Source organism: Rhizobium sp. FKL33 (assembly GCF_005222915.1).
GTDB lineage: Bacteria > Pseudomonadota > Alphaproteobacteria > Rhizobiales > Rhizobiaceae > Rhizobium_E.
Map to the genome: position 1 here is coordinate 221708 of NZ_STFX01000024.1, position 43069 is coordinate 264776.

The 43069-nt window shown below is 61.8% G+C and carries 41 protein-coding genes, 1 pseudogene and 1 riboswitch (1 of these 43 only partly in view); of the genes and pseudogenes, 17 read left to right on the forward strand and 25 right to left on the reverse strand.

The genetic code is table 11. From position 1 onward, the window contains the following. Together glyS and E8Q41_RS16295 are read left to right on the forward strand one after the other, a co-directional pair. A protein-coding gene (gene glyS / locus E8Q41_RS16290; protein ID WP_137156605.1) for a glycine--tRNA ligase subunit beta crosses the window boundary here: on the forward strand, positions 1 to 1209 show its 3' portion. 1023 nt of this gene lie to the left of the window's left edge; the window shows 1209 of its 2232 coding nt (coding positions 1024-2232); its start codon lies beyond the left edge, outside the window; the stop codon is at positions 1207 to 1209. Between the two features lie 112 nt (positions 1210 to 1321). Beyond that, positions 1322 to 1639, forward strand: a complete 318-nt coding sequence (locus E8Q41_RS16295) for a hypothetical protein (protein WP_137156606.1) — start codon at positions 1322 to 1324, stop codon at positions 1637 to 1639. 66 nt (positions 1640 to 1705) lie between these two features. On the opposite strand, the gene E8Q41_RS16300 is transcribed toward E8Q41_RS16295, so the two are convergent. Together E8Q41_RS16300 and E8Q41_RS16305 are read right to left on the reverse strand one after the other, a co-directional pair. Further along, on the reverse strand, positions 1706 to 3517 hold the full coding sequence (locus E8Q41_RS16300; protein WP_137156607.1) for a methyl-accepting chemotaxis protein: 1812 nt from the start codon (positions 3515 to 3517) through the stop codon (positions 1706 to 1708). A gap of 269 nt (positions 3518 to 3786) precedes the next feature. Next, complete coding sequence (locus tag E8Q41_RS16305; protein ID WP_137156608.1) at positions 3787 to 4320, reverse strand: glycosyl transferase; 534 nt, start codon at positions 4318 to 4320, stop codon at positions 3787 to 3789. Between the two features lie 121 nt (positions 4321 to 4441). Between E8Q41_RS16305 and E8Q41_RS16310 the strand changes: the two genes are divergently transcribed. From E8Q41_RS16310 to bluB, 3 genes are all read left to right on the forward strand, one after another. Beyond that, on the forward strand, positions 4442 to 5599 hold the full coding sequence (locus E8Q41_RS16310; RefSeq protein WP_137156609.1) for a PA0069 family radical SAM protein: 1158 nt from the start codon (positions 4442 to 4444) through the stop codon (positions 5597 to 5599). A gap of 164 nt (positions 5600 to 5763) precedes the next feature. Continuing rightward, on the forward strand, positions 5764 to 6408 hold the full coding sequence (locus tag E8Q41_RS16315; RefSeq protein ID WP_348640024.1) for a ribonuclease HII: 645 nt from the start codon (positions 5764 to 5766) through the stop codon (positions 6406 to 6408). A gap of 40 nt (positions 6409 to 6448) precedes the next feature. Then, positions 6449 to 6625, forward strand: a riboswitch (cobalamin riboswitch). A gap of 42 nt (positions 6626 to 6667) precedes the next feature. Continuing rightward, on the forward strand, positions 6668 to 7393 hold the full coding sequence (gene bluB / locus E8Q41_RS16320) for a 5,6-dimethylbenzimidazole synthase (protein WP_137156611.1): 726 nt from the start codon (positions 6668 to 6670) through the stop codon (positions 7391 to 7393). Between the two features lie 78 nt (positions 7394 to 7471). On the opposite strand, the gene E8Q41_RS16325 is transcribed toward bluB, so the two are convergent. From E8Q41_RS16325 to E8Q41_RS25955, 11 genes are all read right to left on the reverse strand, one after another. Beyond that, complete coding sequence (locus E8Q41_RS16325; RefSeq protein ID WP_246660214.1) at positions 7472 to 7963, reverse strand: F0F1 ATP synthase subunit B; 492 nt, start codon at positions 7961 to 7963, stop codon at positions 7472 to 7474. 11 nt (positions 7964 to 7974) lie between these two features. After that, a complete protein-coding gene (locus E8Q41_RS16330) occupies positions 7975 to 8577 on the reverse strand; it encodes a F0F1 ATP synthase subunit B (RefSeq protein WP_137156612.1) in 603 nt (200 codons plus the stop codon). 80 nt (positions 8578 to 8657) lie between these two features. After that, positions 8658 to 8882, reverse strand: a complete 225-nt coding sequence (locus E8Q41_RS16335; protein WP_137156613.1) for a F0F1 ATP synthase subunit C — start codon at positions 8880 to 8882, stop codon at positions 8658 to 8660. A gap of 87 nt (positions 8883 to 8969) precedes the next feature. Continuing rightward, complete coding sequence (locus E8Q41_RS16340) at positions 8970 to 9728, reverse strand: F0F1 ATP synthase subunit A (RefSeq protein WP_137156614.1); 759 nt, start codon at positions 9726 to 9728, stop codon at positions 8970 to 8972. Between the two features lie 34 nt (positions 9729 to 9762). Beyond that, positions 9763 to 10125 carry an AtpZ/AtpI family protein gene (locus E8Q41_RS16345; protein WP_137156615.1) on the reverse strand — a complete coding sequence of 121 codons (363 nt, stop codon included), beginning with the start codon at positions 10123 to 10125 and terminating at the stop codon, positions 9763 to 9765. Positions 10126 to 10370: 245 nt separating this feature from the next. Continuing rightward, a complete protein-coding gene (locus tag E8Q41_RS16350) occupies positions 10371 to 11540 on the reverse strand; it encodes a cell wall hydrolase (protein ID WP_246660215.1) in 1170 nt (389 codons plus the stop codon). A gap of 175 nt (positions 11541 to 11715) precedes the next feature. Next, positions 11716 to 13584 carry a potassium transporter Kup gene (locus E8Q41_RS16355; RefSeq protein ID WP_137156653.1) on the reverse strand — a complete coding sequence of 623 codons (1869 nt, stop codon included), beginning with the start codon at positions 13582 to 13584 and terminating at the stop codon, positions 11716 to 11718. Positions 13585 to 13640: 56 nt separating this feature from the next. Beyond that, entirely contained in the window at positions 13641 to 14621 is a 981-nt protein-coding gene (locus E8Q41_RS16360) for a magnesium transporter CorA family protein (RefSeq protein ID WP_137156616.1), read from the reverse strand. 214 nt (positions 14622 to 14835) lie between these two features. Next, the gene (gene apbC, locus E8Q41_RS16365) at positions 14836 to 15978 is read right to left on the reverse strand and encodes an iron-sulfur cluster carrier protein ApbC (RefSeq protein ID WP_137156617.1); all 1143 of its coding nucleotides are present in this window, start codon (positions 15976 to 15978) and stop codon (positions 14836 to 14838) included. A gap of 586 nt (positions 15979 to 16564) precedes the next feature. Then, complete coding sequence (locus E8Q41_RS16370) at positions 16565 to 17302, reverse strand: LuxR family transcriptional regulator (RefSeq protein ID WP_137156618.1); 738 nt, start codon at positions 17300 to 17302, stop codon at positions 16565 to 16567. A 161-nt stretch (positions 17303 to 17463) separates the two neighbouring features. Continuing rightward, on the reverse strand, positions 17464 to 17892 hold the full coding sequence (locus E8Q41_RS25955) for a hypothetical protein (protein WP_246660222.1): 429 nt from the start codon (positions 17890 to 17892) through the stop codon (positions 17464 to 17466). On the opposite strand from E8Q41_RS25955, the gene E8Q41_RS16375 reads away from it, so the two are divergent. From E8Q41_RS16375 to E8Q41_RS16400, 6 genes are all read left to right on the forward strand, one after another. Then, positions 17774 to 18487 (forward strand): SDR family oxidoreductase, encoded by a 714-nt coding sequence (locus E8Q41_RS16375; RefSeq protein WP_246660220.1) that lies wholly within the window; start codon positions 17774 to 17776, stop codon positions 18485 to 18487. The genes E8Q41_RS25955 and E8Q41_RS16375 overlap by 119 nt on opposite strands. Beyond that, positions 18487 to 19404, forward strand: a complete 918-nt coding sequence (locus E8Q41_RS16380; RefSeq protein ID WP_137156620.1) for a 2-dehydro-3-deoxygalactonokinase — start codon at positions 18487 to 18489, stop codon at positions 19402 to 19404. The genes E8Q41_RS16375 and E8Q41_RS16380 overlap by 1 nt, the downstream gene beginning before the upstream one ends. A 12-nt stretch (positions 19405 to 19416) precedes the next feature. Next, the gene (locus tag E8Q41_RS16385; protein ID WP_137156621.1) at positions 19417 to 20049 is read left to right on the forward strand and encodes a 2-dehydro-3-deoxy-6-phosphogalactonate aldolase; all 633 of its coding nucleotides are present in this window, start codon (positions 19417 to 19419) and stop codon (positions 20047 to 20049) included. Between the two features lie 2 nt (positions 20050 to 20051). Beyond that, entirely contained in the window at positions 20052 to 20945 is an 894-nt protein-coding gene (locus E8Q41_RS16390; RefSeq protein WP_137156622.1) for an SMP-30/gluconolactonase/LRE family protein, read from the forward strand. Between the two features lie 162 nt (positions 20946 to 21107). Further along, complete coding sequence (locus E8Q41_RS16395; RefSeq protein WP_246660216.1) at positions 21108 to 22439, forward strand: vanadium-dependent haloperoxidase; 1332 nt, start codon at positions 21108 to 21110, stop codon at positions 22437 to 22439. Further along, positions 22436 to 24034 (forward strand): CRTAC1 family protein, encoded by a 1599-nt coding sequence (locus E8Q41_RS16400; protein ID WP_137156623.1) that lies wholly within the window; start codon positions 22436 to 22438, stop codon positions 24032 to 24034. Before E8Q41_RS16395 ends, E8Q41_RS16400 begins: the two co-directional genes overlap by 4 nt. Before the next feature lie 33 nt (positions 24035 to 24067). On the opposite strand, the gene E8Q41_RS16405 is transcribed toward E8Q41_RS16400, so the two are convergent. From E8Q41_RS16405 to E8Q41_RS16415, 4 genes are all read right to left on the reverse strand, one after another. Next, a complete protein-coding gene (locus E8Q41_RS16405; RefSeq protein ID WP_137156624.1) occupies positions 24068 to 24889 on the reverse strand; it encodes a transglutaminase family protein in 822 nt (273 codons plus the stop codon). Between the two features lie 131 nt (positions 24890 to 25020). Continuing rightward, positions 25021 to 25161: a hypothetical protein gene (locus E8Q41_RS25615; RefSeq protein WP_170976517.1), complete on the reverse strand. Its 141-nt coding sequence runs from the start codon at positions 25159 to 25161 to the stop codon at positions 25021 to 25023. Between the two features lie 30 nt (positions 25162 to 25191). After that, positions 25192 to 25449 carry a hypothetical protein gene (locus tag E8Q41_RS16410; protein ID WP_137156625.1) on the reverse strand — a complete coding sequence of 86 codons (258 nt, stop codon included), beginning with the start codon at positions 25447 to 25449 and terminating at the stop codon, positions 25192 to 25194. Between the two features lie 306 nt (positions 25450 to 25755). Then, entirely contained in the window at positions 25756 to 27708 is a 1953-nt protein-coding gene (locus E8Q41_RS16415) for an acetoacetate--CoA ligase (RefSeq protein ID WP_137156626.1), read from the reverse strand. A gap of 177 nt (positions 27709 to 27885) precedes the next feature. On the opposite strand from E8Q41_RS16415, the gene E8Q41_RS16420 reads away from it, so the two are divergent. Beyond that, positions 27886 to 28140: a hypothetical protein gene (locus E8Q41_RS16420; RefSeq protein WP_137156627.1), complete on the forward strand. Its 255-nt coding sequence runs from the start codon at positions 27886 to 27888 to the stop codon at positions 28138 to 28140. A 15-nt stretch (positions 28141 to 28155) separates the two neighbouring features. Here the strand turns inward: E8Q41_RS16420 and E8Q41_RS16425 are convergent, their stop codons facing one another. The 5 genes from E8Q41_RS16425 to E8Q41_RS16445 form a co-directional block, all read right to left on the reverse strand. After that, the gene (locus E8Q41_RS16425; RefSeq protein ID WP_137156628.1) at positions 28156 to 28971 is read right to left on the reverse strand and encodes an ABC transporter permease; all 816 of its coding nucleotides are present in this window, start codon (positions 28969 to 28971) and stop codon (positions 28156 to 28158) included. Between the two features lie 10 nt (positions 28972 to 28981). Continuing rightward, positions 28982 to 29887 (reverse strand): ABC transporter permease subunit, encoded by a 906-nt coding sequence (locus tag E8Q41_RS16430; RefSeq protein WP_137156629.1) that lies wholly within the window; start codon positions 29885 to 29887, stop codon positions 28982 to 28984. 11 nt (positions 29888 to 29898) lie between these two features. Beyond that, the gene (locus E8Q41_RS16435) at positions 29899 to 31059 is read right to left on the reverse strand and encodes an ABC transporter ATP-binding protein (protein WP_137156630.1); all 1161 of its coding nucleotides are present in this window, start codon (positions 31057 to 31059) and stop codon (positions 29899 to 29901) included. Positions 31060 to 31176: 117 nt separating this feature from the next. Beyond that, the gene (locus tag E8Q41_RS16440; RefSeq protein WP_246660221.1) at positions 31177 to 32229 is read right to left on the reverse strand and encodes a polyamine ABC transporter substrate-binding protein; all 1053 of its coding nucleotides are present in this window, start codon (positions 32227 to 32229) and stop codon (positions 31177 to 31179) included. Positions 32230 to 32429: 200 nt separating this feature from the next. Then, positions 32430 to 33839, reverse strand: a complete 1410-nt coding sequence (locus E8Q41_RS16445; RefSeq protein WP_137156632.1) for a helix-turn-helix transcriptional regulator — start codon at positions 33837 to 33839, stop codon at positions 32430 to 32432. Between the two features lie 218 nt (positions 33840 to 34057). Here E8Q41_RS16445 and aceA point away from each other — a divergent pair, with 218 nt between their 5' ends. Together aceA and E8Q41_RS16455 are read left to right on the forward strand one after the other, a co-directional pair. Further along, the gene (aceA, locus tag E8Q41_RS16450; RefSeq protein WP_137156633.1) at positions 34058 to 35347 is read left to right on the forward strand and encodes an isocitrate lyase; all 1290 of its coding nucleotides are present in this window, start codon (positions 34058 to 34060) and stop codon (positions 35345 to 35347) included. Positions 35348 to 35432: 85 nt separating this feature from the next. Next, positions 35433 to 35666: a hypothetical protein gene (locus tag E8Q41_RS16455; RefSeq protein ID WP_137156634.1), complete on the forward strand. Its 234-nt coding sequence runs from the start codon at positions 35433 to 35435 to the stop codon at positions 35664 to 35666. A gap of 78 nt (positions 35667 to 35744) precedes the next feature. On the opposite strand, the gene E8Q41_RS16460 is transcribed toward E8Q41_RS16455, so the two are convergent. Together E8Q41_RS16460 and E8Q41_RS16465 are read right to left on the reverse strand one after the other, a co-directional pair. Further along, on the reverse strand, positions 35745 to 38273 hold the full coding sequence (locus E8Q41_RS16460) for a methyl-accepting chemotaxis protein (RefSeq protein WP_137156635.1): 2529 nt from the start codon (positions 38271 to 38273) through the stop codon (positions 35745 to 35747). Between the two features lie 250 nt (positions 38274 to 38523). Then, entirely contained in the window at positions 38524 to 39396 is an 873-nt protein-coding gene (locus tag E8Q41_RS16465) for a LysR family transcriptional regulator (RefSeq protein WP_137156636.1), read from the reverse strand. Positions 39397 to 39503: 107 nt separating this feature from the next. Between E8Q41_RS16465 and E8Q41_RS26160 the strand changes: the two genes are divergently transcribed. Further along, on the forward strand, positions 39504 to 39638 hold the full coding sequence (locus E8Q41_RS26160; RefSeq protein ID WP_281405310.1) for a hypothetical protein: 135 nt from the start codon (positions 39504 to 39506) through the stop codon (positions 39636 to 39638). Positions 39639 to 39698: 60 nt separating this feature from the next. Here E8Q41_RS26160 and E8Q41_RS16470 read toward each other — a convergent pair whose 3' ends face one another. Continuing rightward, positions 39699 to 41138: a glutamine synthetase family protein gene (locus tag E8Q41_RS16470; protein ID WP_137156637.1), complete on the reverse strand. Its 1440-nt coding sequence runs from the start codon at positions 41136 to 41138 to the stop codon at positions 39699 to 39701. A gap of 183 nt (positions 41139 to 41321) precedes the next feature. On the opposite strand from E8Q41_RS16470, the gene E8Q41_RS25620 reads away from it, so the two are divergent. Both E8Q41_RS25620 and E8Q41_RS16475 read left to right on the forward strand, forming a co-directional pair. Beyond that, the gene (locus tag E8Q41_RS25620) at positions 41322 to 41462 is read left to right on the forward strand and encodes a hypothetical protein (RefSeq protein ID WP_170976518.1); all 141 of its coding nucleotides are present in this window, start codon (positions 41322 to 41324) and stop codon (positions 41460 to 41462) included. A gap of 289 nt (positions 41463 to 41751) precedes the next feature. Further along, positions 41752 to 43069, forward strand: a pseudogene (locus E8Q41_RS16475) (methyl-accepting chemotaxis protein); the annotation flags it as partial.

Genomic DNA, 43069 nt, shown 5'->3' on the forward strand with positions numbered 1-43069 from the left:
CAGGGCGACCTGCCCGATCTCGACACGCTGAAGGCGTCGGCAGTGAAATTCGGCCTCGATCTTTCCAAGCCGCTCGACCAGCGCATGGCCAAGCTCGACCATCTCAATGTGACCTTCCACGCCAAATTGGGCAGCCAGGGCGAGCGCGTGAGCCGCATCCGCGCGCTGGCGGCCAAGCTCGCTCACGTCACCGGCGCCGAAGCCGCGCTTGCCGACCGCGCCGCAGTGCTCGCGAAAGCCGATCTCCGCACCGAAGCGGTGGGCGAATTCCCGGAACTGCAGGGCATCATGGGCCGCAAATATGCGGCGCTGCAGGGTGAAGACGCAGCGGTCGCGGTAGCAATTGAGGAACACTACAAACCGCAAGGTCCTTCCGACCGAGTCCCCACTGATCCTGTAGCGATAACCGTAGCGCTAGCCGATAAGCTCGACACTCTTGTTGGTTTCTGGGCAATCGACGAGAAGCCGACGGGTTCGAAGGATCCCTATGCGCTGCGCCGCGCCGCACTCGGTATAATTAGAATTATCACACAGAGCCGGATTAGCACCCGGTTGCGGTTTATGATTGAGGACGCTCGTAAGTGTTTGAATGATCAACGATCTGAAAAGGGCGTTGAATACATTGACAATCACTTGGATGAAGATCTTGTTGGATTTCTAGCTGATCGGTTTATTGCTCAGATGAAATCTGATGGTAAGCGCTATGACCTAGTTGATGCAGTATTTGGCTCTTCAAACTACGGCGCTTCATGGATGGCGACGCCTGGTGTCGCAGGTAGCTTCATCCTAGACGATTTTGTTTCTGTGAGTGACCGAGTGGAAGCCCTGTCGGCCTTCATCGGCACCGAGGACGGCAAGAACCTGCTGGCGGGAACCAAGCGCGCCACGCAATTGCTCGCCGCCGAGGAGAAGAAGGGAACGAAGGCCGCCGAACGGATCGATCTGTCGCTGCTGGCACTGCCGGCAGAGACCGCGCTGCATCAGGCGATCGTCAACGCCAGCCAGAGCGCGGCTCAGGCCGTGGCGCGCGAGGATTTCGCCGCCGCCATGGAAGCGCTCTCCAAGCTGCGCGGCCCCGTGGACGCCTTCTTCACCGACGTGCTGGTGAACGACGAAAACCCGGAGATCCGCGCCAATCGCCTTGCGCTTCTCGCCGCCATCCGCAGCGCGACCAGCACGGTGGCGGATTTCAGCAAGATTGCGGGATGATCCCCGGCAGAAGATCGCCGCCAATGATCGCGGCGGTCTTCACGCATCTTGCGCAATGCTCTAATATAAAAGGGTTCCTTGCGCTGCTCAGCGCCGAGCGGAGATCGGGATCATGAGCCTGCCACAGGAATTTATGGACACGGTGCGCTCCCGTCTCAAACATGACGGAGCCCTTCGCGCCGCCATGCTGGCCGAAGCCGCGAGCGCGTTTCTCTCGGGCGATCTCGGCATCGGGCTCCAGCTCATCGCCGATATCGTGCAGGCGACCACGGAGGTGACGCGTCTGGCTGCGGGAACCGGCATCGAGCCCGATCGGATCAACGAGATTCTCGGCCTGAAGGGTCGGCCGCATGCGGACGAGATCGTCAAGATCTTCGTTTACCTGCAGGACGATTTCGGCGTCCGGCTCACGGTGCAGCCAGCCGCATAACTCTCAATCCAACAAAAAGCCCGGCGACCGCGAGGCGCCGGGCTTTTTTCACGAGAGACCGTATGGTCACGCCGCCTCGGCGTGATGCGCGCCTGCATTGGGGTGAACGCGGAAGGCGCTGATCAGCTTGACCAGTTCCTCGGTGTCGTCGGCCAGAACCTGGGCGGAGGCGGTGGTTTCCTCGGCCATGGCTGCGTTCTGCTGGGTGGCGAGATCGAGCTGGTTGACCGAGCTCGCGATGCTCTTCAGCGTCGCGTCCTGTTCCTGGGCGCTGTGGGCGATCTTTTCGACGATCGAGTTGGCGGCGGCGATCTGACCGGAAATGCGCTTGAGCGCCTCCCCTGCCTGGCCCACGAGTTCTACGCCTTCGGCGACCTGGGTGGAGGAGCGGGAAATCTGCTCCTTGATCTCCTTGGCGGCGGCGGCGGAGCGCTGGGCGAGTTCACGCACTTCCTGCGCCACGACGGCGAAGCCCTTGCCGCTTTCGCCGGCGCGGGCCGCCTCGACGCCGGCATTCAGCGCCAGCAGGTTGGTCTGGAAGGCGATTTCGTCGATGACGCCGATGATCTTGGTGATCTCGCTCGAAGATCTCTCGATGCCGCTCATAGCGTCGATGGCGCGGGCGACGATCCTGTCGGAGCTGTTGGCGTCGGAGCTGACGGTCGAGACCCGGTTGGCGGCTTCGCGCGCGCCCTCGGCCGTCTGGCGGACGGTGACCGACAATTCGTCGATCGCCGCGGATGTCTCCTCGAGATTGGCGGCCTGACGCTCGGTCCGAAGCGCAAGCTCGCCGGAGGCGCGGCGGATCTCATCCTTGGAGGCGCCGATGTCGGAGCCCTTGCGGTTGACCTTCGACATCGCCCCTTCGAGCTTGGACAGCGACTTGTTGAGATTGAGGCGAAGCGTCTCATATTTTGCGCCGAGATCGCTGCAGCGAACCGTGAGATTGCCGGTGGCGAGCTGCTCCATGGTGGCGCCAATCTCTTGCACGACGCGCTGGAGCGCTTCGGCGTCCTGCGTCTCGCGGCGGGCGTTCGATTCGCGTTCGGCGGCGAGTTCGCGCTGTTGACGCGCTTCACGCTCGGCCAGTTCGTGCCGCTCGCGGATCTTGGACTGCAGCGAGGCCGTGGCCTGAGCCATCATGCCGATTTCGTTGCGAAGCCCGGCATGGGGCACGGTGATCGCCGTATCTTCATCGGCCACAGCGCCGAGCGCCTGCCGGACATCTTCGAGCGGCTTCGTGATCGAGCGCATGATGAAATAGGCAAGCGCCGAACCCAGTGCGAAAATGGCGAGGATGATGGCGACGGCCTGCGCGATCATCCCGTTCACCTGGGCGTCGAGATCATCGATATAAAGGCCGGTGACGACAACGAGCTTCCAGGGCTCGAAGGACAGCGCATAGGCGCTCTTGCGGAAAAAGGCGTCCTTCGGCTCGCCGGGCTTCGACGCATAGAAATCGGTGCGTCCGCCGCCGCTCTGGCCGAGCTTCAGCAGTTCTTCACGATAGAGCTTGCCTTTGGGATCAGGCTTGCCGCGCAGATTCTTGCCGACCTTGTCCTTGTCGTAATGGAAAGCCATGTTGAGATCGTAGTCATAGGCGAAGAAGTATCCGTCGGGCGAATATTTCATGCCGTTGACGACCTGATAGGCCTGGGCCCGCGCCTGTTCCTCGGTCAATTCGCCCGCGAGTTGACGCTCATGGAACTGCTTGAGGATAGAAACCGCCGTTTCCGTTTCCGTGCGCAACATCTCATAGCGCTCGTTGTAAACCGCGTCGGTGGACGCGCGGATTTCGAATGTCACAGCGACGGCGAAGGCCGCCATCAACGCGAAAACCAGCAGGTAAAGCTTGTGCGCAATCTTCAGATTGGTCATCAGGTCCTCTCGGCGTCCCATAGGCGCAGCGAGGCAGCACTGCCTCCCGCGTAGAACCGTAAATTTACGGCGCTGGACTTAAGGTTCCACTAATTCTAGTCCGAACTTGCGGTGAATCATCGCATGAAACGACTGATTTCAGCGATCACCCATGAAAACCGCAGCGATGATCGATCTCGCTGACCCATCGTGAGGTGGCCAGCCTGCACCGATCGAGATCATCAGTGGTTGCGACGATGATTGGATTGCGCCAGTGCGATAACCCGGCTTTACGCGGAGGCTTCCCGGGTCCTACCGCGCAAGACCCATGCCGGTATAAGTTCCGACCGCAGTCGCCGGGCAGCAGCCCCGCGCGCGAACCCCGCCATATCGGCGCCAGACTTAAGCGCCGCGAGCAGATCGCGCTTGCGGACGAGCAAGCCGTCTTCGAGAGGCTGGTTCCGTCGCATCAGGCGCTGGAACCACGGCCTGCGAAACCGCCGCGATTGTGAAAACCGCGCCGGCTTGCCGTCGATCGAGGCATATTCGAGAACTTCTTCCACCCAACCGCTCTGCGGCCGGGCGCCTGGCTCAAGAAACAGCAGCCATTCGCCCCGCGCGCCATGCACCGTATCGCTCAGCGTCCAGTTCTGCAGATACTTGCAGCCTGCGGCGTCCGCGAGCCGGGCGGTGCCATCCTGGGAGCCGCGGTCGAGGACGATCACTTCGCTGACGACGCCGTCCACCGCGCCCGAAACGAGCACGGAGAGGGTGTAGGCGAGCTCGGGCTCGCTGTTTTCGCATTCCAACATCACCGTCAGCATCACTTACCTTTACCCAAAGCCGCCCCCGATTGCCAGCCGCATTTTGTTCTTGCATTGTTCTCTTTTCCGCGTTAGGAATATTGTCATCAGGCGGTGAGACGAGCCGCGCCGGAGAAGCCCAATGATCAATCTGTCCCTTTCGCGGCAGGCTGCATTCCAGCCTGCCAACACGGCGGAACTTGCCGATGGACTGCTCAAGGAAAGCGGCCTGAGGATCGACGTGGACCGGCGTCGCGGACGCGGCGCGGGTCTCAATCCCGCCGGCCGCTTCGAAGCGCAGGAACGGGAAACGCTCGACGACGGCTGGCAGACGCTCGAAAGCCTTGAGCCCTTTCGCACGGAAGTGCAGGTCGAGAAGCCGCGTAGCATCATCACCCGCAACGACAGTCCCGACGTGCCTTTCGACCGGTCGATCAATCCCTATCGGGGTTGCGAGCATGGCTGCGTCTATTGCTTCGCCCGGCCGAGCCACGATTATATGGGCCTGTCCGCCGGTCTGGATTTCGAGGCCAAGCTCTTCGCCAAGCCGGACGCCGCCCGTCTGCTCGAACGCGAGTTGTCGAAGCCCGGCTATAAACCCAAGACCATCGCCATCGGCACCAATACCGACCCCTATCAGCCGATCGAAAAGGAATGGCGCATCATGCGGCAGATCCTGGAGGTGCTGGCCGCCGCCAACCACCCTGTGTCGATCGTGACGAAATCGGCGTTGGTGATCCGCGACGTCGACATCCTCGGCAAGATGGCCGAGAACGGGCTCGCCAAAGTGGCGCTGTCGGTGACGACGCTCGACCGAAAGCTGGCGCGGCTGATGGAACCGCGCGCCTCGACGCCGTCGCGACGGCTGGAGGCGATCCGGGCGCTGACCGAGGCCGGCGTGCCCACGGCCGTGATGGCTGCGCCGATGATCCCGGCGCTCAACGATCACGAACTCGAACGCATTCTCGACGCCGCCGCCGCTGCGGGCGCGAAGGAAGCCAATTATATCCTTCTTCGTCTGCCTTTCGAGGTGAGCCCGCTGTTTCGCGACTGGCTGCTGCGGAATTACCCCGACCGCTACCGCCATGTGATGAACCTGGTGCGCTCGATGCGCGGCGGCAAGGATTATGACGCCGAGTTCGGCAAACGCATGAAGGGCGCCGGTCCCTATGCCTGGCAGCTGCATCGGAGATTCGAGCTCGCCGCCAAGAAGCTCAATCTCAAACGCCGCGGCATGCAGCTGAACACCGACCTCTTCGTGCCGCCCTCGGGGCATGGCGTGCAGCTGAGCCTGCTCTAGTTTTCCCGATCGGACGCTGGGCGCGGCATGTCCCTGAAGCCGCGGCCAACGTCGAATAGCGCCTGCCGTCGGACCGCAACGACGGACGGCGTCCGCGAGTGACCCGGACCGCCGCCCTCGATCCGGGACTTGCGGGGAATCGGCGGGATATGTCAGATACCCGCATGACGCGTCCCGCCGATTCCCTACCTTTTCTGTTCGAAGACGCCGCCCCGTCCTTCGCGATCGAGGACGCCTTGATGCGGGAAGGTTATGCCCGCATCGTCGGCCTCGACGAAGTCGGGCGCGGCCCGCTGGCGGGCCCCGTCGTCGCCTGCGCGGTGGTCCTCGATCCCGCCAACATCCCCAATGGCCTCAACGATTCCAAGCAGCTCTCGCTCGCCGAGCGCGAGAGGCTCTATGTCGAGATCCTCGCGAGCGCCGATGTCGCCATCGCCTCGGTCAGCGCGCGTGAGATCGATCGGACCGATATCCGGAAAGCGAGCCTCGAGGCGATGCGGCGGGCGGCCTTGTCACTGAGCCGAAGTCCCGACTTCGCCGTCATCGATGGACGGGATGTGCCTCCCGGGCTGCCCTGCCCCGGCAAGGCCTATGTCAAAGGAGACTCCCGTTCTGTGTCCATCGCCGCCGCTTCAATCGTCGCCAAGGTCACCCGCGACAGGATGATGGAGGCTGCGGCCCTGGCGCATCCGGACTACGGCTTCGAAAAACATGCGGGTTATGCAACGGTCGTGCACAGGCGCGCCATCGCCGAGCTCGGCCCCTGCCCGCTGCATCGCATGAGCTTTCGTCCGTTGCGCAAAGACTGATCCATGTCGCAAGCCGGGTTGCCCTGATGGCGAGGGATCAGCTACAGCATCCTCGTTCGGTGCCCGCGTGCGCGGGAGAATCGGGAAGCCGGTGCAAAACCGGCGCGCGCCCAGCGCTGTAAGGGGGATGTCGTTTCACGACGCCACTGGGAAACCGGGAAGGCGAAACGGCAGATGAAACCGAGCCAGAAGACCGACCGGACGAGATAGCCTGACGCGCGAGGACGGCGCTTCGGGAACGCCAGAGGCAGGGGGTAACATGCTCGGCGCAGCTCATCGCGATCTCACGGTCGCGGGTCCATTTTCCGATTCCGAACGCGACGCAGTCTATCGCGCCATATTCACCCGGCGCGATGTCCGCAACGAGTTCCTTCCCGACCCGATCGACCCCGCCTTGCTCGATCGCCTGCTCACTGCGGCCCATGCCGCGCCCTCCGTGGGTCTGACGCAGCCCTGGAATTTCATCCTGATCCGGGATGAAGCCAATCGCCGCGCGGTCCATCGGCTGTTCGAAGACGCCAACGCCGAGGCCGCCGACCGTCTCGAGGGAGAGGTCAAGAAGAAGTACCGCGCCCTCAAGCTCGAAGGCATCCTGAAGGCGCCGCTCAATATCTGCATCACCTGCGACCGCAAGCGCGGCGGGGAATTCGTGCTCGGACGCACCCATCATCCCGACATGGACATTTATTCCACCGTCTGCGCGGTGCAGAATTTCTGGCTGGCGGCGCGGGCGGAGGGCGTCGGCGTCGGCTGGGTCAGCATCTTCGATCACCGCCGCCTTGCGGACCTCCTGGGCGTCCCCGACAGCGTCGAGATCGTCGCCTATCTCTGCGTCGGGCATGTGTCGGAACTCTACCGCAGGCCCGAGCTGGAATCGAAAGGGTGGCGCGACCGCATGCCGCTGGACAGACTGATCTTTTCGGAACGATGGCCGGAGGAGTCGCATGTGCTGAGGCTCTATCGCGAGATTTCGGTCAAGCCGTAACCGAATCCCATGTCCAGACAGCGGCCATGAAAAAACCCGCCTCGCGGCGGGTTCTTCAATCCGGATCATGAAGAGGGCTCAGTTGAGCCGCGTCTTCACTTCGCCCAGCGCGTCGTTGAACAGCGCGTTGGAAATCGAAGCATCCGCTTTGCCGGCAATCAGCTTTTCCGCAGCGGCGACGGCGAGGTCGACGGCGGCGGAACGAACAGCGGCCACAGCTTCGGCTTCCGCCTGCTTGATCTTCTGTTCGGAGAGCTGGGTGCGGCGGGCCACATATTCGGCGGTCTTCTGCTTGGCTTCTTCGGCCAGAGCGTCGGCTTCCCGCTTGGCGGCGGCGACGATTTCGGCAGCTTCCGCTTCTGCGGCGGCGCGCTTCTTCTGATATTCGGTCAGCAGAGCCTGCGCTTCGTCACGCAGCTTCTTGGCCGAGTTCAGTTCAGAGGCGATTTTCTCCGCGCGCGCGTCGAGCGCGCGGGTGATCATGCCGGGAACCTTGAGGTAGACGATAACCCCGAGGAAGATCAGAAGCGCGACCTGCGCCCAGATCTGCGCCCACATAGTTGCATCCATCACGAGCCTCCTCAGCCTTTCACGGCGTTGACCGCGTCAGCGGCTTCGCCAGGGTTGACAGACACGCCGGTGAGCCGGGTCACGATCTCGGACGCGGCGTCCTGCGCCACGGTGGACACTTCGCCCAGAGCCGCTGCCTTGATGGCGGCGATGCTGGCCTCGGCTTCCGAGATCTTCTTGGCGAGATCGGCTTCGAGCTGATGGCGCTCGGCGTCCGACTTCACTTTCGCGGCGTCGCGGGCCTCGGCTGCGATGCCCTGCGCCTTGGCGCGGGCTGCAGCAAGTTCCTGCTCGTACTTGGCTACGGCGGCGTCGGCTTCGTCCTTCATCCGCTGCGCTTCGGCGAGGTCGCCGGCGATACGGGCTTCACGGGTCTCGATGATCGAGCCGATACGGGGAGTAATCAGCTTCGACACCAGGAAGTAAAAGGCGCCGAAAGTGACCGCCAGCCACAAAAGCTGCGATGGGAAATGGGTCGCGTCGAAGGGAGGGAACACATCGGCGTGGCCGGCGTCGTGCGGAACACCGGTTTCGGTGTGCACTTCGGCTTCCGTCGACTGCACTGCCCCTTCCACCGCCGTGGCGGACAGAACATAGGCTGTCGTCACAAACATTCCTTCCTCCAGGGCAAGGATACGGTATCAAAAAACGGGCCACGGCCGAACGCCATGGCCCGATGGTTTTGAGACGCCGATCAGCCGAAGAGAGCGAGAAGGGCGACGAGCAGCGAGAAGATGCCCAGAGCTTCCGTAACGGCGAAGCCGAAAATCAGGCGGCCGAACTGGCCGTCGGCAGCCGACGGGTTGCGCAGAGCGCCAGCGAGGTAGTTGCCGAAGATGTTGCCGAGGCCGAGGGCTGCGCCGCCCATGCCCAGGCAAGCGATACCGGCGCCGATGTACTTTGCTGCTTCAGCTTCCATTGTAGAACTCCTTCAGTGTTTTCGTTTGGTGGCTGTTAATCAGGAGCGCCGGTCCGAGTCAACCGACGCCGAACTCTACTCACGACCTTAATGGCCCGGGTGAACCGCGTCGTTGAGATACATGCAGGTCAGAACCGCAAACACATAGGCCTGCAGGAAGGCGACCAGGAATTCGAGGCCCGTCAGACCGATGGTCATCAGGAGCGGAAGGATGGCGCCAACGACGCCGATCGGGCCGAGCACGCCGAGCGAGAACACGAAGCCCGCGAAGACCTTCAGCGTGATGTGGCCCGCGAGAAGGTTGGCGAAAAGACGAACCGAAAGGCTGACCGGACGCGACAGGAACGAGACGATTTCGATCGTCGTCACCAGCGGCACAACGAGCGCAGGAACGCCCGACGGCACGAAGAGGCCAAAGAAGTGCAGACCATGCTTGTACAGACCGTAGAGCACGACGACCAGGATCACGAGCAGCGCAAGCGCAAAGGTGACGATGATCTGGCTGCCGACGGTGAAGAAGCCGGGCACCATGCCGAACAGGTTCGAGACGAGCACGAACAGAAAGAGCGAGAAGACGAAGGGGAAGAACTTCATGCCTTCCTTGCCGGTCGAGTCCTTCAGCATCTTCGCCACAAACTCGTAGGCGAGTTCGGCGACCGACTGCAGGCGGCCCGGGACAATGGCGCGCGGGGCTGACGCCCAGACGAAGAACAGCGTCGCAACGACGACCGTCAGCACCATGAAGAGGGCGGAGTTGGTAAAGTGAAAGCCGGTGCCGCCCACATTTTCCCAGAGCGGGACAATATGGAACTGATGGATCGGATCTACCTTATCGCTGGTCGCCACGTTTGTTCTCTCTCGTTTTCACCGCGGCCGCGCCTTATGGCTTCGGCCCTTTGTTCTTGTTGCGGGTTTCCCCGATCCTGTCCACCGGGTGCGGCGATGTCACCACGCCCACCACTCTGAGGACATTGAGGATGCCCGCGCAAAATCCCAGGAGAAGAAAAATGATCAACCCCCACGGCTTGGTGGGCAGGGCCATATCCAAAAGATAGCCGAGCATCGCGCCGACGATCACGGCCGCAATGAACTCCGAGGATATTTTCAGCGCCTGCGAATAACCTTTCCGGTCATTTTCGCTGGCGGCTCTCGCGACCTCCTCGGCCTCGCCTTTCGCCTGTCCCAACTCCTTGCGGAGCTTGTTCATGCGCTCTTCCAGACTGTCCTGGCGATCGGTTTCCATTCTCGCCTCCTCACGGACACGGGCCTTAACCCAGCATATCCGCTCGCGCAAGGCTGAAATTTGGCAATTTCCTACCCGGAGACCCCCGCCCTCAAGCCGCGTGCACCATAGTTTCGACCTTTTTGGGAGTCAAGGCGAGCGCCAGCTTCGCCTTCATCTATTTTTAACCGGTAATATCAAGGGCTTATATAGGCCTTAAAGGGTATTGGAAACTTTGCGCGCAATTGCCGCGCCCTCAAGCCCGCTCAGACCCAGCCGCCGCGATAGGTGCGGTAGAAAATGTGGAGACCGATGCGGTCGACCCGCTTCATGGTGCGGGCCCAGTTCGGGCGCACATAGACGGCGTGATAATGCGTCGAATCGCCGACTTCCTTCAAATAGATCTTTCCGGCGGTCACGGCGAGCGCCACTTCCTTGGCGGCGGCGAAACGGGATCGCGACCAGATGATGTCGGGGATGCGGTCGCAGGCGAAGGAAAACTGGCATCGATTGCGCCAATCCTCATTCTGATAGACAACGCCGCAGATCGTGTTCGGGAAAGCCGGGTTGCGCACGCGGTTGAGCACCACCTGCGCCACGGCGGCCTGGCCTTTGAGCGGTTCGGTGATGGCTTCGAAATAGATGGCCTCGGCCAGGCACTTCTGTTCCTTTTCGCTGAACACGGATGCGGGCAGCACATTGCTCGCCCAGTCATGCGCCTGCTTGCCGGCATCCGGCACGAAACGGTCGCCCTGGGGTTTTGCGAGAATGGAATCGAAGGGCGACTGTTCGGCGTAATCGGGTTCCGGGTTGGCGTAAGCGGTGGCGAGGCTGTCGCCCTTTTCGTTGGTGATCAGGCTGGCCAGCATCGCGGGCACGCCGTAGTCCTGCGTCCGTGGCTTGATCTCATGGAAAGCCTGGGCGATCTGAATTTCCTTGCCCTTGATCGCAGGCTTCTGGAACATCGTCACGCGCTCTTCGGTGAGTTCGGGAGCGAGAAGATGGGCCTGGCGATCGAGAATGCTGCCGGCGGTGAAACCCTGCGGGGGTCTGACGCGTTCCGACGCAAGCACCCTGCCCTTCTTCAGGCTGCGGGTCACACGGTCCTCGTCCGGCGTCTCAGGCTCCTCGCGCTTGTCCGAGGACAAGGCGATCTTCTCTCCGCCGGGAAGAACCAGCCCGCGATTGGCGGGGTCGTAGCCGCTGCGGCCCGTGTCTTTGAAGACGATCTCGGCGCTCTGGATGGAGCCGGCGCCGATGGGGGCCATATAGCTGCGCCAGGCTGCTGCGCCTGCGGGCGCCGAGACGAGGCCCGTGACATCCGCTTCGGCGGCGATGGTGGGGAAGAAGAGCAGGCCGGCAAGCGCGAAGGCGCTGGGAGCCGCCCAATCGGACGAGATGCGCGGCCGGCGCGCGGCCAAGGAACGCTTCAACACGTGAACGCTACTCCACAGGAACTGGAAATCATTGGCCAGACAATGCGCTATTAACCTTGATGTTTGGTTAATCCCGGGATTTGTGGCCTTTGCGAGGCGTTAGAAAACGCTAAAACGTAAACGGGCGGCCCATGGCCGCCCGTTCCGAAGTTTGCGCTGAAAGCCGCCCGTTCGGCTAGACGGTCACATGCGCGCCCAGTTCCACGACGCGATTGGCCGGCAGCCGGAAATAATCCGAAGGATCGGTCGCAGCGCTGGCAAGGGCGATGAACAGCCGATCCTGCCAGGACGGCATGCCGGAATTGGCGTCGGGGATCAGTTTTCGGCGGCCGAGATAGAAGGAGGTCGACATGATGTCGAACTTCAAGCCGGTTTTCCTGAGATGAGCGAGCGCCTGAGAGACGTTCTGCGTCTCCTGGAAGCCGAAACTCAGTTCCAGAAGCTGAAAATGTTCGGAGATCCGCTCGATTCGCCCACGCTCCTCGATCGGCACGCGGGGACGGTTCTGCGTCTTGATCGTCAGAATGATGTTCTGGCTGTGCAGCACGTGATTGTGCTTGAGATTGTGCAACAGCGCCGCCGGCGTCGAGGTCGGGTCCGAGGTCAGGAAGATCGCGGTGCCCGGCACCTCGATCGGCCCGTGCTCGCTTTTCTTCTCGAGCGACTTCACGAAGGTGCCGAGCGGGATATGCGTTCGCCGTGTCTTCTCGAACAGGATCTTGGTGCCGCGTCGCCAGGTCCACATGATCACCACGAAGCAGGCCGCAATCAGCACCGGCACATAGCCGCCGTGGTGAAGCTTGGTGAGGTTCGAGCCGAGGAAGATCGATTCGATGAACAGCAACGGCGCAATGACGACGATCGCCTGCAAGCGCGACCATTTCCAGAAGCTGCGCACGAAATTGTAGAGCAGGATGGTGGACACCACCATGTCGCCGGTGACAGCGATGCCATAGGCGACCGCGAGCGATTCCGACGATTTGAACATCAACACCAGCGCCATGACGCCGAACATCAGGATGGTGTTGACCGCCGGCAGGTAGATCTGCCCCGTATTGGTGTCGGAGGTGTGATAGATCTCCATGCGCGGCAGGAAGCCGAGATGGATCGCCTGGCGTGACAGCGAAAAGGCGCCGGTGATCACGGCCTGGCTGGCGATGATCGTGGCGACCGTGGCGAGAATGACGGCCGGCAGACGCAGGAATTCCGGGAACATCAGGAAGAACGGATCGGACAGCCCTTCCGGATGCTGCAGAACATAAGCCCCCTGGCCGAGATAATTGAGCGTGAGCGCCGGAAAGATCAGGCCGAACCAGGCGAGACGGATCGGCGCGCGCCCGAAATGGCCGAGGTCGGCATAGAGCGCCTCCGCGCCGGTGACGGCGAGAAACACCGAGCCGAGCACGATGAAGCCCACCATGCCGCTATTGGTGAGAAACCAGACGCCGTAATAGGGGTTGAAAGCGGCGAAAATGCTGAGGTCGTCGAAAATGTGGTAGACGCCGATGCCGCCGAGGGTGAGGAACCAGAAGGCGGTGATCGGCCCGAAAAAGGCCGAGACGGCGCCGGTGCCGCGCGACTGAACCGCAAACAGCAGGATCAGGATCACCACCGAAATCGGCACGACATAGGGGTTCAGCGCCGGCGTGACGAACTTCAGACCTTCGACGGCCGACAGAACCGATAGCGCCGGCGTGATCATCGCGTCGCCGAGAAACAGGGCGGCGCCGACGATGCCGATCAGGAACAGGATTCCGGCGCGACGCTCCGACACCGCCTTGGTGACGAGCGACAGCAGCGACAGGGTTCCGCCTTCGCCGTCATTGTCCGCCTTCAACAGAAAAACGACATATTTCAACGTGACGATGATCGTCAGCGCCCAGATGAACAGCGAGATCAGGCCGATGATTTCGATACGGTCGACGCCGTCATGGGAAACGGGGCGCAGCGATTCGCGGAAAGCGTAGAGCGGCGAGGTGCCGATATCGCCATAGACGACGCCGACGGAACCGAGAGCCAACGTGAGAAGCTTCTTGCGGGACATAGGGCCGGAATGGCCGCCCGAATGCAGTTGTGTGTCCGACATTGTCAGTTACAGGCTCAGAGCCAGCCTTTCCAACGAAAGAAGAAGAACGGGATGACGGCCGAGACGATCATCATGATGATCGCGGCGGGATATCCCCATGTCCATTCGAGTTCGGGCATGAAACGAAAATTCATGCCATAGATGGAGGCGACCAGCGTCGGCGGCAGCAGCACCACCGAGGCGATCGAGAATATCTTGATGATGGCGTTCTGCTCGACATTGATGAGCCCCAACGAGGCGTCGAGCAGAAAGGTGATGTTCGACGAAATAAACGCAGCGTGTTCCGACAGCGTCTGCAGGTCATGCGTGACGGTCAGGCAGATCGCCTTGGCTTCCGCATCCGATTGAACGACCGGCGAACTCGTCAGAAACGTCATGAGCCGCGACAGAGAGGCCATGCTGTCGCGCGCTTTCGAGATCAGTCGGTGGTGATGGCCGATCGACGACAGAAGATTTTCCAGAAACCGCGGCGGGCGCCGCTTCACCGGCTCGTTTCCGTCGCCGAAGATGGCGAGCAACAGCGCCTCGCCCTTCATCTCGGCCTTTTCGAGGATCTCCGCGGTCCGATCGGAGATCGTCTCCATCAACTTGACCAGCATGACATGCGGCGCGCAAGGACCATTGGACTGCCGGCCCAAGGCCGCCGCATAGAGCTTGAAGGATTTCGGCTCGTCGTAACGCACGGTCACCAGATGCCGGTCGGTCAGCACGAAGGCGATGTCCGCCAGTTTCGGCGTCGCCGTCTCCGCATGACAGAGCAGCGAAGCCGTCATGTAGTGGGCCCTGCCCTCGGTGTAGAGACGGCTCGACGGCTCGATGTCGCGCAGGTCTTCGCGGGTCGGCACTTCGATGCCGGTCAAAGACTGGGCGTAGTGATCCTCTTCGCGCGTCGGATGGGCGAGATCGAGCCACACGACATCGTCTGGAAGAGTCTGCAATTGCTGATCCACCGGCAGCATCATCGACTCACCGTTTGAACGGTAAGCAATGATCATGAGCAAAAAGCTCCGGACATGGTCATTCCGCGCCCCGATGGCATTGGTCGCATTCGCCCCGCGCGCCTGCGAAATGGTCAAATCTCGTCACGCGGATAGACCCCGCCGACGTCAGCGAGGTTGGTATCGCGCAAATCGCGCCCGTAATCAAGACATAACGGACGCATGCCTCCGCGCGGGAGCGCAGGCGTCCAGTTTCAGGTCAGCCGGGGCCTCACTCGAACACGATGGCCGGCGCTGCGCGGGCAAGCGGTTCATTACTGAACAGCTTTTCGGCGAGACGCGCCGCGATCTCGCGATAGACCCGGGCATGCGGTCCATCGGGCGCGGAGACGACGACGGGCGCGCCGGCGTCGGACTGTTCGCGGATCGTGAGAGCGAGGGGCACTTCGCCCAGGAAAGGCGCGCCGATTTTCTCCGCCTCCGCGCGGGCGCCGCCATGACCGAAGATGTCATGCGAGGTTCCGCAATTGGGGCAGATGAAATGGCTCATGTTTTCCACGAGGCCGAGCAAGGGCACTTCGACCTTCTTGAACATATTGATCGCCTTGCGGGCGTCGAGAAGCGCGAGATCCTGGGGCGTGGAAACGATCACCGCACCTGAAAGAGGCGCTTGTTGGGCGAGCGTGAGCTGGACATCGCCGGTGCCGGGCGGCATGTCGATGACCAGCACGTCGAGATCGCCCCATGCGACTTCCCGCAGCATCTGGAGGAGCGCCGACTGGATCATCGGCCCGCGCCAGATCATCGCCACCTCTTCATCGACGAGGAACCCCATGGACATGGACTTGAGTCCATAATTCTCCATGGGCTTGATCAGCCGACCATCGATCTGCTGCGGACGGCCCGAAATGCCGAGCAGCCGCGGCACCGAGGGACCGTAGATGTCGGCGTCGAGAATGCCGACTTTATATCCCAGCGCCTGAAGGCCGAGCGCGATGTTGACCGAGGTCGTGGATTTGCCGACGCCGCCCTTGCCCGAGGCCACGGCGATCATGGTCTTGACGCCGGGGATCGTCTGCTTGGGCGCTGCGCCGCGCGGCGGATGGGGATGGGCATGTCCCTGCGCCGGAGCAGCCTGAGGGCGGGGCGGCGGAGATCCCGCCTTCTTGTCGGCGGTCAGCGCAGCGAAAGCGCCCTTCATGCCGGGCATCTCCTTGACGACGCGCTCGGCGGCGAGACGCAGGGGTTCGAGATCCTTGGCCTTGTCGGACGGCACCGTGATCGAGAAATAGGCCTTGCCATCCGAGATGAACACTTCCGACACCATGCCGAGATCGACGATGTTGCCGGTCATATCTGGCCCGCGCACGGTCTTCAGTCGTTCCAGGACATCTTTGCTCGTCACATCGCTCATCACAGGCCCTCTCTCGGTATGGCCTGTAGATAGTGGAAGGCGCCGGGCGCGCCAACCCGGCGGCCAAGACAAATTTCGCGTTCGTGACTGGACCTCAAACAAGTTCCGCCTTCCATGCCGGCGTCGCAGATTGCGGCGGCATGGAAGGCGGCTTGCCTTCGTGCATCCTGTTTTCGGATGCTTTTTTGAGTCCCCTCCGGACCTGCCAGTGAGGATGCACGAAGCATGCCAGACAAAAATCAGGCCGGGACCGCGCAGATCCACCGCAAGCAAGTCCACGAGGGCGGCGCCAGCGCCTCTGAAAGAGCAAATCTGCATCAGTTGAGAGGAAAAAATAGGCGCCGGAAAAAGAACCCGCCCGGCAGGGCTCTGGCGGGTTACTCCACATGGCGTCCCAGGAAGGGCCTGGGAGGGGTATCGCCATGAAACCGTGCTCATGCGTCGCATCACCCTTCAATGCGACGCGACGATCCACCGCGCATATTCTCATTGTGAAATTAAACTGCAGCTTGCGCGGCGTCATCACCCAAATGGGGTATAAAATCACGCTTCGCGAATAGGATCAGGTCAAACCGGGAAAGAAGCGTCAGGAAATGATGCCCATTCGGAGCGCCTTGGCGACGGCCTGGGTCCGGTTGACGGTGTCAAGCTTCTTGGTCGCACGGTTCAGATAGTGATTGACCGTATGTTCCGACAGGTTGAGGATGTTGGAGATTTCAAGGCTCGTCTTGCCGGCGGCCGTCCAGGTAAGACAATCGATCTCGCGCTGGGTCAGATCCTCACCACCCTTGCGATCCTTGCGCGCCAATTGATAGAGGCGATCAAACACGCAGGTGGAAATCATATGGAGCTGCAGCATTTCCTGATTCGTAAAGGCTTCGCGCTCGCCGGAATAGCCGATTGCACCGCGGTCGCCGCCAGCGTCGCAGACCGGGAAATAAGCGCCGCGGATCAATCCATACTCTTCGAACAGCTTTATGGCGCGCTCGGACTTGCCATCGCGCCGCTGATGATTGATGGCGTGAACGTCGTAGGAGAACGGCACCGTCGAAGTCTTGATGTGATTGAGCGCAGGGCTATCCGCCAGAAGGCCTTCGGCGTCGTATTTTGCGATCAGTTCGGATGGCCAGCTGGTGATCACCGAAGCTGACTGCAAAGCGACGGCTGTCGAGGACGGCACCCGCAGCACCATAAAGGCGCGCGCGCCGAACATCTCAGTTGTCTTCTTTAGAAATCGAAGAATATCGAACTGCGTGGACAGTCCAGCCAACTCCAGAATCAGAGCTTCGTGGTTCACCGGCTTTGCTGTCTGTCGATCAAGCATGTTTCAGTCTGTCACATCGTTCTCAGGCAAGGGCGTCATATGCCCTATGCTCAGCCGGATATGTTTCGATTAGCTGTTCCGTCGCGGCAAAACTGCTCTTTCGTCCACGGCAAGATCATAACATGGCCTGTCAGACCTTCCATGATTCGCTGCGCAATCGTTTACATAACAGATAATAACTTCGACCAACCAAAAAAAGAACAGTCGTCGGCTTTTTGCCATGGTTGGAAAATTGGCGAGGAATAGGAAAGTCGCTTCTCTAGTTCAGAAACCCAATGTCCATCCTTGCGACTCTCCTTAAGTATGATTTTTACAGGAAGGGGTTTTCCCTTGGTCACATAGGGAATATACCACAGCGCAAAAGCCCAAGCCCCCCCGAGTGAATGGTGCTCGAAGCTGAGAATGAGGAGAGGTAGAACCGTGGTCTCGCCATCCGCGCAGTTCGAAGATTTGCGCTCAGCCCGCGTGCTGATCACTGGAGGCGCATCTGGAATCGGCGCCGCGTTGGTCGCCGGTTTTGCACGCCAGGGCGCCCGGATAGCGTTTATCGATATCGACGACGCAGCAGCCCAAAAGGCGATCGCATCCACCAAAGCTCCGATCCAACCCCTGTATAGACATGCGGATGTATCTGAGATTGAACCGACGCGCGCTGCTGTGACGGAGTTGATTGCGGAACTCGGCGGCCTCGACGTGCTGGTCAACAATGTCGGCTGGGACGATCGCCATGACGCCGAGACGGTGACCGAGGCCTATTGGGACCGCAACATTTCGGTCAATCTGCGCGCCGCCTTCTTCGTCTCGCAAACCTGCCTGCCTGCCTTGAAAGCCTCCGGTCGCGGCGCGATCGTCAATTTCTCGTCCATCGCCTTCCTGATGAACCTGCCCGATCTTCCCGTCTATCTCACGGCGAAATCCGGCATGATCGGCATGACCAAGGCTTTGGCCGGGCAGTTCGGCAAGGACAATGTCCGAGTCAATTGCATCCTGCCCGGTATGGTGCTGACCGAACGGCAAAAGGAACTCTGGATTTCCGACGAGGCCGCCAACGCCCATCGCGAGCGCCAATGTCTCAAATTTTCCCTGACTGCCGACGACATGGTGGGACCATGTCTGTTTCTGGCGTCTGACAGCGCGCGGGCGATCACCGCGCAATCCCTGATCGTCGATGGAGGCTATTTCTGATGGTGAAACCGCAATTCGCAGCGGTCGACTGGGGCACGTCGAGTTTCCGCCTTTGGCTGATCGGCGAAAACGACGCCGTGATCGGCGAAAGCCGCTCCGGCGAAGGCATGACGACGGCGCGCGAGACCGGCTTCGCCGAGATCCTCGCCAAGCATCTCGACCATGTGCAGGCGCCGGCGGATATTCCTGTCATCGTCTGCGGCATGGCTGGCGCCAAGCAGGGTTGGGTCGAGGCAGGCTATCTCGATGCGCCGGCAAAACTGGCCGATATCCCGGAGGGCGCGATCCGCGTCGAAGGACAGAGCCGCGACATCCGCATCCTGCCGGGCCTCGCCCAGCGCGATCCGAACGCCGCCGACGTGATGCGCGGCGAGGAGACGCAGCTTCTGGGCTGCGCGCAGAAGATCAAGAACAGCGATTGCCTCGTGGCCATGCCGGGCACCCATTCCAAATGGGTTCGCGTGGTCAAGGGCGAGGTGCTGGGTTTCGCCACGTTCATGACGGGCGAATTGTTCCAGGCGATTTCGCAGCACACGATCCTGCAGCACGCCATCAAGGATTCGCCCGGTTTCGACGGCGCCAATCCGGCCTTCGTCAACGCCGTGCACGCCGCATTCAAGGAGCCGGAACTGACGGCCAATCGGCTGTTCTCGGTCCGGGCGCGCGGATTGCTGTTTTCGCTGACCAATTTCGAGGCGGAAGCGACGCTTTCGGGCACGATGCTCGGCCTCGAACTCGCCGGCGCGCTCAAATCCGCGCCGAAGGACACGCCTGTGGTGCTGGTCGTTTCCGGCAAGCTCAAGGGCCTCTATGAAGCAGCCTTCCACCGCGTGGGCCTGCAGTTTTCGACCGTGGACGCCGACGAAGCGGTGCGGGCCGGCCTTTCCCAGGCGGCGCGCAGCCTATGGTCTTTTTAAGAAAGAAGTGAGATGAGCCGTATTCCCTTTCCGGACATGAAATATCCGCTGGTCGCCATCCTGCGCGGCCTGACGCCGGCCGAGACGCCCGCAGCGATCGAGGCGCTCCTGAACGCCGGTTTCCGCGCCATCGAGATCCCGTTGAACTCGCCCGAGCCGTTCCGTTCGATCGAGATCGCGGCGAAGATGGCCCCTGCGGATGCGCTGATCGGCGCCGGAACGGTGCTGACCGAAGAGGATGTCGACCGCGTCGTGGACGCCGGCGGCCGCCTGTTCGTGAGCCCGAATGTCGACGTGCCGGTGCTGAGCCGCGCCGTGTCCAAGGGCATGGTGACGCTTCCCGGCGTCTTTACCCCCACCGAAGCGCTGGCGGCGGCCAAGGTCGGCGCCACGGGTCTCAAATTCTTCCCGGCCGGCGTGCTCGGCGCGACCGGCATCAACGCCATCAAGGCGGTGCTGCCCAAGGATCTGCTGCTGGCGGCCGTCGGAGGCGTCTCCGACGAGAATTTCGGCGAATACGCCAAGATCGGCATCAAGGCCTTCGGCCTGGGTTCCAGCATCTACAAGGAAGGCATGGACGCCGCCGACATCGCCCGCCGCGCCAACACCACCATCGACGCCTATCGCCGCGTCTTCGGAGCCTGATCATGACCGACGTTCAAGAGTTTGCCGGCAGCGTCCTGTCGGACACCTCCGCCCATCTCGGCGAAGGCCCGACCTTCGATCCGACCACCAACACCGCCTATTGGTTCTCGATCCTCGATTGCGAACTGCATGAACTGGCGCTCGACACAAACACACTGGCGATCCACAAACTGCCGTTCATGGCGAGCGTGCTGGCCCGCATCGACGACGAGCGGCAGTTGATCGTGTCGGAAAACGGTCTCTATATCCGCGAAAAGCAGACGGGCGCGCTGTCGCTGGTCACCCCGATCGAGAACGATCTGCCGCATATGCGCTCGAATGACGGCCGCACCCATCCGTCGGGCGCGCTGTGGTTCGGCACGATGACCAAGACCGGCGAAGGCCGCAAGGGCGCGGGCAAGATCTATCACGTCGCCGGCAGCACGGTGACGACGCTGTTCGAAGGCGTGTCGATCCCGAACGGCATCTGCTTCGCGCCTGATGGCACGGTCGGCTACTGGGTCGACACGATGGAGAACCGCTATATGCGCGTGACGCTCGATCCGCTGACAGGTCTGCCGCTCGGCGAAGCCGGAGTCTTCTCCGACGAAGCGGGCGTGGATGGCGGCATCGACGGTTCGGTCTGCGACGCCGAAGGCTATGTCTGGAACGCGCGCTGGGGCGTGGGCGAAGTGCGCCGCTACAACCCTGCAGGCGAGGTCGTGGCGATCTATAAGGTCCCGGCCACCCAGACCACCTGCCCCGCCTTCATCGGCGCGGATGCGGATCGTTTGCTGGTGACGTCCGCGCGCGAAGGCATGTCGGCGGAGGAAAAGGCCGCCGATCCCAAGGCCGGATTCACCTTCGAACTCGGCGTGAAGGTCAAGGGCGTGTTCGACGCTCCCTTCAAACTCTGATCACGACATCGGCGGGGCGCGGCAAGCATCGCGCTCCCCTGCTCTTTCGGCGGAATTGTACAATTTACTCTTCCGCCACACGCCTCTTGCGGATTACCTCCCCTCTGTGCTTAATCGTTTGAAACCGTCTTGGGAGAGGCGGAGTTAAGCTTGGGGGAATTCATGAAAGAGATATTGCGCGCGGCCCGTCTCTGGGTGGCGATATTTGCAGCAGGCATGTTCATTGCGGCGCAAAGCCCCGCCTATTCCGCCGTCAAGGCGCCGGAGGATGTCGTTCAGGACTGGTACAAGCTGATCCTCGAACTGGTGCGCCATACGCCCAATTATTCTCCGCCGGTCGCCAGCCGTTCCTTCGCCTATATCGGCGTGACGATCTATGAGGTGACGGCGAGCGGCAAGAGCGACATGGTTTCGCTCGCCGGTCAGTTGAACGGACTGACCGAGACGCCGAAGCGCGAAAAAGGCGCTGTTTACGACGAGTCGATCACGCTGAACGCTGCGATGAATTTCGCCGCGCAGAACTTCTTCGACCGGACCGGACCGACCGGTCAGCGTGCGCTCGCCAATCTCGGCAAGAAAATGCACGCCAAAGTGTCGACGGGCGTGCCGGACGATGTGTCCAAGCGCAGCGAGGCCTATGGTCTCGCAATCGCCCGACACATTTTCGACTGGTCGAAGAGCGATGGCGGCGCGGTGGTGGAGAATATGGGCTTCCCGCGCGAATTCAAGCTGACCGCAGGGCCTGCTCATTGGGTTCCGACCAGCAAGATCGCCCAGCAGCAATTGCCGCTCTTGCCGGACTGGGGCAAGAACCGTCCCTTCGCCATGCCTTCGGGTTCGACCTGCCCCCTGCCGCCGCCGCTCGCCTATGGGGAGACGCCCGACACAGAATTCTACAAGGAAGCCAAGGAAGTCTACGACACGGTCAACACTCTGACGAAGGAACAGCGGATCATCGCCCGTTTCTGGTCGGATGACCCGATGCTGTCGCCGACGCCTCCTGGACACTGGATCTTCATCACGCTGAGCATCCTGAAGAAAGAGGATGCGGGCATCGAAAAGACGGCGGATGCGCTGGTGCGTTTGGGCGTTGCGGTTGCCGACGGCTTCATCGGCTGCTGGGACGCCAAATTCAAGCACGATCTCGTGCGCCCGGTCACCTATATCAAGCGCGTCATCGATCCCAAATGGGAGCCGATCCTGATCACCCCGCCCTTCCCGGAATATCCAAGCGGCCACAGCACGCAATCGGGGGCGGCGGCGGTGGCGCTCACGGCGGTGTTCGGCGACAACTACGCCTTCGACGACCATACGCATGAGGCGGATAACTTGCCGGTGCGTCACTTCACGAGCTTCAAGGCGGCGGCCGAAGAAGCGGCGATTTCCCGGCTCTATGGCGGCATCCATTTCCGCGCCGCCATCGACCTCGGGCTTCAACAGGGCGAGTGCATCGGCGCCTATGCGGTGAAGCTCAAAACGCGAGTGGGCGCATGAGAAGGATCGCACTTGCGATTGCGCTGCTGGGTGGGGTTGCGCCGCTTTCGGCGCGTGCCGGCGCGGACGTCGTTACGCCGCATTTCGAAGACCAGACGGCCAGTTCCGGCATCTCCAGCGTCTATGCCGGCGACTGGCAGTATATGGTCGGCGGCGGCGCGGCGAGCTTCGACTGCAATGGCGACGGCTTCGAGGATCTCTGGCTCGCCGGCGGCGAAGGCGCTTCCAAGCTCTTCGTCAACAGATCGACGCGCGGCGGCGACCTTAAATTCGAGGAGGCCAAAAGCGGGGCGGAATTAGCCGCGACGACCGGCGCCTATCCGATCGACATCGATGGCGACGGGATCAAGGATCTCGTCGTGCTTCGGGTCGGGGAAAGCGTAGCGCTCAAGGGCCTCGGCGGCTGCAAGTTCGAACGCGCCAACGAGGCCTGGGGCTTCACCGGCGGCGACGCCTGGTGGACGTCCTTCTCCGCCACCTGGGAACGAGGCCTGCAATGGCCGACGCTGGCGCTCGGCGCCTATGTCGACCGCAATGAAGACACTTACCCTTGGGGCACCTGCACCGACAACTGGCTGATCCGGCCGGATGGCGACGGCAAGCGCTTCGCCAAGCCCTTGTCCCTCAAGCCGAGTTTCTGCCCGCTCTCCATCCTGTTCACCGACTGGAACCGTTCGGGAACGCCTTCGCTGCGCGTCTCCAACGACCGCGAATATTACAAAGGCGGCCAGGAGCAGATGTGGAAGATCCCGCCGGGACAGCCACCCAAGCTCTACACCCAGGACGAAGGTTGGAAATATCTGCGCATCTGGGGCATGGGCATCGCCGGCTACGATCTCGATTCCGACGGCTATCCGGAATATTTCCTGACCAGCATGGCCGACAACAAACTGCAGGCGCTGGCGGCGATCCCCGAGGACGGCAAGCCGAAGCCCGGTTATACGGACATCGCCTTCGCCAAAGGCGCGACCGCGCATCGCCCCTATACCGGAGGCGAATGGAAGCCATCGACCGCCTGGCACACCGATTTCCAGGACGTCAACAATGACGGACGGGTCGATCTGTTCATCGCCAAGGGCAATGTCTCGACCATGCCGGACTTCGCCATCAAGGATCCCAACAATCTTCTCGTCCAGCAGCCGGACGGTAAATTCGCCGAGATGGGCGACAAGGCCGGCGTCGACAGCATGAAGACGTCGCGCGGGGCCGCGCTGGCGGACTTCAACCTTGACGGCCTCGTCGATCTTGTCGTCGTCAATCGCTGGGAGAATTCCGAGATCTGGCGCAATGTCACCAAGGACGCAGGGCGTTTCATCGAATTGCAGCTGCGGCAGGACGGGCCAAACCGCGACGGAATCGGCTCCTGGGTGGAGGTGAAACTCGGCGATCGGATTATTCGCCGCGAGATCACCATCGGCGGCGGCCATGCCGGCGGCACATTGGGCTGGATCCATTTCGGCGTGGGTGATCTGAAAGACGTCGAGCTTCGCGTGATCTGGCCCGACGGACAACCAGATGCGTGGCGCAAAGTGGCGACCAACGCTCTCTATATCGTCGAACGGAATAAATCCGTGAGCCCCTGGACCGGGCAGTAAATGCGATGCGGATAGCTTGCGCAGCTCTCCGCCTCAACCCTGCGGCGGCGCGCCATCCACCTCATAGGTCCAGACCCGGAAGCCTTTGAGCACATGCGGGCCGAACGAGTTGACGAGCGGAATATCCGCGGCGTCGCGCCCGCGGGCCACGACGATCCGACCGATGCGCGGAATATTGTTGCGGGGATCGAAGGTCACCCAGCCGCAATCGAGATAGACTTCGATCCAGGCGCTGAAATCCATCGGATCGACCACCGGCACGCCGATATCTCCGAGATGGCCGTTGACATAGCGGGCCGGAATATTGAGGCAACGGCAGAGCGCAAGAGCGAGATGGGCGTAGTCGCGACACACGCCGACCTTCTCGCCGAATGCTTCGTAAGCGGTGCGCGTGGACCGCGCCTGCATATAGTCGAAGGCAATATGGGCATGCACGAAATCGCAGACAGCCTGGACGCGCGTCCATCCGGGCGCGACTTCGCCGAACAGATCCCACGCCGCCTGGCTGAGCCGGTCGGTCTCGCAATAACGGCTGCCCATCAGATAGACCAGGCAATCATCCGGCAATTCAGAGACCGGCACTTCCCTCGCGTTCGGCCAGGCCAGTTCCGGAAGGCCGCTGTCGCGGATGGTCGCATCGCCCCAGATCGTCAGATCGCCTGCAGGGGCGAGCAACCGCCTGCATTTGTTTCCGAACATGTCGAAATAGGTGGAAATCGGCAGGATCGGCTGGGTGAACGTAGCCTCCGGCGCGAGAAGATCGCCGGCACGGTCTTCGTGGACTGAAAGAAGGCAGACAAGAGCGGTCGGATTATCGCAGTGAATAGTAATTTCGTAACCGTAGCGAATGAACATGCGCTCTCTTTCATGAATTCGAAAAGCGGAGAGACGCAAGACGCATCCCGGTTCGCCCGAGAGGCTGGACGTTGATGACGGTCCGCGCTCAGGCGATTGCAGAGGCGGCCTCAGGCCGCCCCTATGTTGGATCAGCGCTTGCCCGGCGGCTGTTTCGCCGGGGCGCCGGCGAGCTTTACCTGGTTGCCGAAAGGACTTTCCTGCTTGGGCGCCGGCTTGTCCTGCTTGGGTTTTCTGGCTTCTTTAGAGCTGTGTTTCTGGCCCTTGGCCATAAGCGTAGTCCTTCCCTAGTTGAGCCACACTCAGTGGCGATCCTGGTCCAACGCCGCATCGAGATCACTGGCGCTGATGTCAGCCGTCCGGCTTGAAGGACCGCGCATGCCGATAGCCGGCAAATACACGGTCGACGCAATCCGGCGCCATTCCGCGCCGGCATCGCTCACGCATCGCACTTCATTATGCACGACATGATACTCGCCTTCCGGCAACGGGCGCTCTGCGCCGGGAAGGTGAAATGAGGCGTGGACTCGTATGGTCGCCTGCCTGCGCCGTACGTTCATATTATGTTCTCCGGAGCGCTCAGCACGGCAATCTCCAGGCGACGCAAAGCTTGGCGTCCACCGGCGATACAACGTCACATGCAGCGTCTTGTTTCGAAATACGTAAAGTAGCGCCAACGCGGCGCAGTCTGTCGACATTCACGGATCAGGCGCAATGCGAAGAGCCGCCTTCCAATGAATATCCAAATGCCGGCTTGAATAAAAATCCGGCTCCGAGATCGACGTGCCGACTGTACATGGCGCACAGCCGGCAAGCAAGGCGCGAAGCGCCAAACAACGGTCCGGCGTCGCCGCCGGAGCCCTTTGTCAGTTTTTCAACTGTTCGAGACCTGCGTAGAGATCCAGCGCCTCGGGATTGGCGAGCGCTTCCTTGTTCTTGACCGGCCGGCCATGGACGACCTCGCGCACCGCGAGCTCGACGATCTTGCCGGACTTGGTGCGCGGGATATCCGCGACCTGGATGATCTTGGCCGGTACATGGCGGGGCGAAGCGCCGGTGCGGATCTTGGCCTTGATCTTCTTGTCGAGATCGGCGTCGAGCGTCAGGCCCGGCTGCAGGCGGACGAAGAGGATGACGCGGACGTCGTCATCCCAATCCTGGCCGATGCAGATCGATTCCGCGACTTCTTCGAGCTGTTCCACCTGATTGTAGATCTCGGCCGTGCCGATGCGCACGCCTCCGGGATTGAGGGTCGCGTCCGAACGGCCGTGGATGATCAGGCCGCCATGCTCGGTCCATTCGGCGAAATCGCCATGGCACCAGATATTGTCGAAGCGCTCGAAATAGGCCGCCTTGTATTTGGCGTTGTCCTTGTCGTTCCAGAAGCCGACGGGCATGCAGGGGAAAGCCCTGGCGCAGACCAGTTCGCCCTTTTCACCGCGCACCGGTTTGCCTTCGTCATCCCAGACATCGACCGCGAGGCCGAGGCCGGGGCCCTGGATCTCACCGCGCCAGACCGGCTTGATGGGGTTGCCGAGCACAAAGCAGGAGACGATGTCGGTGCCGCCGGAAATCGAGGCGAGCTGCACGTCGGGCTTGACGCCCTCATAGATGAAGCTGAAGCCTTCGGGCGAGAGCGGCGAACCGGTAGACGTGACGGCGCGCAGGCTCGAGAGGTCATGCGTCTTGATCGGCTCGATGCCGCCCTTGCGCACGGCGTCGATATATTTGGCCGAGGTGCCGAACACGGCGAAGCGCTCGTCGGCCGCGTAGTCCCAGAGAACTTCGCCGCCGGGGGCGAAGGGCGAACCGTCGAACAGGCAGAGCGTGACGCCGCTCGCGAGACCCGAGACCAGCCAGTTCCACATCATCCAGCCGCAGGTGGTGAAGTAGAAGAGGCGTTCGCCAGCCTTGAGGTCGAGATGGAAGCGCTGCTCCTTTAGATGCTGAAGAAGCGCGCCGCCCGCCGAATGGACGATGCATTTCGGCACGCCGGTGGTGCCGGAGGAGAACAGGATATAGAGCGGATGGCTGAAGGGTAGCGGCGTGAACTCGACCGCCTGCGCCTGATAGGGGGCAATGAACTGTCCGAGCGTTCGGCCATCGGCGAGCGAGGCGGCAAGGCCGTCGGCATCGCCGGCATAGGGAATCACCAGCACCGGCGCGCCGAGCTTCGGCTCCACCGCGCGAACCTTGGCCGCGACATCCTGGAGCTTGCCGTTGTACCAATAGGCGTCGCAGGCGATGAACAGTTTCGGCTCGATCTGGCCGAAGCGGTCGAGCACGCCCTGCTCGCCGAAATCGGGGGAGCAGGATGACCAGATCACGCCCATCGAGGCGGCGGCCAGCATCAGCGCGATGGTCTCGGGCATATTCGGCATCATTGCCGCGATGCGGTCGCCTTTTTCCAGACCCATGGCGCGATAGGCCTGCTGCAGGCGGGACACCATGGCGGAGAGTTCATCCCAGCTCCAGCGATAGGACACCTTGTCTTCGCCGCGGAAGATCAGCGCGGCGTCGGCGCCAGTCTTCGACAGCAGGTTTTCGGCGAAATTGAGCGTCGCGTCCGGGAAGAAGCGGGCCTTCAGCATTTCGTCGCCGTCGATCAGATCGCGCGCGCCCTTGTCGCCCTTGACGCCGCAATAGTCCCACACCGCCGACCAGAACGGTCCACGCTCGGTGATGGACCATTGATGGAACGCATCGTGATCCGGCAGATCGACGCCGAACTTTTCCGCGCACCAGCGCCGGAACAAGGTCATCGCGCTCTTTTCGATCTGATCGGCCGACGGCGTCCAGAGTGGTGTGAGTTCTCCCATGGCATTCTCTCCTCAAGCGCGCCCTCGAACCGGCGCCCGTTTGCGCCGCAATGCAGCATAAGAGACGCACGCTGGCAATCCCGTCCGAGCGAGGAACGGTACCCGCTCCAAGCCTGATTTAAATCAGTTTTTTACCAAATCGGTTTAAATCACGATCAACTGCCGGAGGGCCGCGTCATGCCCCACATCATCATCGGATTTCTGAAGCTCACTTTGGCCTGCCTGATTCTCGGCGCGGCCATGAATTTGGTCGGCCTCTCGGCCGAGCGCATTCTCGCAAGCTTTTCCATGACCTCAGCCGAACTCTGGCTGCTCATACAGAGATTTGTCGACTGGGCCTTGCCGAATATCGGGCTGGGGGCGGCGGTGATCCTGCCGATCTGGCTGTTCACCTATCTGTTCCTGCCGCCCCGCAGCGGCTATGACGAATAGAGGCCTGTCCTTGGGTCAGGCCTGAGCGGCGGCGGCGCGTTCGTCGCGTTCGCGTTGCGCTTCCTGGCGCTTGGTCGCGAGCGACGCTGCGATGACTCCCAAAGTGACCAGGCCGATCAGCACGGTGCAGGCGGCGTTGATTTCGGGCGTGACCCCAAGGCGCACCTGGCTGTAGATCTTGATCGGCAGCGTGGTGGCGCCCGGACCGGTGTTGAAGCTCGCGATCACCAGGTCGTCCAGCGACAAAGTGAAGGCCAGCATCCAGCCGGACACCACCGCCGGAAGGATCAGCGGCAGCGTGATCTTGAAGAAGGTCTTGACCGGCGGGCAGCCGAGATCGAGCGCCGCCTCTTCGAGGCTTCTGTCGAAGGTCATCAGCCGCGACTGAACCACGATCGCCACATAGCACATGGTGAAGGTGGTGTGGGCGATGGTGACCGTCCAGAAGCCGCGATCGACGTTAATGGCCACGAACAGCAGGAGCATCGACAGGCCGGTGATAACTTCCGGCATGACGATCGGCGCATAGATCATGCCGGAGAATAGCACGCGGCCCGGGAAGCGGGCAAAGCGCGTCATCGACAGCGCCGCGAGCGTGCCGAGGACCGTGGCGATGGTGGCCGAGAGCACGCCCACCCGGGCGGTCACCCAGGCGGCGTCCATCAGCGCCTCGTTCTGCAACATCGCCACATACCAGCGGGTTGAGAAGCCGCCCCAGACGGTGACGAGCTTGGAGGCGTTGAAGGAATAGATGACCAGGATCAGGATCGGCACATAGAGAAAGGCGAAGCCGATCGTGAGGAAGGTGGCGTCGAATTTACCGGGTTTCATGGCGCTCTCCTCACGCGGCTTTCTGCTGCTGGTTCTGGTAGATCACGATCGGGATCACCAGCATTGCCAGCAGCACCACCGCCACCGCAGACGCCAGCGGCCAATCGCGGTTGCCGAAGAACTCCACCCACAGCGTCTTGCCGATCATCAGCGTGTCCGCCCCGCCCAACAGGTCGGGAATGACGAATTCGCCGGTGATCGGGATGAAGCAGATCATCGAGCCGGCGACCACGCCCGGAAGCGACAACGGGAAGGTGATCTTCCAGAAGGCTTTCCAGGGCGGGCAGCCGAGATCGCTTGCCGCCTCAAGCAGCGTGCCGTCGAGCTTTTCGAGCGCCGAATAGAGCGGCAGCACCATGAAGGGCAGATAGGAATAGACGATGCCGATCAACACCGCATATTCGGTGCGGAACAACTGCACCTGCTGATCGGGGCCCAGGAGATGGAGCCATTGCAGCAGCATCGTCAAAAGGCCCTCGGGCTTCAGAATGCCGATCCAGGCATAGACGCGGATGAGGAAGGAGGTCCAGAAGGGCAGGATCACCATCATCAACAGCGTCGGACGGATCTTGGCCGAGGAACGGGCCATGGCGAGCGCCATGGGATAGCCGATCAGCAACAGCAGCAGCGTCGAGATCGCCGCGATCCGCAGCGAGGACAGATAGGCTTTGATGTAGAGCGGATCTTCGGTGAGGTAGAAGTAATTTTCGAAATCCAGCTGCGACAGGAAATCGCCGAGCTGCGAGAAGCTCTCGAACACCGGCGTATAGGGCGGCATGGCGATGTCGCTGTCGGACAGCGAGATCTTCAGGATGATGAAGAATGGCGCGAGAAAGAACAGCGTCAGCCAGAGATAGGGAATGGCGACCACCAGCCAGCGGCTGGGGCGGCTGTGGGAAACGGCGCTCGGCTCCATGATGCCCTCCCCTATCGCGTCAGCACGAGGCCGGCGTCGGCCGACCAGGAGAGCCAGACCTTGTCGTCGAAGGTGATCGGCCGCTCGACATGGCGCGAGACATTGGCCTGGGCGGCGCGCAGCACGCGGCCATCGGTTGTCTCGACGATAAACACCGAGAAATCGCCGAGATAGCCGATGTCGATCACTTCGCCGGCGATGCAATTGGGCCGACCGGTCTCAACGGGCGGATCGAGCGCGATGCGCACTTTTTCGGGGCGGATGGCGAAGGCGACATTGGTCCCCGCGCCCGCAGGGCATTCCTGCTCGACCTCGATCTTCAACTCGCCGGAGCTCAGGCTGACCACGCCTGGCTGGCCTGCGGAGCCCGTATTGGCCGAGACCACGCCTTCCATGATGTTGATGTCGCCGATGAAGTCCGCGACATAGCGGCTGTTCGGCGCTTCATAGATTTCCGCCGGCGTCGCCACCTGCACCACGATGCCCTTGTCCATCACCGCAATGCGGTCGGACACGGTCATGGCTTCCTCCTGGTCATGGGTGACGATCAGGAAGGTCAGGCCCAGCGTATGCTGGATGTCCATCAGTTCGAACTGGGTTTCTTCGCGCAGCTTGCGGTCGAGCGCGCCGAGCGGCTCGTCGAGCAGCAGCACTTTCGGCCGCTTGGCGAGCGAGCGGGCGAGCGCCACGCGCTGGCGCTGGCCGCCCGAAAGCTGGCTCGGCTTGCGTTTGGCGAAATCGGTGAGCTTGACCAGCCTCAGCATTTCCTCGACGCGGGCGTCGATCTCGCTTTTGGCCATATTGTCCTGTTCGAGGCCGAAGGCGATGTTCTTGGCCACCGACATATGCGGGAAAAGCGCATAGGACTGGAACATCATGTTGGTGGGGCGCTTATAGGGCGGCGTGCCGGAGATGTCCTTGCCCTGCAGCAGGATGCGGCCTTCCGTGGGCTCTTCGAAGCCGGCCAACATGCGCATCAGCGTGGTCTTGCCACAGCCGGAAGGGCCGAGCAGCGAGAAGAATTCCTTCTCGTAGATGTCGAGGGTCAGATTGTTGACGGCGACGAAATCGCCGAAACGCTTGGTTACATTCTCGAAACGGATGAACGGTTTTTCGTTCTTGTCCATCCACGGGCTGAATTTACGCTTAACGGGCCCCAGTGTCTTTGCCATTTTCCCCTCTGTCCGCTTTCCCACGCTCACGGTTGATCCGCATGCGCGCGCCCACTTTTCGGGGCGCATTGTCTTGAAAGCGGCGGGGCTACGGCCCCGCCGCAAGCCCCTTTGGGGTTACTCGCCCGTTTTGATTTGCGTCCAGATGCGGTTCAGCACGCGCTGCTCCTTGGGCGCATAGGGCGAAATCGTGAAGAGCTTCGCCAGGGTCGCCTCATCAGGATAGACGGCCGGGTTCTTGAACACAGCCTCGTCAAGCAGCTTCTGCGATTCCAGATTGCCGTTGGCGTATTGGACGTAGTTCGACGACTTCGCGATCACGTCAGGGCGCATCATGAAGTTGATGAATTCATGCGCCTCCTCGACATGCGGCGCGTCAGCCGGAATGGCGAGGTTGTCGAACCACATATAGGTCCCTTCCTTCGGGATGACATAATCGATCTTGACGCCGTTCTTGGCTTCTTCGGCGCGGCTTTTGGCCTGGAGAACGTCGCCCGACCAGCCGATGGTGATGCAGACATCGCCATTGGCGAGATCGTCGATATAGGCCGAGGCATTGAAGGTGCGCACGTAAGGACGGATCTTCTTGTAGACTTCGCCGCCGGCTTCGAGGTCGGCGGTCTTCTTGCTGTCGCCGCCGAGGCCGAGATAGTTCATGGCGATGGCGAAGGTCTCGTCCGAGGCGTCGAGAATGTTGATGCCGCAGGACTTCAGCTTCTCGGCGTTCTCAGGCTTGAATATGATATCGAAGCTGTCCACCGGCACATCGCCGAGCGCAGCCTTCACCTTGTCGACATTGTAGCCGATGCCGGTGGTGCCCCACATATAGTTGACGGCGTATTCGTTGCCGGGATCGTATTTGGCGAGACGCTCCGAGACGACAGGCCACATATTCTTGAGGTTCGGAAGCTTGGACTTGTCGAGCTTCTGGAACACGCCGGCCTTGATCTGGCGGGCGAGGAACGGACCGGTCGGCACCACGACGTCGTAGCCGGAGCCGCCGGCGAGCAGCTTGGTTTCCAGGAGATCGTTGGAATCGAAGACGTCGTAGACGACCTTGATGCCGGTCTCCTTGGTGAACTCCTCGAGAACGGAGCTATCGATGTAATCGGACCAGTTGTAGACGTTGACCACCCGATCCGCCGCCTGGACGGACCAGCCGGCAGACATGGCGAAGGCAACCCCCGCCGCGAGACCAACCAACTGTTTTTTCATGATAAACTACTCCTGTTTCATCGGGATCGATTGTCTGTTTATTTTGCCCCGGCTTCCCCGCTGTAAACAGATTAGAAAGGATTTTGCAGCGCGACAACTGAAAAATGGAAAGGATTGAACAAGTTGATGGGGAGGACTTGCAACGCAGGCAAGGTCTACTGGAAATCGAACACGCTCAGTCCCGCCACCATCTCGTCCAGTCCCAGCGGACGTGTGAGAGGCGGCTCTGCCCGGGCGAGACAGCCGGCGCGCTCGCAGAGGCGACAGCCGGCCCCGATCGGCAGCGGATCAGAGGACTGGCGACCATAGACGATCTGGCCGGCATGCGCCGCATCGCAGCCGAGCAACAGCGCCGTGCGCCTGACGCGTTCGCCATAGCCGGCCACCGGACCTTCAAGCGTGCGCGCCACGGTGAGAAACCGACCGCCATCCGGCATCTCGACCATTTCCGAAAACACCTGCCCGGGTGAGGCGAAGACCGCATGCACCGAGAGTTTCGGGCAGGCGCCGCCGAAGCGGATATGCGGATAGCCCTCTGCGCCCAGCGTGCGAACGCGGTTTCCGGCGGCGTCCACCTCCATGAGGAAGAACGGCAGCACGACCGAGCCCGACCGCTGCAGCGTCACAAGCCGGCTGGCCGCCTGCTCGAATGAGGCCTTGAAGCGGGCGGCGAGCAGGCCGATGTCATAGGCGCCGCGCTGCGCCGCCGCCAGCATCGGTCCATAGGGCATCATCAGCGCATGCGCCGCATAGCGGCCCAGCTCGAACCGTCCGATGCGACGCGCCTCGGCCGAAGACAAAGGCAGCACGTCGAGCGCCGCCGCGATCTCGACCCTCAGCGCGATCTGGCAGGCTTCCTGCGCCATCTCGCGCAGTTGATCATGCGGATAGAGGCGTTCGGAGAGGAAAAGACGCTGCGAATGGCGGTCGTAGCGGCGGCGGAGATTGGGCATGGCATGGATCGGCAGCGTGCGCACCACGACGCCATGTTCGGCGCGCAGCCATTCCCGCAGCGCATGCGCCAGATCCTCGCCCGGATTGAGCCTGGCATGAAACGCTTCGGCGGCGGCGTCGACCGCCTCGAAGAAATAGGGTCTTGTCGAAAACACCTCGCGCGCCTCGTCCATCGGCAGGCGCGCGGCGGCCAGCGGCGCATCATGCCCGGCCTGGGCCAGTATGCCGGCGAGGTCGGAGAGTCGAGCGGCCTGCTCGCGATAGGCGCGGTAGAGCTTGATCAGCCCCTGGGCGGCGTTCGGCGCGGCGTCGGCGACCTCGACCAGTTCTTCCGAGCCCGGGATCTCGCCTTGGAGCAAGGGATCGGAGAACACTTCCCGGAGTTCGCCAACCACGCTTTTCGCCTCGCCGCGCAACTCCTCGACATCGACCTTGTAGACGGAGGCGAGCTTGAGGATGAGCTGAACGGTGAGCGGCCGCTGATTGCGCTCGATGAGATTGAGATAGGACGGCGATATGCCGAGAGCCTGGGCCATCGCCGTCTGGGTGACGCCGAGACCATTGCGGATGCGCCGGATGCGCGGCCCGGCGAAGATCTTCATTTCGGACATCTGTCACTCCTTTTACAAAGATCCTTCATCGAGGTGCCTTTACACATTTTACAAATTTACAGCAGCACCCTGTAAATCCCATCACACCATAACCCGTTTCCAGAGTACATTTCTATCTATTTTCTGGATGTTTTTGCGTCGCAATGTAAATTCTTCTCATCGAAACGAAAGCAACCGGTTCTCCCAAGGCCACTTGCCGAGCATGAATGGAGGAAGACATGACAGACTTTTACAACCTTATCCCGAACGCACCGAAGGGCCGCTTTGACGGCATCGAACGCAGCTACACCGCTGACGACGTCAAGCGTCTGCGCGGTTCGGTCGATATCAAATATTCGCTCGCCGAAATGGGGGCCAACCGGCTGTGGAAGCTGATCCACGAAGAGGATTTCGTCAACGCGCTCGGCGCGCTCTCGGGCAACCAGGCCATGCAGATGGTTCGCGCCGGCCTCAAGGCCATCTATCTCTCGGGCTGGCAGGTCGCCGCCGACGCCAATACGGCCTCGTCGATGTATCCCGATCAGTCCCTCTATCCGGCCAACGCCGCCCCAGAGCTCGCCAAGCGCATCAACAAGACGCTGCAGCGCGCCGACCAGATCGAAACGCAGGAAGGCAAGGGCCTGTCGGTCGACACCTGGTTCGCGCCGATCGTCGCCGACGCGGAAGCCGGCTTCGGCGGACCGCTGAACGCCTTCGAGATCATGAAGGCCTTCATCGAAGCGGGCGCGGCGGGCGTGCATTATGAGGACCAGCTGGCCTCGGAAAAGAAGTGCGGCCATCTCGGCGGCAAGGTCCTGATCCCGACCGCCGCCCATATCCGCAACCTGACCGCGGCCCGGCTTGCCGCCGACGTCATGGGCACGCCGACGCTGATCATCGCCCGCACCGATGCGGAAGCCGCCAAGCTTCTGACATCCGACATCGACGAGCGCGACCAGCCCTTCGTCGATTACGACGCCGGACGCACCACGGAAGGCTTCTATCAGGTTCGCAACGGCATCGACCCCTGCATCGCCCGCGCCATCGCCTATGCGCCCTATTGCGACCTGATCTGGATGGAAACCTCAAAGCCCGATCTCGAACAGGCGCGCAAATTCGCCGAAGCGGTGCACAAGGTGCATCCGGGCAAGAGGCTCGCCTATAACTGCTCGCCGTCGTTCAACTGGAAGAAGAACCTGGATGATGCGACCATCGCCAAATACCAGAAGGAACTCGGCGCGATGGGCTACAAGTTCCAGTTCATCACGCTCGCCGGCTTCCATCAGCTGAACTACGGCATGTTCGAGCTGGCGCGCGGCTACAAGGACCGGCAGATGGCCGCCTATTCCGAGCTGCAGCAGGCGGAATTCGCCGCCGAGGTCAACGGCTACACCGCCACCAAGCATCAGCGCGAAGTCGGCACCGGCTATTTCGACGCCGTCTCCATGGCGATCTCGGGCGGCAAGTCCTCGACCACGGCGATGAAGGAATCGACCGAGCACGACCAGTTCCGCCCTGCGGCGGAGTGATTTCCCTGCGCCTGCCCTTCCGGCGGACGCCGGGAGGGCCTTTTGAACCATCATGAACCCCGAGATAATCAAGAGGAGAAATGCCATGACCGTCCAGACCCGCGTCAAGGAACGCGCCGAAGAACAAGCCACCACGATGAGCGCCGAGCAGCAAGCCGCGATCCGCATGCTCGCCAATGACCTGCACCGGCTCAATCATTCCGTCATGAAGGCGGTCGACGCGGGCGTGTCGGTCGAACTGATCCGCTCCGCACGGCATCATAGCGAGGGAAATTGGGGCGACCTGATGATCCCGGTGATCGTCACGCAGGGCGCGTGATTGCAAACCAAGCGGCGGCCGGCGCCGGGATCCCGAGGGCAAGGGGATCCCGGCGCTTTCTTGCGTCACATTCTGGGTTCAGGCTGCGCGACGCGTTCCACGATCGACACGATCGAGCTCGAAACGCCTGACCAGAGCCATCAGTCGTTCCGCCTCGCTGGAGAGCGCGAAGCTCGCGGCTTCGGTTTCCTCGGCCATCGCGGCGTTGCGCTGTGTGAGTTGGTCGAGCCGGCCCACGGCTTCATTGACTTCGGATATCGACGCGGACTGCTCCCGGCTGGACTGGGCGATGCCGCCAATCTGTGTCGAAATGCTGGTGATCGCCTCGGAGATCTCGATCAGGGCGGCGCCTGTGCGGGTGACGAGATCCGCCCCGACTTCGACTTCGCGGGTCGAACTGCCGATGAGATCCGAGATTTCCTTGGCGGCCACCGATGAGCGATGCGCGAGTTCGCGCACTTCCTGGGCGACGACAGCGAAACCGCGCCCCGCCTCGCCGGCCCGCGCCGCTTCGATGCCGGCGTTCAACGCCAGAAGATTGATCTGGAATGCAATCTCGTCAATCACGTCGATGATTTTCGAAATCCGCCCCGATGTCAGCTGGATGCGCTCCATGGCGCGCGTGGCGTCGTTCACCACGATGCTGGAATTCTCCGCCGCCCGGCGGGCCGCGCCCACGGTCAGATCCGCGCCTCCGGCCTGTTGGGCTGCGCGACGCACCGTATTGTGGATGCCGTCGACGGCTGCGGCGGTTTCTTCGAGCGAGGCCGCCTGTTGCTCGGTGCGAACGGCCAGCGCCTTGGCGCCCTCCGTCATCTGGATGCCGTTTTCCTGAATCTGAACCGAAGCGCCGCGGATTTCGACGAGCGTGTCGCGCAGGCCGCCGACCGAAGCGTTGAAATCGAGCCGCAACTTGTCAAGTTGCCCGGCGAAGGGCTGGTCGAGCGAGATCGCCAACTTGCCGCGCGCCAGCGAATCCAGCCCGAAGGCCAGGGCCTCGACCGCCTCGGCGATTTCAGCGTTGCGGCGGCCCCTCTCCGCTTCGTGACGCCGCCGTTCGGACTCGGCTTTGGCCTGTTCCTCAACGCTGCGGCGCTCCAGATCCAGCTTGGTCAGAGCGTTGGACTTGAAGACATCCAACGCACGCGCCATGTCGCCAATCTCGTCGGAGCGGTCGCTGCCGACGATTTCCGTATCGAGCGCCCCGCCTGCGACGCGACGCATGGCGCCGGTGATCCGCGCGATGGGACCACGCAAGGTGTGGACGAGAGCGGCTCCGGATAGAACCGCAATCAACACGCCCATCAGGCTGGCTGTGATCGACAGCGTGTTGGCGGCGTTGCCCTCTTGTTCCGCAGCGGTCTTCTGGTTATCGGCGAAGCCGGCGAGCTGCTTTCCCACCGCATCGATGCTGCGCGCTGCTTCATCAAACAGCTTGGCGCGCTCGGCGGTCGTGCCGATCAGGGCGGCGCTGTCGCTGTCGATCGAATCGAGCGCAGGCAAAAGCAGCGCCGATTGCTGTTTGGCGAACGCCAGATCGCCAGCCGTGCCTTCCAGCGAGAACATCGCCTTGCGGGAAAGATCGATCTGCTCGGCCAGCGCAGCCCGCTTGGCGTCCGACCGGTCGAGCATGAAGCTCGAATAGGCGATCCGGGCGATGAAGGCGGCGTCGACCACGCGGCGGGCGTCCTGCGTGACGAGTTGGGCCTTGGCGAGCTGTCCCTCGAGTTCGGCGAACGTCGCGGACACGTCTTTCATGCGCGCGGTCGCTGCGGCGTCGAGCACCGGCGACAGCGCCGTGAAAGCGTCGAGCTCGGCTTGCACCCTGGCCACAAGATCCGGCGCGCGCGGCTTGGCGTCGAGCAACGACCTGAGCGCCTTCAGACGTTTGGAAAACTCCCTGCCTGCCGCTTTGGCGTCCTTGGGCAGCGCCGGGGCCATCAGTTTGTGGCGCAGCTTAAGTTCATCAAGGCTGGCGGCGAGACCTTTCAGGCGGGACTCGTCGTCGTCCGCCGCAAGAAAATCGCGACGCATGCTGCCCGCCAGAGCGGTCGCGGCGAGTATCTTGTCCGCCTGCCTCAAGCGGTCTCGCGCATCCTGTTCGGCGGCGCGGACCGTCTTCTCGAAGCCCGCCGCCTCCTGCTGAAGCGCCGTCTGTGAAGAGACCACCACGGACATCGCCGCGTTCAATTTGTTTTGCAGAGCTTCCTCGCGCCGATGGACCTCCCAGAGCTTGTCCATGCGGGCGCTGATGGCGGTGAGCTGCGCAAGGGCGTCATTGAGGTCCGACCGTCCTTCGATCTCTCCATCCAGGCCGGAGCGCGCGTTTTCCAGCGTCCTCGCCTGTTCGGACAGCTTGGACTGAAGAGCGGCCCGGCTTTGCTCGCTTGTGTCCGAGAGAAAGGCGATCATCGCGGCATAGACGTCCTTGAAGCCGCGCAGCGACGTCGTCGCATTGCTGGCCACGACGATGCGACCTTGCAGGGCTGCCGACGAGAGAACACCCACAAGCCCGACGGCAGAAATGCTGACAATGAACGGAAGCACCAGCACCAGAACCTTGGTGCGGATGCTGAAACGAGAGAGAAGGCGGTCGATCCAAATCATGGTCCAAATCCCGAATTCGGATCGCCGCCTCCCTCGGACGACCCTCAAATTACAGGGGAAATAGCAGCGCGCGCCGTGAAGACCCGGTTAATAAAATCTGGACAAACGCAAATGTCATCAAATCTTCATAGAGTCCTGAATATCAGGGCTTTTCGCCTCGAATTTGCGTATCTGGTTGTCACAATACGACACTTTTCTTGCATATTTCGGCCCTAACGTTAAGCGTGTTTCGATATCCGAGCCGATGCGTTCAGACTTGAGAACGCGCGCTTTTCCTACCGCCAAACAGATCGGCATGCGCCTTCAACAATTTGGCGAGACGGTCTGCGACGAGGCGGATTTCACGACGAGAGCGATCGTCGCTATGGGTGACCAGCCATTGCCGATGACGAAGCGGCGCGATCTCGTCGCCGGCGCGCTCCAGTTGCGGATCCCGGTCGCCGATGAAGCAGGGAAGCACCGCAAGACCTGCGCCAGCGCGCACGAGGTCGAGAAGCGATCGAGGACGGTTGACGGTGATCGCAATCTCAGCGGCCTTGTGGCGATGCGGCCATTGCAGATAGGCGGAATGGGCCTCGGCCTCCTCAACGGCGATCCAGCGGTCGAAATCGGCGCCGTTGCGGCGGCGATAGGGCGCATAGGCAACCTCGCTGATGTAGCGGGACGCGAGATTGGGCTCCTCCGGCTCATGGGCGCGCATGCCGATATGGTTTTCGCGATGGCTCAATTGCGAGCGCTGCTCCCCGACCGAAAGATCGAGACGGATGGCGTCGCGCTCGGTGACCAGCGCCCCGATGTTTTCCGTCACGAACAGGCCGATCCAGCTGCCGAGGGCGATGCGAATGGTGACGGCGCCTCTGGCTTCGCTTTGCCATTGTTCGACGCGCCGCGCCGCGCTTTCCATGGCGAGCAGTTCCGAAAACAGGACCTGACCATCCGCCGTCAGCGTATAGCCCGTCGGGCTGCGATGAAACAGCGACCGCCCGAGATGCTCCTCGAACTGAAGCACGCGACGACCGAGAGTGGCGGCGCTGAGTCCGGTGACCTGCGCCGCCCCGGTCAAGCCGCCATGGCGGGCGACAAGGAGGAAAACCTGATAAGCGTCCCAGGGCACGTCTTTCATTTTTGAAAAACCTGTCTCGACATCGGAGATACATACCTCTCATTTTGAATGGCACTCTGCAAGCGTCGCCAGATGAATCCGGCCCGAAACCGCAGAGGAGAGACGCCATGAATGAGAGTTTGACCGCCTATTTCTACGTCCGTCATTGCGAGATGATGCGCGAGCGCCGCCGGTGGCGGGAGCCTTGCCCGCAACCGGCCCGGCCCTCGTTTCTCGCTCGGCTGCTGAGACGCGGCCATTGAAACGAAAAAGGCCCGGCGGGGTGCGCCGAGCCTTCAAGAGGCGTTGGTCGGTGACGCCGATCAGACGTTCAACAGCAGATATTCCCGCTCCCAGGGGCTGATCACCTGCATGAAGGTTTCGAATTCACCGCGCTTGACGCCGGCATACATGCCGATGAATTCGTCGCCGAACACTTCGCGGAGAGCGGGCTCCGTCTCCAGCAGAGACACACCTTCCAAGAGGCCACGCGGAAGCTCGACGGAACCTTCATTGGCCGTGCCGTCCGAGGGCGGCGTGGGCTCGAGACCCTTGACGATGCCGAGATAGCCGGCGGCGAGCGAAGCGGCCAGCGCCAGATAGGGATTGGCGTCCGAGCTCGGCAGGCGGTTTTCCACCCGGCGGGCGGCGGCGTCGGACACCGGCACGCGGAAGGCCGTGGTGCGGTTGTCGTTGCCCCAGGCATTGTTGACCGGCGCAGCCATGCCCGGCGTCAGGCGACGGTAGGAATTCACATAGGGGGCCATCATCACCAGCGTCTTCGGCACATATTGCTGCATGCCGCCGATGAAGTGGAAGAATTCCTTGGATGCCGATCCATCCGGATTGGAGAAGATGTTCTTGCCGCTCTTGGCGTCGACGACCGACTGGTGGATGTGCATGGCCGAACCCGCCTGGCCCTGCATCGGCTTGGCCATGAAGGTGGCGTAGATGCCATGCCCCAACGCCGCCTCACGGATCGTGCGCTTGAACAGAAACACTTGGTCGGCCAACTCAATCGGATCACCATGGCGCAGGTTGATTTCCAGCTGCGCCGGACCTTCTTCATGGATCAGCGTGTCGATCTCGAGACCTTGGGCCGCCGAGAAATGGTAGATATCGTCGATCAGCTCGTCGAACTCGTTGATGCCGGCGATCGAATAGCCCTGCCCGCCTTGAATGGAGCGGCCCGAACGGCCCTGCGGCGGCCGAAGCGGATAGTCGGGGTCATCGTTCTTGGCGACGAGGTAGAACTCGATTTCCGGCGCCACCACCGGCTTCCAGCCGCGCTCCTTGTAGAGGTCCAGCACATGCTTGAGTACGTTGCGCGGCGTATAGCGCACCGCCTTGCCCTCGGTGTCGACGATGTCGCAGATCACCTGAGCGGTCGGATCGGTTTCCCAAGGGACGACCGACAGGGTGGACAGATCCGGCACGAGCTTGATGTCGCTGTCGCGGGAATCGTAGCGGAACTCCTCCGTCTCGTCCGGATATTCCCCCGAGATCGTATGACGAAAGATGGCGGAAGGCAGAGCCAGAGACGTATTCGAGGTGAATTTCGACGTCGGCATCATCTTGCCGCGGGGAACCCCGGCCAGGTCAGGCGTAATGCATTCGATATCCTCGATGCCGCGGGCGCGAAGCCAGTCTGCGGCTTCTTTCCAGGTGTCGACGCCGCGCAGGCGGGAGAGATTGGGCGATGGCTTTGGAGGAAGAACGGTTGAGGCTTTGGCAGTCTTTGTATGCGCTTTCCTAGCGGCCATGATACACCGGTTTGAGGTTTATGATGCCCTGATCATAACGTTTCCCGAGCATTTGGCGAGGGGGCAGCCACTTTTTGGGCAAAGTTTTAACCGAACCTCCGTGTGAATCGGCGTTTTAATTCTTTCTTGAGAAAGACTGCGGATCGTAGTCTAATCACTACGGCTCATGCTTAGGAGTTGAGAATGGCAGGAACACAGGGTCGCCGGCGCGCAGTCGCCATCGCCAAGGCTGAAAAGGCCGAAAACAATGTCCGGCTCATCTGGATCGCCACTCTGTCCGCCGGTTTCGCGGCTCTTTATGCGATTTCGCTTTTCCTGGCGTAACCGGGAAACGGTTCTGTCCAACACCATCGCCATAAGCTGGGGCGCCACGTTCCCGCGCACCAATCAAAACGTGCGCCATTTCATTGAAATCGCGCCAAAATAGGCGATTTCTATAGGTAATTCAAAATTAAGAGAAATATTGGATAGTGCGGGGATCGACGATGTTGTCGATTGACCGTAACCCACTTGCGCAATGACTGCGACGTGACGGCGCCGGATCCGGCCTGTGCGGAGCTTTGTCGCCTGGCTTGACCGACGCAACGGTCAGATGCCTTGGCGAGGAGCACCTATGAATATCGACCGCATTTTATCCCGGTTCAAGATTCAAACCAAAGTCCTGATTTTCATCCTACCTTTCGTCGTCAGCATTACCGCCGTCGGCCTGACGGGGCTTTATGCCTCGGGCCTGCTACAGGGTCGGATGGAGATTTCCAACAGCGTTCTGCAGAGCCTGAGCGGCTTCCGCGACGTGTCGGACACGATGAACAAATTCCTTGCCGAGACGACGCCTGAACTGCGCGACGACGTGAAGAACAAGCTGGTGGCGCAACGCGACCTGCTGAACGGCATGCTGTCCCAGCTCGACGACACTGCAGAAGGTTGGAGCGATCTGGCCGAGGCGACAAAGTCGATCACGGGCGTCATCGAACGCTTCGACGGTTTGTGGGCGCTTCATGAAAAGGAAGACGCGCTGAAGAAGGCGATCCGCGACGGCGAAAACGTTATCGTCGGCTCGCAAATGACGCTGATCGAATCGGCGACCGAACTGCAGAAGGCGGTTCGCACCGATGAGAGCGCGGCGAAATCCATGCTGCGCGAAGCCGATCGCATCACCACCTCCGCCGCCTTCCTGAGCGAACTCGCCAGCAAATATGTGCGCCTCAAGAGCCCGGACGAGAAACTGAAATTCGTGCAGAGCAGCCTCGGCGAACTCAAGAAGCGCGCCCGAATCCTGCGCGCCGCCCTGCCCGCCAAGAACAAGGCCGTGTCGCAGTCGCTCGAGACGGCGGTCACCGATCTCGGGACGCTTTCCTCCGCCAAGACGGCCGACGACGACCTCGCCGCCAAGATGAGCACAAAACTGTCGAGCTTCCGCCAGATCTCCGTCTATCTCGGCCTCGCCGCCTCGCAGAAGATGAAGGAAGCCACCCTGAAATTCGCCGAACTCGACCAGCCGCTGGTGAAAGCCGAAGGCGTGCTCGGCGACAGCCGCAAGGTCGTGAGCTCCGGCTATTCCATTCAGATCGAACTCGCCCGCTTCATGATTTCGCCGACGGCGGAGAATCTCGCGCGCCTCAAGAAGGAATTCGACATCGTCAAGACCGACATGGTGGCCCTGTCCGGCTCGGCGCATGATCTCGATTTCTTCAAGAAGCTCGAAGGCTCTCTCCTGCCGGCCATCGTCAAGATGGACGCCGACAGCAAGGCGCTGGTGACGGTGACCGACCAGCGCATGGCGCAGTTCACCGCCGCGGCCGCCGATATCGACGGCATCTGGAAGCAGCTGACGACGTTCGCCGAACTGCAGAAGGAAAGCGCCGGCAAGGAGCGCGACAGCGCCAACTCCATCTCCGTCGGCGCCACCATCACCGGCATCCTCATCGCCA

Excerpts from the sequence above, each read along its gene's own strand:
- E8Q41_RS16295 (WP_137156606.1), top strand. The coding sequence starts at position 1,322 with ATGAGCCTGCCACAGGAATTTATGGACACGGTGCGCTCCCGTCTCAAA.
- E8Q41_RS16300 (WP_137156607.1), bottom strand. The coding sequence starts at position 3,517 with ATGACCAATCTGAAGATTGCGCACAAGCTTTACCTGCTGGTTTTCGCG.
- E8Q41_RS16305 (WP_137156608.1), bottom strand. The coding sequence starts at position 4,320 with ATGCTGACGGTGATGTTGGAATGCGAAAACAGCGAGCCCGAGCTCGCC.
- E8Q41_RS16310 (WP_137156609.1), top strand. The coding sequence starts at position 4,442 with ATGATCAATCTGTCCCTTTCGCGGCAGGCTGCATTCCAGCCTGCCAAC.
- E8Q41_RS16315 (WP_348640024.1), top strand. The coding sequence starts at position 5,764 with ATGACGCGTCCCGCCGATTCCCTACCTTTTCTGTTCGAAGACGCCGCC.
- bluB (WP_137156611.1), top strand. The coding sequence starts at position 6,668 with ATGCTCGGCGCAGCTCATCGCGATCTCACGGTCGCGGGTCCATTTTCC.
- E8Q41_RS16325 (WP_246660214.1), bottom strand. The coding sequence starts at position 7,963 with ATGGATGCAACTATGTGGGCGCAGATCTGGGCGCAGGTCGCGCTTCTG.
- E8Q41_RS16330 (WP_137156612.1), bottom strand. The coding sequence starts at position 8,577 with ATGTTTGTGACGACAGCCTATGTTCTGTCCGCCACGGCGGTGGAAGGG.
- E8Q41_RS16335 (WP_137156613.1), bottom strand. The coding sequence starts at position 8,882 with ATGGAAGCTGAAGCAGCAAAGTACATCGGCGCCGGTATCGCTTGCCTG.
- E8Q41_RS16345 (WP_137156615.1), bottom strand. The coding sequence starts at position 10,125 with ATGGAAACCGATCGCCAGGACAGTCTGGAAGAGCGCATGAACAAGCTC.
- E8Q41_RS16355 (WP_137156653.1), bottom strand. The coding sequence starts at position 13,584 with ATGTCCCGCAAGAAGCTTCTCACGTTGGCTCTCGGTTCCGTCGGCGTC.
- E8Q41_RS16360 (WP_137156616.1), bottom strand. The coding sequence starts at position 14,621 with ATGATCATTGCTTACCGTTCAAACGGTGAGTCGATGATGCTGCCGGTG.
- apbC (WP_137156617.1), bottom strand. The coding sequence starts at position 15,978 with ATGAGCGATGTGACGAGCAAAGATGTCCTGGAACGACTGAAGACCGTG.
- E8Q41_RS16370 (WP_137156618.1), bottom strand. The coding sequence starts at position 17,302 with ATGCTTGATCGACAGACAGCAAAGCCGGTGAACCACGAAGCTCTGATT.
- E8Q41_RS16380 (WP_137156620.1), top strand. The coding sequence starts at position 18,487 with ATGGTGAAACCGCAATTCGCAGCGGTCGACTGGGGCACGTCGAGTTTC.
- E8Q41_RS16385 (WP_137156621.1), top strand. The coding sequence starts at position 19,417 with ATGAGCCGTATTCCCTTTCCGGACATGAAATATCCGCTGGTCGCCATC.
- E8Q41_RS16390 (WP_137156622.1), top strand. The coding sequence starts at position 20,052 with ATGACCGACGTTCAAGAGTTTGCCGGCAGCGTCCTGTCGGACACCTCC.
- E8Q41_RS16395 (WP_246660216.1), top strand. The coding sequence starts at position 21,108 with ATGAAAGAGATATTGCGCGCGGCCCGTCTCTGGGTGGCGATATTTGCA.
- E8Q41_RS16400 (WP_137156623.1), top strand. The coding sequence starts at position 22,436 with ATGAGAAGGATCGCACTTGCGATTGCGCTGCTGGGTGGGGTTGCGCCG.
- E8Q41_RS16405 (WP_137156624.1), bottom strand. The coding sequence starts at position 24,889 with ATGTTCATTCGCTACGGTTACGAAATTACTATTCACTGCGATAATCCG.
- E8Q41_RS25615 (WP_170976517.1), bottom strand. The coding sequence starts at position 25,161 with ATGGCCAAGGGCCAGAAACACAGCTCTAAAGAAGCCAGAAAACCCAAG.
- E8Q41_RS16410 (WP_137156625.1), bottom strand. The coding sequence starts at position 25,449 with ATGAACGTACGGCGCAGGCAGGCGACCATACGAGTCCACGCCTCATTT.
- E8Q41_RS16415 (WP_137156626.1), bottom strand. The coding sequence starts at position 27,708 with ATGGGAGAACTCACACCACTCTGGACGCCGTCGGCCGATCAGATCGAA.
- E8Q41_RS16420 (WP_137156627.1), top strand. The coding sequence starts at position 27,886 with ATGCCCCACATCATCATCGGATTTCTGAAGCTCACTTTGGCCTGCCTG.
- E8Q41_RS16425 (WP_137156628.1), bottom strand. The coding sequence starts at position 28,971 with ATGAAACCCGGTAAATTCGACGCCACCTTCCTCACGATCGGCTTCGCC.
- E8Q41_RS16430 (WP_137156629.1), bottom strand. The coding sequence starts at position 29,887 with ATGGAGCCGAGCGCCGTTTCCCACAGCCGCCCCAGCCGCTGGCTGGTG.
- E8Q41_RS16435 (WP_137156630.1), bottom strand. The coding sequence starts at position 31,059 with ATGGCAAAGACACTGGGGCCCGTTAAGCGTAAATTCAGCCCGTGGATG.
- E8Q41_RS16440 (WP_246660221.1), bottom strand. The coding sequence starts at position 32,229 with ATGTCTGCCGGCTGGTCCGTCCAGGCGGCGGATCGGGTGGTCAACGTC.
- E8Q41_RS16445 (WP_137156632.1), bottom strand. The coding sequence starts at position 33,839 with ATGTCCGAAATGAAGATCTTCGCCGGGCCGCGCATCCGGCGCATCCGC.
- aceA (WP_137156633.1), top strand. The coding sequence starts at position 34,058 with ATGACAGACTTTTACAACCTTATCCCGAACGCACCGAAGGGCCGCTTT.
- E8Q41_RS16455 (WP_137156634.1), top strand. The coding sequence starts at position 35,433 with ATGACCGTCCAGACCCGCGTCAAGGAACGCGCCGAAGAACAAGCCACC.
- E8Q41_RS16460 (WP_137156635.1), bottom strand. The coding sequence starts at position 38,273 with ATGATTTGGATCGACCGCCTTCTCTCTCGTTTCAGCATCCGCACCAAG.
- E8Q41_RS16465 (WP_137156636.1), bottom strand. The coding sequence starts at position 39,396 with ATGAAAGACGTGCCCTGGGACGCTTATCAGGTTTTCCTCCTTGTCGCC.
- E8Q41_RS26160 (WP_281405310.1), top strand. The coding sequence starts at position 39,504 with ATGAATGAGAGTTTGACCGCCTATTTCTACGTCCGTCATTGCGAGATG.
- E8Q41_RS16470 (WP_137156637.1), bottom strand. The coding sequence starts at position 41,138 with ATGGCCGCTAGGAAAGCGCATACAAAGACTGCCAAAGCCTCAACCGTT.
- E8Q41_RS25620 (WP_170976518.1), top strand. The coding sequence starts at position 41,322 with ATGGCAGGAACACAGGGTCGCCGGCGCGCAGTCGCCATCGCCAAGGCT.